Genomic DNA, 57,671 nt, shown 5'->3' with positions numbered 1-57,671 from the left:
TTAGAAGAGATTGTAGGGTTGATGGTAGAAAAAGTGCGATCGCACAAATCTCTCGTCCGGCTTCATTCTGGCGACCCCAGTCTCTACAGTGCTGTCCACGAACAAATGCAAATGCTGGCTGAGGCGAATATTCCCTTTGAAGTCGTTCCTGGAATTAGCGCCTTTCAAGCAGCTGCGGCCAAACTTAAAGTAGAATTAACTGTTCCCGGTTTAGTCCAAACTATTATCCTGACACGCATTAGCGGGCGTACTGAAGTCCCAGCAACAGAAGAGTTAGCCAGCCTCGCCGCCCATCAAGCTAGTTTATGCTTATACTTGAGTGCGCGTCACATCGAAAATGCCCAAGCTAAATTACTCGAACATTACCCAAGTGATACCCCAGTTGCAATTTGCTTTCGCCTAGGTTGGCCGGATGAAAAAATTCGGGTTGTTCCCCTCAAGCAAATGGCAGAATGCACTCATCAAGAAAATCTCATTCGTACCACACTGTATGTAATTAGTCCCGCACTTCTGCCAACAAACGGGCGATCGCACTTATATAATCCTGAATATCAGCATTTATTTCGTTCTTAATTCCAAGGGAACAGGGAACAGAATAATTATCGTTTTTATCTAGTCTCTACCTAGGTTCGATAAACTTAACAATGTAAATAACGTCAAAACTCTAATTCGGTGCTATGCCATTAATTAAAGTACAAACTTCTGTATCTGCGCCTGCAAAATCTGAAGTTGAGACCATGCTAAAGAGTTTGTCAGGGAAGTTAGCAAAACATTTAGGTAAACCCGAATCTTATGTGATGACAGCGTTTGAAGCAGATGTACCCATGACTTTTGCTGGGACTACAGACCCCGTTTGTTACATCGAAATTAAAAGTATTGGTTCAATGAAGCCAGACCAAACTCAAGCAATGAGTCAAGATTTTTGCCAGCAAATTAATCAAGCTTTAGGTGTACCACAAAATCGTATTTACATAGAATTTGCAGATGCTAAAGGTGCAATGTGGGGCTGGAATAGCACAACATTTGGTTAATTTTTGAGAAGATATCTAAAATTAATCAGCGAATTATATTCGCTACTACAAAAGCAAAGTCTCTCTAACAGAAAATTGAAATTTTTGAACCCACCTATGCGGGTTTTTTCTGTATTTTCAACCCTTCTCCGACGCGGAGAGGGGTTGGGGAGAGGTTCATCGAACTTACGTTTTTTAAAAGTTTTTACATAGCCGCATTTTAGTAGGGATGTGATCCCAATTCCAATTCACAAATAAATCAAGTATTGATGAATATTCTCAGTAATCCAATTGATGCTTTACATGAGGTGAATAAAGAGCGATCGCTACTAAAAGCCCAAACTAATAATACTGTAGGATAAGACTGTTCAGTTCACTCTGCCTGTCTTGAATAAATTGGTGTTGTTAAGTAAGTCCAATATTTTTTTTCTAGATTCCGAAAAACGGCAAGTTGAGTTTGAAGCTTAAAGTAATCAAATTTCGCAACTGAACATGAACAGCTTTCATCAGATAGAAAATAAATCATTGTCACTAATTTTGGCTACTGCTTGCGGCGCGGCTTCACTACTAACGGGAATTGTGGGGACATCTTCATCTGCAAGTGCTGCACAATTAGATTCTACTCAAGTTTCAGCAGTACATAGTCAGCTAATTGCCAATGCATATACTTGCCCTCAATATGCAGGCGGCGGGCGGTTAGAAGCTTATATTGAAACTACGAACTTCTATATTCATATTTGTAAAAAGAGAGGACAGCTTTTCTATACAGGAATTTCTAAGCTGAATGGTAAAGGTATTCGTTCTCTACCCGCTTACACAGAAGAAGGTACAGGATATGTCGTTAAGAATAAAAACTATGAATATGTTGTCAATGGTGCGAGTCTAGACATTATCAAAAATGGTCGGGTTGTACAAACAGATCCAGTAATTAAGTATGTGAGTGGGTATTCAAACTAAATAACGTGAGTTCAATGAACCTCTCCCTCCCAGCGTCTCTTTCCTACAAGGCCAAGGAGGAGTAAGCAAAACTATTGTATTTTCTCCCCTCTCCGACGCGGAGAGGGGCTGGGGGAGAGGTAAAAACAGACTTGTTGAATTCACGTTAAATATGCAATTTCCTAGCGTAACAGCTTAGGATAGAGATCCCAGTCTCAACTTGTAAGTCCCTCCCTATGTCTGCTACGCCATCAATTTCTCAAGTTAACTCACCCACTTCTAAAACATTAGAATTACCTCCCCTACTCGGTGCTTCGGTTAGCGAGTTAACTGCTTGGGTGCAGCAGCAGGGACAACCAGCCTACAGGGGTAAACAGTTACATGATTGGATATATCACAAGCAAGTGCGATCGCTTGCTGATATTTCTGTCTTTCCTAAACAATGGCGGGCGGAAATTGCAGATATCCCCATTGGACGTTCTACCATCCACTACCGCAAAGCTGCACCCGATGGTACAGTCAAATATCTACTGCAACTAGCTGACGGGCAGATTATCGAAACTGTGGGTATTCCCGCCGATAAGCGGTTAACTGTCTGCGTTTCTACCCAGGTGGGTTGTCCAATGGCTTGCGATTTCTGCGCTACTGGTAAAGGTGGCTATAAACGCAACTTAGCCCGTCATGAAATTGTTGATCAGGTGTTAACTGTACAAGAGGACTTTCAAGAACGAGTTAGCAATGTAGTGTTCATGGGTATGGGTGAACCGTTGCTAAATACAGATAATGTCTTAGCCGCACTTACATCGTTAAATCAAGATGTTGGTATTGGACAGCGGATGCTAACTGTTTCTACAGTAGGAATCCGCGATCGCATTCGTCAATTCGCCCAACATCATTTGCAAGTTACTCTGGCGGTGAGTCTCCACGCCCCCAACCAAGCACTCCGAGAACAACTTATCCCCAGCGCCCGCCCTTATCCTTTAGAAGATTTACTAACTGAATGTCGGGAATACGTAGCAATTACAGGCCGCCGTGTAACTTTTGAATATATCTTGCTGGCTGGTGTTAACGATTTGCCAGAACACGCTTTAGAACTAGCACAACGCCTGCGCGGATTCCAAAGTCATGTTAACTTAATTCCCTATAACCCAATTCAAGAAGTTGATTATCAACGTCCTAGCCGCGATCGCATTCAAGCTTTTGTAAACATTCTTCAACAACAAAAGATTGCTGTTAGTGTCCGTTATTCTCGTGGTTTAGAAGCTGATGCCGCTTGTGGACAACTTAGGAAGTCTGAAGTATGAAGTGTGAAGTATGAAACTTCATTCTTTTGCTTTTTACTTTTTACTTTTTACTAAGTTGAATTCCAGGGGCGTAAGCTTCAACTACTTTACCAGTACGTGTGCAACTAATCATCAAGTAATCACAACTTGAGCATTGGGTACGTGTTAATTCACTGTCCAAAATATAATAACGCTCTGCTTTACTACCACAATTTGGGCAGTAAATTTTTTGTACTGTCTGCATTTTTAATCCCCTGGATGTGACTATTTTTTGCTTGGTAGGAATGTTAGTTTTACCTGGCAATTTTTGGTTTAACCAACGTAACAAACAGCCATAATCTTGGCTGTAAATCTTAAAGAAAACTTTAGCTTAGAAACTTTTGCGATTGCTTTGTTTATTATCCTAATCGTTAGGTGCTTTTACCATCCCACTTTAGATATATAAATTTACTTTTAAGTGATTTGTACTTAGAAATGGGATGATCCCTATGATTAAAACTTTGAGAAAGCTTTATTTTTAGTCATTCCAAATTTATTACATACCTTATTTATGTATTCAAAAGTTAATCACCAAGGATTACTGTATATTTGGTAACAAAATTTTAATTTTAAACTTTGCTTAATTTTTATGAATGCTATAGATAAGTCAACAAATCAATTCTGATAACTGATTTTGAAAATTGAAATTTATTTTTAATAATTTCATCTGAAATTTAGTGCAGAGGTAACTTGATGCTGAAGGTAGAACCTTTTCCTTCCCCAAGGCTGCTGGCTTGAATTGTACCGCCGTGAAGTTCTACTAAGTAACGAGCGATCGCTAAACCTAATCCTAAACCACCTTGTTTGGGATGACGCTCATCTTGGCGGTAGCGTTCAAACACGAATGGCAAAAATTCTGGACTAATGCCAATACCTGTATCAGTGACTTGAATGAGTGCTGAGCCAGAAGAAGTTGGTTCAGATATGGCTTCAAGTTTAACGTCTATTCTTCCGCCTGCTGGGGTAAACTTAATCGCGTTGGAAAGTAAATTGCCTAAAACTTGCAATAAGCGATCGCCATCACCAGTTATTGGAGGTATTGACTGATCAATCACAGATTCAAGATAAATATTTTTCGTATGGGCGGCTGGGTAAGTCGCCTGGATGGCTTCACCGACAATCGCTGCTAAATTAACTTGTTTCAAATCTAGGTGTAACTGACCTCGCAGAATGCGAGACATATTCAGCAAGTCTTCTAAAAGTTTTCCCTGAGATAAAGCATTGCGCTCGATGGTTTCTAAGGCGCGGTTGACAGTTTCTTTGTCAAACTCCCTTGTCCGTAGTAGTTGCGTCCAACCCAAAATAGCATTCAAAGGCGATCGCAAATCGTGTGATACCATTGCCACAAATTCATCTTTAGTGCGGTTAGCGGCTTCAGCTTCAGCACGGGCGGTTTGTTCTAATTGCAACAGTTGCTGACGTTCTGCTTCTAATTGCTTGCGATCGTTTATATCTGTACTAGTACCAAACCACTTAACCACATTTCCTTGCTCATCTCTGATGGGTACACCTCTAGCTAAATACCAGCGATAACTGCCATCATGTTTTCTATACCGTAATTCTTGTTCGTAAGTTTCTCCTGTTTGCATAGATCTCATCCATTGCTGGATAAATGGTTGAATGTCATCTGGATGTAAGATGTTTTTCCAGCCTAATCCTTGCGCTTGTTCTAGGGTTTGTCCAGTGAATTCATACCATCTTTGATTCACATGCTCACATTCCCCTTGAGCATTACCAATCCAGACAAGCTGAGGTATAGCATCAGACAAGTAGCGGTAACGGGCTTCACTTTGGCGTAAAGCAGCTTCTGCACGTTTGCGTTGAGTGAGATCCAGCACAAAGCAAGCACTATAACCTTGCTGATTTGAGTTATCAAGGCAAGCAATTCCTAATAAAATTGGCACACGCGTACCATCTTTGCGGAGATATTCTTTTTCAAAAGGAGTACAAACCCCGGTAGTTTGCAATTCTCGCACTTTTTGCTGATCTAAGGAGTAATATTCTGGTGGAGTTAAAGCCTCCCAACGCAGATTTCCGGCTTTTAATTCTGCACGGGTGTAGCCAAACATTTCTAAAAAAGCATCATTGGCTTCATAGATACGGCCGCTAAAATCGCCAAAATAAATGCCAATCACATTAGATTCGATGATTCTGCGCAACTTAGCTTCACTTGCAAGCAAAGCTGCTTCTTGATGTTTGCGATCGCTAATATCCGTTGTACTCCCAACAGCCCTTAATGCTTGTCCGTTTTGATCGCGTGTAATCACTCCCTGATCTAATACATAGCGATATTCATTATTTTTATGACGGACTCTATACTCTACAGCATAGTAGTTATCATCCGCAGACATCATCTCGTAAGAACGTTGCAAGAAGTCTCTATCTTCGGGATGTATTTTTTCCAGCCACCATTGTGGAGTTGGTTCCGCTTCTTGTTGAGTGTAGCCAAGAATCCGAGTTAACCCTTCCGTCCGCTCAACTATATTTTCTGGAATATTCCAATCATATATCAGACAATTCACTGCCGCAGCAGCTAGTTGAAAACGCTCATTGCTTAAGCGTAACTGTTCTTCAGTTTGCTTGCGGGTAGTAATATCATAAGCTGTCCCGATAATTTGGCGTGGCGAACCATCATCATTTCTGGTGAATACAGTGTCTCGACTGTAAAACCAACGCCATTGACCATTTGCATGGCGCATCCGGTACTCAAATTCTAGAATTTCGTTATCTTGAATTGTGACAACTTGTTGCAAATGCAGAGAGAACAGAGGAAAATCCTCTGGATGCATTAACTTAATTAAGAATTCCCTGCCCATATCTTGAATTTTTTGGGAAGTGTAACCCAGCAGTCTATAAACTTGACCATTTAGATAAGCATTGCGTTGTTCTCGCAAATCATAAACATACAAAATTCCTGGTGTGGTTTCGGCTATGCGTTCAATAAACTGCTGAGTTTCTCGTAAGCGTGCTTCACTTTCTTGCAATTCTTGACGCAACTTAACTTGAGCAACTGCTGAGTGGATAGTAGAATGCAAACGTTCTGCTGTTGTTTGTCCTTTTACCAAATAGTCATGAACACCACTCTTCATAGCCTGAACCGCGACGGATTCGTTACCATACCCAGTCAACATCACCATTACTGGCATGGTTTTTTTTGCCAGTTTGGGCAATTCAGCCAGAAATTCTAGCCCATCCATATCTGGCAATAAAAAATCTAACAAAATACAATCTGTCTGAAATTGCCGATATAGTTCTAAGGCTTCCTCTCCCGTTTCTGATTCGAGAATGGTGTAACTATATTCCTTGTCTTGCAGCAGATAACGACGATAAACCTCGCGGTCTTCGGGCGAATCGTCGATGATTAAAATGGTAAGCGGTTGCACCATGACTAGTTGCTTACAGCATCAGGGAGAATCACGGTATCTAACCAATAAGCGATAAAACTTTGAATTGTTTTTACCAATTGGTTGATATCGATTGGCTTCAAAATATAGCTGTTGACACAATACCGATAACATATTTCTATATCTTTTGGGTTAGAAGAAGTAGTGAATACGATCACAGGGATAGTTTTCAAATTATTATCTTGCTTAATTTGCTTGATAACTTCTCGCCCATCAGTTCCTGGCAAATTGAGGTCTAACAAAATAATTGACGGACGAGGAGCAGTTTGAATATCTTCATAAAGTCCGGTATGGTATAAAAAATCAAGTGCTTCATCACCATCAGTACAACGAAAGACGGGATTGATAACTTTTTGATGCTTGATGATACGACAGAAAGCTTCAAAATCTTCATCACTATCTTCAATTACTAACAAAGGTTGAGCCGGATTACCAACCATTGGTTTAATCCACTCCTTGTAGTGTGAAATAAAAGGTAGTGCCTTCGCCGTAGTTTGACTCTACCCAAATTTTACCCCCATGTCGTTCAACAATTTTTTTGGTAATAGTTAGTCCTGCGCCTGTACCACCGCCATATTTACTTGGCCCGTGCAATCGTTTAAATATGCGAAAAATTGCGTCAAAGTGTTTGTCACGAATGCCAATACCATTGTCTCGCACGTAGAATGTCACTGGTCGGGGTGGATTATCTATATAGCCAATTTCAATCCATTTGTGGTCTTTGTCGTTATATTTTATGGCATTGGCAATCAGATTATTGAAGACTTCGCCAACTTGCACGCGATCGCAATATATTGTCGGTAAGAGTCTAGGAATCCGAATTTCTACCTTCATCTCTTCAATTCGCGCACTCAACAAATCTAAACTGCGTTGCACCACACCGTTAATGTCAGTTTGTTGCATGGATAAATCCACCCTTCCCAAGCGGGAAAAATGCAACAGCGAATCAATTAAATCTTCCATTCGCTGCGTGAGACGCATCAAAGTTTTTAACTTGGCTTTACCTTCTTCATTTAAAGTTTCGCCATAGTCTTCAATCAAAAAGTTCGAGTAATTATGAATCCCCCGTAGTGGTTCTTTTAAATCATGAGAAGCAATGTATGCAAAAGCATCTAATTCGTCATTGCTACGTTCTAATTCAATATTTAATCGTGCTAGTTCATCTACCTTCCGCAGCACTACATCTACAATTGCACTTCGCAATTCTCGTGCTGCATTGACTTCACAAGGTTTCCAAGGAAGAGACTTCAACTGCACTCTTTCTTTCCATAACTCAAAAGATTTTCGTGGTGATAGTCGCAAACTTCCATTTGTTGTTACTTCTACTGGTTTATGAGGATTTCCTCCCCAATTGACTGTCCGCACTACTTCTGGACGAAACCACAAAACACAATTTTTCTGCGTCTTAGAAAAACGCAGCATAATCAAACCACTCGCTACATTCCGAAACTTTTCTGCTTCCGAATAAACTTGCGATAGCGAATCGGTATAAAAAATTTCTTCTTGCAAATTTTGATTAATCCAGTCAATTAAATTTTCCAGATCTCGTTTTTTTGGGGTGTGACCAATAGTAAAATACTTTTCTGAAAAACATACCACTGCTCCTTGGGCATTAACAAGATTTAAGAGATTTGGTTGGTAGTTAATTAAACCTTCAAGAAAGTTTTTTTCTACCGACATATACTCGACTAATTTAGAATGAATAGATTTTAATCGAATTTTATATTGTGTATCTTCCGTATCTTCTTTATTGCCAAGTTCTATCGATGCCATTTGACCTAAAAATTCACAAGCATTACGCATTTCATAAGGTACATATTTTGGAGATTGATGATGGCAAGAAATCAGTCCCCAAAGTTTTTGATTTTTCATCAAAGTAATAGACATTGATGCTGTCACGCCCATATTCTGCATATATTCAACATGTAAAGGCGAAACACTACGCAAAACTGACTTACTTAAATTTAACGGCTGTTCTGTCAAAGGGTTATTTGTAGGTACAATTGCTGCTGGTTGATAATTAACATTTGGTACTAACCGCAGCCAATTTTCGCTGTAAAGTTTTCTAGCTTGTTGCGGAATATCAGAAGCTGGGTAGTGTAACCCTAAGTAAGACGTAAGAGAATCGAGTTTTTCTTCAGCTATTACTGCACCATGCCAATTTTCATCAAATCGATAGACTAATACTCGGTCAAATCCAGTAATTTGTTTTACTTCTTTGGCCAGCATTTGACTGAGTTCTATCACAGTGCTTGCTGTCTGTAACTTCGACATGGCATATTTTACTACATGATAAAACTTGAAATAGGTATTAGTTTTTTGTTGAAAATTAGGCTCTAATTCTAAAATCAACAACCCGTTTGAACGATGTATAATTCCATCAAAATATAAGATTTCTTTGTCAAGTTTAATAGTTATTTCAATTGGATTGACAAATTCTAATTCTTCTTGCTGTAAACAATCTTTTAATAAGTTAATTTGGTCTGAATCAAGTATCTTTTCTAAAGGCTGATTGAGTAACTCTTCATAGGGAATTTTCAAGATATCTAAGGTATTACAACTAATTTGTAAAATAGTTAATTCTGGTTCTTTTAATGCCAAAATTATCCCATGTGGCTGAATGGAGCCAGGAATGTGAATTGGCTCTTTGTCGCAGTTAGTAAGGTCAACTTGAAAGGGAGTATGATTATCTTGAGTATTCACGTCTGAGTTAAAATCAATACAAGTGTTACAGCTTTTGAGGAAATATAGATATATATCTTGGGAAATACGACTTTAGTTAGATAGTTTTCAATTTTGCTGAGATAAGCATTACACATATTATTGATTAGAGTATTATTTATTTTGTCCATACAGAAATGTTCACAAAAAGTAATTAAGGTAGTAATAAAAAATGCCAGCAAGTAAAAAATAGAAAATTGCAATAATCTTGGATAAAATGAGGTTGTTTTAGGTAAAATCTGCTGCGATCGCAGTAAAATTATTAATAGTATGGTAGCTAAGGAAAAACAACAATTTCACTTGAAAGAATCAACATTTTTCAATGTTAACGGAGATTTTATGGAAGCTCCTCTGCCTCTTGCTGGCTTAAATGTCCTGGTAGTTGATGACGATGATGATAGTCGCTTTTACGTCACCACCGTCTTAGAAGCAGATGGAGCCAATGTTGTCGCAGTAGCATCAGCCGCCGCTGCACTAGAAGAACTGATAAAGCAACACCCGGACGTTGTGGTATGTGATATTGCTATGCCTGAGGAAGATGGTTACACTCTCATACGCAAAGTGCGATCGCTCAAACCAGACCAAGGAGGAAAAACCCCAGCAATTGCTTTAACCGCCTACGGTGATAGCGAGGATCGTGTCCGCGCCTTAGAAGCGGGTTTTCAAACCCATGTTGCTAAACCAGTTGACCCAACTGAACTAGTGGTGCTTGTCGCCAAGTCAGTTACTAACGATAAGACTCATTTTTGATTAGTGAAAAAAATCAGTACACATCTAACTTTCCTGTTATCTGTTAAGCGTTCCCTGTTAAGCATTCCCTACCTACACAAGGATTTTCAGTAATCAAATCGGATTCCTATATCAGAATTATTAGGTGATAGGTGTTGATACCAAGTTGCAGTCAAATATAGTCAATTGGGGTGGGAGTAGGGAGTAGAAAGTAGAAATACCATTTCTGAACAGTAACTTAGTATGAGAAAGAAAACCAATAACCATTGACTATTGACCATTAACTCATTACTAATTAAAGCTAATCTGTTCAGATTTGTATTCTGGCGGCTCGACGTGAATCAGAATTCGCACAGGATGAAAGCGTTCTTCCAGCAGCCTTTCAACATGTTCAGTGATGCGGTGGGCAGTTTCTACATCTGGTGCATCTACAATTAAATGCATTTCAATGAAAACTTGCCTACCCAAAACACCCCTAGAAGCAATATCATGACAATTCAGCACTCCCGGTACAGAAGTAGCGATCGCATGGATGGCTTCTGGTGCGATCGCCATTTGATCCACCAACCAAGGTAAGTTAGCTTTTAAAACTGACCAGCCACTCCAAAATACTAACAAAGCCACCGGAAAAGCCAACGCTATATCTAGCCATTGATAACCAAGCCAAACTCCAATCAAGCCGCCAATTACCGAAATTGTCACCCAAACATCGCTCATAGTATGCGTAGCATCAGCAATTAAAATTGGGCTACCTACTCTTTGACCAACTCTGCGTTCGTAAAACGCCACAAAAATATTCACCCCCAACACTATTAGTAATAACCACAACTCAGGTGGTGAGATACGCACAGGCTCACCACCTTTGATAATTCTCTCTACTGCTCCTTGGAGAATTTCAAAACAAGCTATACCTAAAAAAGCAGCAATTCCCAAAGCTCCCACTGCTTCAAATTTTTGATGTCCGTAAGGGTGTTCACGGTCAGGATGGGGTGAAGAAAACTTACTAGTAACTAAACCTAAAACGTTATTGGCACTGTCTGTCACACTATGTAAAGCGTCAGCTAATAAGCTTAAAGAACCAGTCCAATAACCCACAACTGCTTTTAAACCCATTACGAATAAATTCAGCACTAGGGTAATTATTAAAACTTTTCGTACAGTCGCCCGATTATCGTAAATCATAGATGTTTTTTAACAGCAAGTTCTATAACTTCTAAGTGTAAATCTCAAAACGTTAATCAGATACAACGAATTTTTGCTTAGTTAAAATAATTCTCTATATGCTTCAGTATTTTTATTTCAACTATTGAGATTATTTCTAATGAAAATTTACTACAACCTTGTTGTTCATTAGTATCTATCTCATAAATAAGCGCAGTTTTTTATCATTAAATCATCAGAAATTTTCATTAATTTAATTTTTAATTAATTCGCTCTAGTACCCCAAGATTAGCGCAGTTGAATGTATCACCATCCGCTAATATAAGTAAGTATCAAAAAAAGTTAATCAAGCTCATGTCTTCAACTCCTTTGACATTGAACTTAGTTGAAGGTTCTGTCTCCTTCAGTTTTTCGCCCCAAGCCGCACGAGAATTAAAGGCCGCCATAGATCAATTAATGGAGCGTCTGAAAGCTGTTGCAGCTAAACCTGCTGCTGGCGGTAAAGTCACTCCCCAGCCTCCCTTGGAATACCGTTACACTGGCGAGGTGTTTTTAGAAATTTTCTGTAATCCAAATATTTGGCCTACCCCCTTTGCGGCTAAAGTTCTGCTGACGGTACGTGATGTTACCATCCGCTTAACTACCGAAGCTGAATTAACTCGGCTCATTGAAGACATTAATCAGTATTTAGAACAAGTAGGATAAACAGTGGAATAAAGTGTAGGTTGGGTGGAACGAAGTGAAAACTAACAAAAACAAGGCGATGCTGTCTAATGATTCGTATGTCTGCAAAAAGGTATGAGTTTATTCAGTGCAGTCCTAAATCTCTTGAAGTGAAACTTTTATTAGTCACTTAAGTTAAGAGAGTATTGATGGCTCAAAGCCTTGAATTTACTGGTTTTATACTCAGAACTCAGTACTTTGCTATAGTTGTTATCTGAATTTACAGGGAATAGAGAATCCAAAAACTGATCCCCGTTCCCTGTTCCCTTACTTACATATCCTCTAGTTCAATACCTTTAGTTTCCTTAATAAAAAAGAGAACGAAAAACAATGAGATAGCTGCCGCCGTTGTATATAGTCCGTAAGCAGCACCCAAGCCAAAATATTGCAGAATGGGTGGAAATGTTGTGGAAACTGCAAAATTCGCTATCCATTGCATAGCAGCAGCAACGGAAAGTGCAGCAGCGCGAATTTTATTATTAAACATTTCTCCTAACAGTACCCAGGTGACTGGCCCCCAGGAGAAACCAAAGCAGAATACGTAGAGGTTAGCAGTTAAAAGAGCTACAAGACCAGCACTACCGCTGAGAGTCGGGTTGCCAGCAGCATCTAGTGGTGCAGTGCCAAAAATCGCAGCCATTGTTCCCAAGGTAAGGGTCATGCCAATTGAGCCGAGAATTAGCAGCGGCTTACGACCAAATTTATCTACAAAGGCGATCGCAATTAGCGTAGTAATAATATTTACAGCACCTGTAATCACTGTAATCGTCAGGGAATCTTTTTCAGAAAACCCAACGGCTCGCCATAAAATACTGCTGTAGTAAAAAATGACATTAATACCAACGAATTGTTGAAGTAAAGATATACCAATGCCAATCCAAACAATCGGGAGGAGTCCGCCACTTCGGCGTAAAAGGTCAGAAAATCTCGGCTCACGTTCTCGTAATACTGTTTGGCGAATTTCCTCGATTTTTGCCAGGACGTTACCTCCAAGAATTTTATTGAGAACGTTAGCCGCTTCTGGTTCTCGTCCTTGGGCAACTAAGTAGCGAGGCGATTCGGGAATCATTAAAGCTGCCATGCCATATAGTACGGCTGGCGGAATTTCCGTCCAAAACATCCACCGCCAAGCGTCGATGCCAAACAAAAATGGTGACTCAGCCGAACCTGCCGACACAGCTATAAAGTAATCGCATAGTAAAGCAATGAAAATCCCTACGACAATTGCTAGTTGCTGAAGAGAACCCAACCTACCCCGCAAATTGGTAGGAGAACACTCAGCAATGTAAGCTGGGGCAATCACACTGGCAGCACCGACTGCTAACCCACCTAATATCCGCCAAAAGATAAAATCCCAGATACCAAAGGCAATTCCAGAGCCAATAGCACTGAAGGTAAACAACACCGCAGCTACTACCATTGCTTTAACTCGACCATATCGGTCTGCAATCTTTCCAGCATAAAATGCTCCTACCGCAGACCCTAACAATGCTAGGGATACGGCAAGGCCAGTTAGTACACTGTTAGCGTTAAAGGCTGTAGATAAAGCCGCAACTGCACCATTGATGACTGCGGTATCAAAACCGAACAAAAAGCCACCAAGAGCAGCTGCACCAGCAATCAAAATGACATAAAAGGTGTTGGATTTACGGCGTTCTGTGGTAAAGGTCATATTTATATCTGTTGTAAAAAATTTGGCGTTGCTGAAAAACATACGATTTACTCACGCAGAGGCGCAGATAGAGAAAGAGAGTTGACAGTGCTGAGTAAGATATTTCTCCCCTGCACCCTTGCTCTCCTTAACGTCTGGAACGTCTGCGGAGTCTATCAATCATGACTGCGGCAATAATTACTAAGCCTTTAACGACTAGTTGCCAGAAGTAAGACATATTTAGTAGGGTCAAACCATTGTTGAGAACAGCAATGATTAATGCACCTAACAACGTGCCGCCAATTGTGCCGATGCCGCCTGTGAAGCTGGTTCCACCGAGAATTACCGCTGCGATCGCATCTAATTCATAACCCTGTCCTAATACCCCAGTCGCACTATACAAGCGACTAGCACTCATAATTCCGGCTAAACCTGCCAGTAATCCACTTACACCATAAACAAACAGCAATACACGATTGACTTTGATACCAGTTAATCTTGCTGCTCTTTCGTTACCACCAACAGCGTAAATTTGGACACCCAACACAGTTTGTCTCAGCACAAACCAACTCACAGCCACAGTCAGCAAGGCAATGATAACTAACCAAGGAAGAGGGCCGACATAGCTATTACCTATCCAAGCAAAGTTGATGTTGCGGTTAATGACTGTTGTACCATTAGCAACTAAAAAGGCAGCACCCCGCAAGGCAGTTAGTGAACCCAAGGTGACAATAAACGGCGGGACATCTAAAAAGGTGATCAAAGCACCGTTGAGTAAACCCAAAAGTAAGCCTGTCAATAAACCTGCTGGTACAGCCAACCAACCTAAAGCCGGAAGTAGAGATACTAACACCGCAACTACGGCAGAAACCGCCAAGATTGAACCTACGGAAAGGTCAATACCACCAGTCAGAATGACAAAGGTCATCCCGGTTGCCAAGACAATATTAATTGATGCCTGGCGTAAGATGTTGATGGCGTTCCCAGGTGTGAGAAAGTTGGGACTCAGCAGTGAAAATAAGATGCAGATGAGAATCAATATCGGCAAGATACCTGCAACTTGCAAAAGATTGTTGATTGATTTACGCCGACTTGCTTTGGAATGCTCACTTGGTCTATTGTTGACAGGTCTTAAGGTCTGACTCATGATGCTGTTACCTCCGATGCTCCAGTTGCATAGTGCATAATGTTTTCTTGGGTAATTTCTTTACCAGGGCTGTCGTCAAGTTCGCCCACTAATTGCCCTTCGCGCATGACTAAAACGCGATCGCTCATTCCAACAATTTCGGGCAATTCACTAGAAACCATCAGAATTGCTACGCCTTGGGCGGCTAAGTCACTAATAATCCGGTAAATTTCGCTTTTCGCACCGATATCTACGCCACGCGTTGGTTCATCCAGCATCAAAACTCTGGGATTAATGGCTAACCAACGCGCCAACAGAAGTTTTTGCTGATTACCCCCGGAAAGATCCACGGCTCGAATTTCCAAATTAGCCAGCCGGATATGGAAGTTTTCGACTGCTTCTGTGGCAATTTTATTTACTGAACCCCAGTTAACGATGCCTGCTTTAGCATCTTGTTTGAGTCGATTCAGTCCAATATTCTTACGGGAACTCATTTCCAGAAATAAACCTTGGTCTTTGCGGTCTTCTGGGACGTAACCAATACCGACAGCGATCGCATCACTGGGGGAATTAATCTCTAGTTTTTTGCCATTGAGGAATACTTCACCGCTAACTTTGCGATCGGCACCAAAAATCAGCCGGGATACTTCTGTGCGTCCTGCACCAACTAACCCGGCGAGTCCGAGAATTTCGCCAGCACGCAGTTGAAAACTCGCTGGTTTAACTTTGCGTCCATCACTGATATTTCTGACTTCTAGTACTACTTGACCAGGATTTTTCTGGCGTTGATGTTCGTAAAAGTCCTGCATGGAACGACCGACCATCATCTGTACTAATCGTTGTGGCGAAATTTCATCACGGGTCAGACTGCCGATATATTGACCATCGCGCAACACGCTAATCCGGTCTGCTAAGGCATATATTTCTTCCATACGGTGACTGATGTAAATAATGGCAATGCCATCGTTGCGGAGTTTGCGAATCACTTCAAATAAACGCTCAGTCTCGCGGTCAGACAAGGCTGCGGTTGGCTCATCCATTACCAAAATCCGGCTTTTGTCTTTTAGCGCTCGTGCAATTTCTACTTGCTGCTGTTCTGCGATCGCTAATGTGCCAACTATTGTTTGTGGTGTAAAACTAGCCCCCAAGCTATCTAATACTTTCTGGGCTTCAAGTTCCATACTTTTGCGGTCTAAAAATTGACCTCGCTGCAACTCGCTACCCATAAACATATTTTCGGTAACAGTTAAATTGGGTGCGACATTCAATTCTTGATAAATCAGATTAATACCCGCTTGCCGTGCTGTACCCGGATCGGTAATTTTCACTGGTTGACCGTTGATGCGAATCTCGCCTTCATCGGCAATGTAAGCCCCAGCCAGGATTTTCATTAATGTGCTTTTGCCTGCCCCATTTTCACCCATGAGGGCGTGAACTTCTCCCGGATAAATGGTGAGATTCACACCTTGCAAAGCCGGGACACCATGAAATCGTTTGGCAATCCCGCACATTTCTAGTACAGGGTTGACCGTTGAGGCCAAAGGAAAATTCGTTTCAATATTTGTTGTCATAACTATTAAGTGCTGATACTAAGTGCTGAGTAATGAGTGCTGAGTGCTGAGTGAAAGAAGAATTTTCTCCTGCCTCCTGCCCCCTGCCCCCTGCCTTCTGCCTCCTGCCCTCTGCCTCTTCTACCAACCTGTGGAAGTACTAACGTTCTCTTTTGTAATCAATTTGGCGGGAATCAAAATGTTGGGTGATTCGGGTTTTTTGCCATGCAAGATATCGTTACCAACCTGAACTGCTTTTGCAGTCATACCTCTGGGATTTTGCGTAGCAGTTGCAGCGTATAAGCTATCGTTAGAGGCGATAGCTTCAATTGCTTCTGGCGCACCGTCAACTCCCACAATGAAAAAGTCTTTGCGTTTGGCTTGGTTTGCAGCTAAATCTACTCCCACACCACTCGGATCGTTGATGGCAAAGACCGCATCAATTTTGGGAAATGTCACCAATAAATCGCTCATCACTCTCAGTCCGCCATCCCGGCTACCTTCGGCGTTCTGGTCTTTAGACAGGATTTTAATATCGGGATATTTGGTTAACACTTTTAAACAACCATCCACTCGCTGGATAACTGAAGTGACTGGCGGCCCGTTGACTATAACTACATTGCCTTTACCTTTGAGGCGATCGGCAATATACTGGCAGCTAATTTCTCCAGCTTGCACATTATTAGTAGTGACGGTAGCATCTACCTCTGCATCTACGCCTGTATCTACTGCAATCACAACCTTACCTGCTTTTCTTGCTTGATCCACAGCTGGTCTGATGCCTTTACTGTCAGCCGCATTGAGAATAATAACGTCAGTATTTGCAGCAACGAAGTTTTCAATTTGATTAAATTGCTGGTTCAAGTCATAGCCACTAGAAACTACTGTTACTTTGACATCATCACCACCAATTTTCTTGGCTTCTTTTTCGGCTCCCTGCGCCATAACAACGAAGAAAGGGTTACTTAAATCGCCAAGGGTAACACCAACAGATCGTAATTTAGTATTACCTTCACCATTGTTGGTTTGCGTGCTGATATTAGTAACATTTTTTGTATCAGTGTTAGCGGTCGTGTCGCTATCGGGAGAAACGTTGGTGCAGCTTACAAGAGTACCACTGACAATACTTAATAAAGTCGCTGCGATGGCCTGTTTTTTCACATTCACCTACATCCTAAGTAAAAAAACTGAAATATGTGTAGAAATATTAACTAAATAAAAATCTTCTTTAATCGTGCCTTTTGTATCATCTTTCTCACCATCTCCTAACGATAGATATTTATACTGAACTGAATTAAGAAAGTTTTCGTACCGAGTAAAAATACCAGTTCCTAATTCCTTTCTCCTCTCAGAAACGGTTAATTTGACAGGCTTAATTGTTAATTTTGAACATTATGCACACCTGTGCATTAATCATGTTTATTATTTTTGCACACCTGTGCATAAAAAATGTGTTAATTTTATTTAAGTCACCTACAGCAATGCTGAAGATGAGTAAACGAAAGATTTCCATTGAAGATATTGCTCGCAAAGCAGGCGTTTCTCACTCCACGGTTTCACGAGCTTTACGAGACAGTCCCCTAATTAGTTCTAAAGTGCGAGAGGAAATTAAAAAACTAGCGCAGGAAATGAACTATGTACCGAATGCGATCGCTCAAAGTTTACAAACTCAACGCACTTATACCGTTGGAGTAGTTGTAACTTCCATTGCAGATCCCTTTTTTGGTGAGCTAGTAGAAGGAATTGAACAAGTTGCAAGACAAGCAGGCTTGAATGTTTTGTTAAGTGCTTCGTATGGAGATTTTGAGCAGGAAATAGCCGCTATTGAGAATTTTCATTATCGGAGAGTGGACGGAATCTTAGTAGCGGACTCACGAGTAAGCAAGCAATATACACCAAAGTTAACGCAATTTACTGTGCCAACAGTTTTGATTAACATCGACACGGAAGATCAAGACAAAACATTTCACTCAGTAGCCATAGATGATCGTTTAGGTGGCGCTTTAGCCGTAGAACATCTCATAGATCTAGGACACACCTCTATTGGATATATAGGTGTAGGTGATGGTAGCAAAGCAGACCAACAACGTCTAGAAGGATATCGTATGGCTCTGACTCAAGCAGGTTTACCACAAAAGAATGATTGGGTAGCAATTCTCAATCAAGACCGTAAAACAATCAGTGATATTGATATCGGCAAAAAAATGTTATCGCAACTAGTTGCAGCTGGAGTCACGAGCATCTTTTGCTACAACGATATGGTTGCAGTTGGCGCTTTGTTAGCTTGTAAAGAACAAGGTATATCAGTCCCACAAGATTTAAGCCTCGTTGGATTTGATAATATTGCCCTCAGCAGTTATGTCACGCCACCACTCACAACAGTCAGCCAACGAATGCTAGAAATGGGTCAGTTGGCGATGAATATGTTACTGGAATTATTTCAAGGGAAAGTTGTAGAAAATATTCTTTTATCTCCTTTTTTAGTCAAAAGAAATAGTACTACAACAGTCCTGCCTCGGAATAAATTCCGAGTCTCATAGCGCAAGTTCTCTCAAGAGAACTCAAAAAGAAGTTTATTCCAGTTCAGTCCACTTGAGTGGACTTTAGCTATGAGTCTGGAACTTTAGTTCTAGGCGGGAATGGCTTCAACATAAAAATTTTTGACCTGTGTGGACACTGTAGTTCCCCTGTAGGGAAGGGGTCGGGGGTTAGGTTTGTATTAGACTCAACTGCAAACGGCTATAATTTTTTTAGACATTCACAAAGGCTGAAATTTGCTCGGCGGCTCGTTGTCCACTGCGGATAGCGCCTTCCATATAACCACAATATTCAATAGAGGCGGTATGTTCTCCAGCAAAAAGAACTCGCCCCACAGAGTAGGATATCTCAGAACGCCAGGTTTTCAAGTCAAAAGGAGCAAAGTAACAGTAAGCGCCCTGCGCCCAAGGATCAGAACTCCAGTTATGAGTTGCACTTGCGATCGCTTTGGGAGCATTTGAATAAAGTGCAGATATTGTTTGTTGTGCTAATTCAACGCAGTTCCCAACAACATTGTGGCTAGGTGTACCACTGCTTGTACAAGCCATAATTCCTGCCTCGCCTTTCTGAGTTAAAGTAGATTCCCAGACTGTTTGATAAGGTGTGTCTCCCACAACCAGTCCGAAATTAGATTGTTGCCAAAAACGGCTGGAGTACTGAAGTAAAGTTTTAACTGATATGCCATAAGGCAAATTAGCGATCGCTTCTCGTTGTATCTGCGTCAGTGGAATTTCCAGGGACAGATGGCGCAAGACACTCCAGGGAATTGTCACTACAATCCAGTCGCTAACTACTTCAACTTGTCCCTGAAGAGTTTGTAAACTCACAACAACAGTTTGTTCTCGCTGCTGAATCCGCACAACTGGCGTATTTATATGGATGCGATCGCCTAAAAACCGAGCAAATGCGTTTGCTAGTTGAGAACTACCGCCACGAATTCGGAAATTGCGATCGCTCGAAGTCCCACTATAACTTTCTTTTGTCACTCTAGGCAGAGGAAAAAGAGAAAAACTCTGACCAAAGGGATAAAAATAGATGATTATGCAAGGTATTCATGATGCTAATCAAGTAAGAAAATCCTGTAGAAAGTTGAGGAATAGGAAATACCTTGAGCCAAGGTTTAATCAAATTGAAAAGGATGAAAGGTTGAACAATCAGACGTAAATTATTTAAAATATTCTTCCAACCATAATTTTCATCCCACAAGGGATGCTCCGCAAATATTTTGAGGATATAGCTATGAGATTCATGGAAGACACTTGAATGAAGGCTGACCATGAGATAGGTACTACAAACTATTTCCCACCACTTTTGAATGTCAGAATAATGGGTCAGCCGAAAATCTGCCCATCCGAGTTCATTTTTACTTTGTTTAAGTCCATATTCTACCCATGTTCGTAAACCGTAAAGATTACCAACTTCTGAATACTTAATATCTGGAACATGGGTCATTAAAAACCACGTTGAATTTTCAGGTAGCTTCTCCGTGTCCGTCGTGACTTGCCAATAACGAATATCGCGCCGCTTGCCGAAGATAATCTCTCTAATATATCGAACTTCTTGTTTACCATTCGAGAAAACACGGTTAAACTTTCGCCATCTGTTATACCTAATTCTTTGCCCTTTTGGCAGCCAAACTCCGTGATTACTACGTATAGCTACAACAAAATTGAGTTGTAATTGATTCAAAACACTAATAAAATTTCCATCACTTTCTCCATACAGGCTATCTGCCAAAACTAATTCAAATTTAAACCCCATTCCTTGCAGTTCTCTGATTAATTCTGCTGCGATTTCTGGCTTGGTTTTATATTTATCTCCTGGCTGCAATCTCTCTCTTGGTTTATAGATTTGAAATGTTAAAGGAAAGGTCATATCCTCAATTATGCCATAGGCTGTTACTACAACTATGCCATTTTCTATTTTGCCTAAGTTCCCAATATACTGCCTTTTCACATAGTCTGTAGTATGACCTTGTTTTTTGTCTCCAGTTTCATCAATTATTAGAATTAATGATCGCCCATTTAATACTCGTAGTATTAGTTCTAATCTTTGCTTCTTTAATGATTCTACTGACCACGGTGATTCTGTTAAAAAATGATGTAATGATTGCTGATTTTCTAATCCCACCACAAGAGCTATTTCTGGTAAAGATTTTCTTTTTATCTCCGATATCATTCCTAAATGTAGGTTTCGGAAATTTTCAAAACTTCTCACTTCTGGAAATAGGTTTTGGTAGATTGCACAATATTCGTCCACAAATTTTATGCTTGGTTTGGGGCTTCTTGGCTGTGTCATAGTCCCCTCCTGCCTTTCAGACCTCTTTTCTGATTTTACTCTTCCCGGAGTGACAAAAGAAAGATAAGCAAAGAAACTCACTCCAATCTCCTCTGGATCTGCTGCATACAGTCCATAGGATTGCTGACGCAGCACTTTGCAGGCAAAAGGCGCGATGGAGTTTTCACTCAGCCACTGAGCTAATGTTTGTCCAGGATCGGCAAGTTGTGTCAATAATTGATCTAACTTTTGATACGCAGCATCTAAAGAAGCCTGTTGTTGAGACAAGAGCATTTTTTGAGTAGCAAAATTGCCATCAATGTAATAACAGAGGTCATCTGGATACCTAAAGGCAGGCTCAAGCGTGAGGTTGAATTGAGAGGCATAGGATATCAACGCTGTATGGTGATCATCAACAAACTCTGCACCCAATTCGCCATGCTGTCCGTCTGCAAAAAAAGCTGTTTGGACTCGCCCACCAACTCGCTCACGGGCTTCAAAAACTTGCACATCAAATCCAGCACGAATTAGTTCATAAGCAGCCGTTAGTCCTGCCAAGCCAGCCCCAACTACAATTACTCGTTTGCTCATTGGTCAAACAATTTTAGATTTTAGAGGATGTCTGAAAAGTAGACATTGCTGAAATAGGTGATGAAATCTCCGGTACTCAAATATTCAACTCTTTATTCTCTCTGCGCCTGGAGCGTGAGACAATTCATCCCGCATTTATGCAACTCCTAAAAGTAATATATGTTTTAACGTGAATTCGACAGACCTCTTCCTCTCATAAAAGGCGAGGAAGGAGCCATGAAAAATGAGGGTTTTACGCCCCTCTTCTTGTAGGAGAGGGGATGGGGGTGAGGTCAACAAAGCACTCATCGAACTCACGTTGTTTTAGCTAATTACAATTCCAACTTCAAACCTTGAATTGAATAATCCAACAATTCCATTGGGTGCATAACAGAAATATTTTTACCTTGCAATTCTAAATGCTTGGTAATTTGCAAAGAACAACCAGGATTAGGAGAAGCAATTAAATTAGCACCAGTATTTAATAAATTTTGGACTTTTTGCTTACCCAATTCCTCAGCAACTTCTGGTTGCAGCAAATTATAAACACCCGCACTACCACAACACAAAGCTGCATCTAAAGGTTCTCTTAAGGTTACCCCTGGAATTTGGCGCAATAATTGACGCGGTTGCAGACTAATTTTTTGTCCATGTAATAAATGACAAGCATCTTGATAAACCAAAGTTAAAGGTTTATTGGTGAGTGGTGATAGTTTGGCTGTTAAACCGACAGTTGCTAAAAATTCTTGAGCATCTTTGACTTTAGCAGCAAAATCCTGAGCTTTTTCTCGATACTCTGGATCATCAGCTAAAATGTGACCGTATTCTTTTAAAGTATGTCCACAACCGGCAGCGTTGATAATTACGAAATCTACATTAGTATCAGCAAAACTATCAATCATCTGTCTTGCTAACGCTTTGGCTTGTTCGGTTTGTCCTTGGTGTTCAGGAAGCGCCGCACAACAACCTTGAGATTTAGGAATTACAACTTCACAACCATTTGCTGTTAATACTCGCACTGTTGCCTCATTCACAGGTGAGAAAAACAGCCGTTGCACACATCCCAAAATCATCCCAACTCGATAGCGTTTTTTGCCCTTGGCTGGAATAATATCTGGTAAATTATCTTGAAAAGATTTGACAGTAATTTGTGGCAGAATTGATTCCATTGCTGCCAACCGTGGAGATATATTCTTGAGAATACCTGTTGATTGTAATAACTTAGAAACTCCCAACTTTTGATAAACAAATAATGGCACAAGTAAAATGCGTAAAATATCTGGGTTGGGAAATAGCGAAAATATCAGTTGACGGAAAAGTTTATCTGGAAAACTGCGGGGATAATTACGTTCAACTTGGTGGCGAGTAGCGGAAATGAGTTTGTCATATTGTACGCCAGAAGGGCAAGTTGAGACACAAGCAAGACACCCTAAACAACTATCGAAATGTTCGACTGTGGCTGTATTGAGGGCAATTTCACCTTCATTAATTGCATCCATGAGATAGATACGTCCTCTGGGAGAATCCATCTCTTTACCAATTACCCGATAACTAGGACAAGTGGAAAGACAAAATCCACAATGTACACAAGTATCAATCAACTTTGGATCAGGTGGATGATGGGCATCAAAACCTTGTAAGTTTTTTATACTAGCTGTATTGTTAATAGAATTTTCTGAAACTTGCATATTTCCCCTCTGACTTGAAAGTGCTGAGTGCTGAGTCAACATACTAGTCACTCTTTCATGCTTGGCTATGAATTAAGTTTTATCGGGACTTTCTTGGCGGTAGTTAGTTAAATTCCACCCACAAACCGACCCGGACTCAAAATATTTTGGCTATCAAACTGTTCTTTAATGCGGCGCATCAAGGGCAAAGCATTACCTGTGTATCCCCAAACATCAATATTTTGCTTGACTGTTACAGGTGCGGTTAAAATAGTTAAAAAACCTTGATGAAACTGAGTGCGATCGCGTATTTTTAAAACCTGATTTTGCTCCTCTAATTGTAACCATCCCAAGCCACTGCTGAGATGAATTAAACCAACTTTCACCTGATGCAAAATCTCCACAGCAACGCTAGGTAACACTCCTATTTTGCAAGTAATTCCCGATTCTGTGTTATAAGTCTTTATTTGGTTTTGCAATCTCTGCCATAGATTAGTATCGTCTTCATCGGCATATATTGCCCCGTTTAAACCTAATTGTCTTCCTATTTCCAACAGGCGGTTTGATTGTTCTTTAACACTCTCACTAATACTTTGGAAACGCACAATTAATCCTAATCCTTTGCCCAAGTCTAGACTAGACACAAATTGGGTGGATAACAAATCAGCCTGGGTTGGCGTTAACGCCGAACCTCGCAAAGTAGAGGCCGCTTGAGATATAGCCTCTGCTGTCCCAGTTAACACAACAGTACCCGACACTTCCTGAACCGGGTACACGCGAAAAGTTACTTGACTAATAATTCCTAATGTGCCGTAAGAGCCAGTAAACAACTTCATCAAGTCGTAGCCAGCAACATTTTTCACAACTCGTCCACCAGCTTTGGCAATTTGCCCATCAGCACGTATAAAAGTAATACCTAATAACTGATCACGTACACTACCATAACGTTGTCTTAAGGAACCTGTATCACCTGTAGCCACAATACCACCGATAGTTGCCGCATCTGGTGCAGTGGGGTCAAGGGCAAGAAATTGGCGTGATTTTGCCAAAATTGCCTGAAGATGGGCGAATTTCATACCAGCTTCTACTGTTACAGTCAAATCACCAACCGCGTGTTCAATAAGTTGGTTAATGCGTTCTGTACTAACTACAATATCAACGCCTTTGGCCAAACTACCCCAAGTAAGTTTACTACCACTACCACAGGAGAGGACGCGCCACTTGTTTTGATAGGCGGTGGCAATAACTTGGGCTAATTGTGCTTGAGTGCGAGGATAGACAATGCAATTTGGAGGATTTACAGAAGCTGTCGCCTGTTGAATAGGTTTTTGTTGACTGACTTCCAGAGTTTCCCAAAGAACAGTATTTTCTTTCCCAACAATAGATGCAATCTCGGTCGCAATACCTTTCATTAGTTTATTTTCGCATTCTGTGAGTGAGGTACAAGCAGAATAAATTAACCGCAAATGAATGCGGATCAGGATGAGTTTAATTATTAGACCTCTTGCAGAATAATTTTATGGTAAGGTAGAGAACTTTGACAGAAATTTGCTGCGCCAATGCGATACGAACAAACTTGCAAATGAAACAGTCCTGAGGACTGGAGGGAAAGAACTCCAGAAGGAAATAGCTCCTCAGTAAAATAGGCTACTGCCTTTACGCACAACTTTCACGTTGTGCATCTCGCCCCAATACACAACGCTGCAAAGAATATATCTTTAGTTTTAATTAAAAATCTCAATTCATTACACAAGTATGTAATGCCATTAATATATTGCTGTATTTATAAGGGGATAGTTAAGATACTTATCCCCTGTTTAATTGAGATGCAAAGTTAAGGTGTTTCTATGTGTAGATGGGCTGCTATTGTCAGCAGCACTTCTTTCTAAACATTCGCACCAGTTGCAGTTCCACCTAATCTTTGTTGAATTTTGGCCTTAGCTGCTTTGAATTCTGTAGCTAGTTGCTCACTTTGTTCGGTGTTCAAGTTGTTGCGGATGGCAGCAAACATTGTGCTTTCTTCTTGGCGAACATGGTCACCAACGATATCCATCAGGTTTCTAACTCTATCTTTGAATTCAGAAGCAGAAGGACTAATAGCCTTTATTTGTTCTAACAGCCGCTTCATTTCAGCTTGTTCATCATAAAGTTCTTGGGTATCAGCTTCGCCGTAGAAAGAACGAACTCTAGGGTAAACTACTTCTTCTTCGGCTTCCGCATGGGCAGTTAAGTCTTTGTAGATTTGACCAAAGTATTCTTGGATTTTTTGGGAATTATTGCTTTGTAGCAGTTCAGTAAACAAGATATTTACCTTATTGTGATCCAAGCGAATAACGTCTTGGATGTTCATATCTTGTTTGTCAGTACCTTGTGTAACAGCACTACCAACAGCACCACTAACTGCTGCGATCGCATCTTGAACTCTTGCCCAAATTCCTTGATCAGCATCTTGTCCAGTCAATTCGCGGACACCCAAAATTTCCAGAATACCTTTGAGTTGCTCTTGGTGTGCGCGGTTCTCAAAGTTAACGGGATTGATAGGGCCAATCGCTGCCATTACATCAGCACCTACTTTTTGTGCAGCTTTGTGGACTAACAAACCACTCATTACTTGTTGATGCTTTAATAATTCGTGCTGAGATACTTTTTCGTAGAAACTCAGTTCAGAACCTTGCATCAATTTGCGAACTTGTTCTACCATATCTCGAACAGTTTTTTTCGGCTCTTGCTGAATACCATACTGCACGATTACAGTTTCTATAATTCCCAGGTTTTTACGATCATCTTCAAGGAAATTCCGAATACGATCAGAAATTTCACTATCTGTAGATTCTCTCAAAAATAGTTCTTCATTCTCAATTAGTAACTGTTGAACTAATTTAATACTAGCCAATTTAGCAGCAATAGCATTGCGCTTTGTATCATCTAAAGTTGATACCATTCTGAAGTTCTCCTCAAAAAGTAATCGTATTATTACTAGTCAAAGCTTGTCATAGAAGTTAATCATCTTCCCTCTTTCTTTTGAGCGATTAATTGCGTAACTCTAGATAGAAAAGAAGTTTTTTTACATAAGAGATTCTGATTCTTCTTTTAGATATACGCAGGAAAAATTCTGTTTCCATCGTTAGGTAGATAATTTTTTAAAATTATTTTTCTAAATTGTCCAAAGAGAGTCAAATGCGAAATAATAACACAATGTCTGAAAGTCCTGGGCTAGGAGAGCAAGCACTGAATAAAGCCGCTGAAATAGGATTGTCTAGCCAATTAGATGAAGTAGAAAATTTAGATGTCAATATAAAAACTGATCCATTAAAAATGGTTCAGGGAGAAGTGGATGCAGTAGAAATATCAGGCGAAGGTTTGGTGATGCAGAAAGACCTCCGGATGGAGGAATTAGAAATGCAAATGGGTAATGTTAGCATCAATCCTTTAAGTGTAGCTTTTGGCAAAATTGAATTAACCAAACCCACAGAAGCTAGTGCGAAAGTTGTATTAACGGAAGATGACATTAACCGTGCTTTTAATTCTGAATATGTGCGATCGCAACTTGAAAGCCAGAAAGTACATGTTAATGGTCAATCAATGAGTATAGAACCACAACATGTAGAATTGCATTTACTTGATAATCAAAAGATAAGGCTAGATGCAACTATTCAATTAAAAGAAACAAGTGAAACACAAAAAGTTGCTTTCTCTGCAATACCTAGAGTCAGTGCTAATGGACAAACTGTATCTTTAGAAAATGTCGAGTATGGCGAAGGGGATGAAATTTCACCAGAATTGGCAAAAGCTTTAATTGACCAAACCAGCGAAATTCTCAATTTATCTAACTTCGATTTAGAAGGTATGAGCTTGCGAGTTAAGCAATTAAAAGTAGAACCAGGTAAATTAACCCTGCAAGCAGAAGCTTGTGTAGAACAAATTCCCTCGGCTTAAACAAAGGATAATTATTTATGGAAACTATGGAAACTTCAGAAACAACATCGGCTTCTAGCCCTTTTCCAAATATTCCACCGATTATTGAGAGTGATGATAGAGAGTATCGTGATACTGGCGTACCTAGCACAGTGGCGATCGCGGGGCATCCCTTACACCCTTTAAGCGTAATTTTCCCCATAGCCTTTTTAGCCGCAGCGTTAGGAAGCGACTTTGGCTACTGGTTAACTCGTGATTTCTTCTGGGCGAGGGCTTCCTTATGGTTAATTGGACTTGGACTAGTTGGAGGTTTAATTGCAGCTGCGATCGGGATGAGCGATTTTCTGAAAATTGAACGAGTCCGTAAGCGTACTGCTGGCTGGGTACACATGATCCTTAATGTTTCTCTCTTAGTTTTGACGCTTTTCAACTTTCTCCTACGTTTAGGTGACGCTGAAGCACGCATTTTACCTTGGGGGTTATTAATATCTCTTGTAGTGGGTACGCTGACTAGCGTTTCTGGGTGGTTTGGTGCTGAACTTTCATATCGCCACAAAATTGGGGTAGTAGGGGCTGGCAGTAAAAGATACCCGTAACTTTATTTGAGATGAAAGATATGAAGGCTAGAATCTTGTTTAGTTTCTAGCTTTGCGAAAATGCACCACAACCGTAACTCAAAAATATTCATTATCGTCTCTTTGCTCATCGTTACAGCGATGGGCTTTTTATTTAAATACTATCCCGGCCCAGGTCGTCAATGGTTTAATAATAACGGCGCAGCTGTATTTTACGAAATTTTTTGGTGTCTATTTGCATTCTGGTTTTTCCAGAGTCGAAAAGTAGTAGTAAAAATTCCTATTTGGGTTTTTATAATTACTTGTATAGTAGAGTTTTTACAACTTTGGCATCCACCAATATTAGAAGCTATGCGTGCCACATTGATAGGTAGATTATTGCTTGGCACTACTTTTTCTTGGTGGGATTTCCCTCATTATATTTTGGGTTGTATTTTAGGTTGGTTGTGGCTACGACAATTAAGGGAAATAGGCAATGCAAAAAAGAGTGAAAGTTAAAACTAATTCAAAACAACAAAAAGTTGAAGAACAAGCTGATGGAACTTTAACTGTATATTTAAAATCGCCTCCAGTTGATGGGAAAGCTAATGAAGAGTTAATTAAAGTATTAGCTGATAAATTTGATGTACCAAAGTCTTATGTCAGCATTAAATCAGGGTTATCGTCTCGACAAAAGCTAATTGAAATTAACACTGATATTTAGACTAAGCTATTTTAGCTGTTGGTCTTAACCAGACGTTCGTCTAGCCAAGCTAAAGCTGCACCAGATGTTTCCGCTAAGATACTAATTAGACGATATAAAGCGATCGCACTAATCACTACAGCCGAAGGAAAACGATCCTGTAAAAGTGCGATCGCTGTTGCTTCAAATACACCTAATCCTCCTGGCGAACCTGGAACTACAAGACCTAACAGCCAAGCAAAACTAAAAGCCCCCACTAACAAAGGAATTTGGCTGAGATTCAGAGGGCTAATGGCAAAAATAGTTAAGATAAATCCCAAACTACGCAGTCCTAAAAATACTAACTCTCCTAATAAGGGGCGTGAGGGATAGCGTTCAAGATTAACAACAACTTTTGGCTGAATATTATCAGCAGATTTTTTGTTCTTCAATCTATATAAAAAGCGAATTACTGGGTTTAAACACCAAGGATGCACACCACAAAGTATCACAACTAAAATTACAAATTGTAATATTTGTAGAGCTAAATTAGTTTGAGTTGCAGCAAATTGACCACCAAATGCCACAACAATTATTAAAGCTGCTGCGGCCATCAGTAGTGGTTCTAACAAGACACTTAAAGTAGCTACACCAGCAGAGACATTAGCATTTTTCGCTGTGACAATTCGCCCATAATAATGCCACACATTGCCTGGGAGATACTTAGCAATATTTGTTTTCAAGTAGACCTGAATAAATGGAACAGTCAGTACAGGTTGATTTAAATCGCGCAAAACCCAAGTCCAAATCCAGCCAGCCCAAGTATGTGATAGTAAAGTTACGCCTGTGGCGATCGCCAGAATTGCCCATCCAGCTGCATCAATTTTGATAGCCATTACCTCAAGCCAGTGATCTTTTAGGGCTTTGCCAACAAAAAACAGCGTCCCGCCCAAAATTAACCAGCGTAAAAATTGCTTCATCACTTTGGCCATTTATCTAGCTCAAGCACCAAGGGCTGAATGTCTCAAATTTTATGGTACATCAGTTACATACCAAAACTTTTGAAAAAAATCTGGTTCTTCAGTAGCTAACATGCCAAACTAAGAATTGAAATGCCAATTCAGCCAGCATCTAATTTGGAAATAATCAAAATTTCTCAAGCCAAATGCAAAACGCTTAATGAGTTTAAGCTTGTTGTTAATTCCTTGAATTTCAACAACTAAATTTTGTGCCTAAGCGCTAATAAATTTAATTGCAATGTGTGTAGTTTCCGCCCAATCAATTTAATCGTTAGTCTTGATAAATAAGTACAATACGCCAAAATATAAGCAATGTTTTGCCAAGGATGCTAATAGATAGCAACTATTATGCTGTCTCTGTTAATTGAATCTTTTAAAAGAATAAATTGTAGAAAAGTTAAACTTAAAGAAAGCTTTGATATAAGTTTTTATCAAGCCAAAATATTTACGTAAATATAACGATTTGTTTTACCTTTTGATACAAAAAATAATTGAAACTACCTTTTATGTTAGACCAAATTTTACATCACATTACCACAGTAGCGGCTGATTTATTCTGTAAACTTCTAGGACAGCCTAGTGTTAGCAATTTAAAAACTCAATTTCATGAGAAAAACGTTCAAATTCAACAATTAGAAAAGCAAGAAAAGGCACTTTATAAAGTTATTAGTAAAATCCGAGCTTCTTTAGAGTTAGAAACAATTTTTCGTACAGCGACTAAAGAAACTTGCAAGTTACTCCGCATTGAGCGGATTGCTGTCTATCGTTTTTATGACAACTGGGGTGGAGAATTTGTTAGTGATTTTGAGTTTGCTGAGCTTGGATGGGATGATGTAGAGACATTAGGAAAAAATACAGTTTGGAATGACTCTTATTTACAAGAACATCAAGGTGGACGTTATCGTAATAATGAAACTTTAGTGGTTTCAGATGTCTACTCAGCAGGCTTGTCTCAATGCCATTTAGAAATTTTAGAACAGTTCCATATTCGCGCTTATGCAACAGCACCAATTTTTGTAGGAAAAAAACTTTGGGGAGTACTTGCTGCTTATCAGCACTCGCAACCACATGAATGGAAAAAATTAGAAATACAGTTTCTATCTCAGATTGCAACGCAGTTAGGGTTTGCAGTTAAACAAGCAGAATTGTTAGCTCAAGCAGAACAAAAAGCAGCAGAACTACACAAAGCGAATCAACAGCAGGAAATTTTGTTTAATTTAGTTGCTGAAATTCGTGAATCTCTTAATTTAGATACTTTGTTTAAGACAACTGTACGAGAAGTTCGTAAAGCTCTCCGCGCGGATAGGGTTGGGATCTTTCGATTTGACCCTGAATCGAACTATACCTATGGTGAATTTGTCTCAGAGAATGTATTGCCTGATTACGATTCGGTGATTGCTATAAAAGTAAAGGATCATTGTTTTGGGGAAAGATATGCAATTGCTTATCATCAAGGACGTATACAGGTATTATCAAATATTTATCAAGCTGGGCTAAAAGATTGTCATCTTTTAGTGTTAGAGCAATTTCAAATCAAGGCACAAATTGTTGTCCCGTTAATGAAAGGAAAAACTTTATGGGGATTATTATGCGTTCATCAGTGCCGTTGTTCACGGGAATGGAATACGTCTGAAATTCAATTTATTCGACAATTAGCTGCTCAGTTTACTGTGGCTTTGGAACATTCAGAATTATTAGAGCAATCCCGTTCTCAAGCTAATCAATTGGCTAAAGCAAATCATGCTTTAGCACAGGCAAATTCTAAGTTAGAAAAACTTAGTAAGCTAGATGGTCTTACCAAAATAGCTAACCGTCGTTGTTTTGATGAATCATTAAAGCGGGAATGGAATCGACTACAACGAACTGGGAATTATTTATCTTTAATTTTATTTGATATTGACAATTTCAAAGATTATAACGATTATTATGGACACTTAGCAGGAGATGAATGCTTAATACAAGTTGCTCGTGCAGCACAAGCTGTATTAAAGCGTCCTACGGATCTACTAGCTCGTTATGGTGGTGAAGAATTTATTGTTCTTTTGCCAAATACGCATGAATCAGGTGCCATTAAAGTAACTAAGTTAATTCATAAATCTATTGAAGAATTAAAAATTTCTCATATAAAAAAAACTAGCTTTCAAGATTTTGTGACTGTTAGTTTAGGTGTGGCAACTCAAATACCAACAGCTAAAACTTCTGCTCAAGAATTAGTTGATGCCGCCGATAAAGCTTTGTATAAAGCTAAAGAACAAGGACGTAATAAGTGGGTTTATGCTGCAAAACTCTAATAAAAATTACGCAGTTTTGACTGGGCGGACTGTTGTAGTTATAGCATCATAATACTTGTAATCCAACATTGGGAATTACACAAAGGCGATCGCAGACTCTTGGCGGAGGGCGATCGCCTTTGCTATGTCCTAGAATTAAAGTATATAATTATACTTATTAAATATAAATTTATTAGTAAATTCATCAATATTTTATCTACTCGTATCTATGCTTTTTAGATTTAATCACTTCAATAACATCATCATGACGCTGACCTTCAATAATGTCATTTAAATGAATCTTGCCTTCAATGTATTGCAGATGAATCCGCCATCCAGATAACTTATCGATATCAGCACGGTATATTGCTTGTTTAATACCTTTAACTTTCCGCAGCCTAGTTTTCGGAAAATTTCTAGTTCTGTGGCATTCATTGTCTTCTAATTCTGCTAAAGCTTCTAAAAAATCAATTTTTAGTTCATCGGGTAAAATTTTCATAGCTTCATAAATAACACCATGCTCATCTAAAAGTGGTTTAATTTGTGGCATTAGCTAGAGTGAACCTCAATTTCTTGATTTTTCACACTAAAATCTTGGTAGAGATAGTCAGCTACTGAACTATATGCTTGTGCAGCATCTTCAGTATTGACAACTCTAAACAAAGTAATCACTGTTGTATCAAAAATCGGATCGTCATCAATTGTAATTATTATTCTTAAATCTTTATCGATAATCAAAGCATAAAGAGAAGAATCATAATCAGTATTTAATTTAATAGTTTTTAATTTAAATGCTTGATTGTCTAGTAAGTTTCTATTTTTGGAAATCAAGTCAACATATCGATTCAATTTTTTAATAATTTTAAATTTTTCTCTGTTATTAAATTTTTCTAAGTCTTGTTCAAATTCTTTAGTTGATTCAATGAGTATTTCCATTTAAGCAATTCTTGAATCAGAATACGCAACTTACTTTAATATAACTTAGTTCTATAAATGATTAAAGTGCTATAAATGTAGACATTTTAAAAAAATCAAAGCACTATTGTAAACGACCATAAGTAAATTAACTATTTTATCAATACTTCAGAAAATTCAGTTAAATAACTTGTAGTTAAAAGGGATTATCTTTAACATCACAGCTATGACTAATAAACTAGTATCATCTGTATTTATACTTTTATCTGGACTTGCTATTACTCAAACAGTTGGATGTACAACTTTGAGGAACGGTTCAGCAGTTGTTGCCCAAACTTCACCTCAACCAGCGCCACAGGAAATTGTGCAACCTGGCGAAGTTCGCCCTTTACCTGGCAAGTTAAATACAATCCCTGTTTTTAATAGCAATAGCCCAGAATGGATTAAAAATGAGGGTATTTTACTTTCTACCTTTCCTGCCAATGGTAAAAAAGTTCCAGCTGCACATCTCAATTTTCCTTTTCAGGGACGCTTTGATTTATTTGCCCATCATTACACCCATACTCCCAAAGATTTACAAACACTATACATAGGTGTAATTCTGCATAATCCTAGTACAAAACCTGTGACAGTAGATGTGTTGCAGGCTGCGAGTTATTTGATGCAAGATGCACCGTTCGTTACTTTAGCACCTTACCTAGAAAACAATGATGGTAAGGTGTATTCTGGGCCAGGGGCGAGGGCTGTTAGTGATGTGCTGCGCGGTGTTCGTCAAGCTGATTTTCCTGCTAAGTTAGTGCTTCCACCTGGAGGAAGCCGGATGTTGCTGAATCATCCGATTCCAGTCAGAAATTTAGAAAAGCCTGTGAATGGTCGTTCTAGTTTTTTGCGCTTGCAGAGTAGTGGTAAAGTTTATGCAGCAAGTATGGCAATGTTTGCCAAGAAAAATGCTAATGGTTCTGACCGTGCGCCTACTCTTGGTGAATGGCAAGCTTTGTTAAATAATGGTGGCTTTGCTGGGCCAAGGGATAAAACTCCGACTCCGCCAGATGCTACTAGTGGTTCGCTAATTTATGGGCGTGTGGCTGGTGTTTCTCAAGGTTCTCAATGGCAAACTAATTTGGTAGATAACCCCAAAGCCCAGTATTTAACTATTCCCCAGCGTGGTCAAGGGATTTCTTATCCTTTGGTGACTCTGCGCGGTGGTCGCTTGGGTACTGAACAAATTCAAACGGCTAAAATGTTGGTGCGTTACCCTGATACAGCTTACGAAGCGCACGGTAATTATGGGGTGGAATATAATCTCAGTTTGCCGTTAAAGAATAATACAAACCAAACTCAGAAAGTTACAGTCACGCTGGAAACACCTTTGAAAGAAGACAAGTTATCTAAAGGTGGTGTTCGTTTTCGCAAACCATCTTTAGATTTTCCGTTTTTCCGGGGTACAGTGCGACTGCGTTATGTTGATGACCAAGGACAAAAGAAGACACGGTACGTACATTTATGGCACAGAACTGGTCAAGTTTTAGATCCGTTAGTGCAGTTTGTTCTACCTCCCGCAAACCAACGGAATGTACAGGTAGATGTAATTTATCCACCAGACTCTACGCCGCCACAGGTTTTGACTGTACGAACTTTGGAACAGTAAAGTTTTGGTTTTGGTGGTTAAAGAACTAAACCCAATATTCATTCTGATATTGTTGGGTTTCGCTGTCGCTCCACCCAACCTACCTTTACTTAAGGTAAATAATTACTTACCACCGTAGAAAAAGGCAATTTCTTTTTCTTTAAGAGGTGCAAATCCTGCTTCTGTGAGCTTTTGATCGAGTTCTGCTTGGGGAATGTGCTTAGCACCAATTCTGACAATACGCGATCGCATGGTATTTGAAACGCCACTACGCTGTCTATTTGCTTCTAGCGCCATGACTTGGTTATAAAGGTCTAGCTTTGCGGTAGGAATGGGAGTTCCATCAAAATCTATACCTTTGGCGATCGCTTCATCAATCGCATCTGCACCTTTGGTTGTGGAATTTACTTGGTTAGTTTCAGCAGTCATGGCTATTTGCTCTTTCTTCGCTCTGGGTAGATTTTACCAGTCTTGGGATTGCAATTTAAACGCAGAGGGGCATGGAGGTAAACGCAGCGAAAAGTTGCGTGCGGGGGTTCCCCCCGTTGAGCAAACTTTTCAAGACAAAGGTACGCTGAGTAAAGATGAGAGATGGTTAATTGAGTGTGTGTAGACACTTGGCATTTTGGGAAATTTTGGATTAATCTCGAACCATCGGTATCGCAATAGGTGATGCTATGTCTGAGGCTCACATCTCTCAAAACAACGATCGCACCCTCGAAAAAGCACTAACGAATAAAATTATCGATGATTATTTCGATCACACTGAAAGTTGGCTGCGAGCGATTTTACGTATGTGTATATTCTCGTTAGCTCACTTGAATAAAAAGCCAGTATTTATCGTGGAATGTCCAAATCAAGCTGTAGCTAAACGCTTAAGTCGCAAAACTTACCCTTTTCGGGGAATAGTATATTATTTAACAGATAATCTATATAGCGGCGATCGCACTTTGTTTTGTTATCAGGAAAGCAAGGACGGTTCTTGGCGTTGTTTTGATACCAATACCAACTCATGGAAAAATTTGAGTAATTTGCGATCGCGTAAATGAAGTATGAAGTTTGAAGTCTGAAGTCTGAAATTAATTTATTGATTAGAGGTACATTTGTATCAATCATTTGAAGGGTGTTGGCGTGTGATTAAACCTCCGACAAATGCGCCCAAGATTGTACCAGTCCAGAGTCCTCTGGTGCTACCTTGCAGCATCGCCCCTGGTGCTACCCAAGTATTACAAATTTCTTTGAAGCCCCAAGGTTGATTTTGGCATTTTTGGCTATGCAGCATCAGCGTGATTTGTCCGTTGATGTAACTACCAAAAAATCCAGAAGCTAAAGCTACAAAGGTACAAGTTAAAATTTTGTTTTTGGTCATTTGTCAATAGTTAAGGGTCAATAGTCAATAGTCAATGGACTGTGGGCTTTTGACTATTGACTCTGGTGAAACAAATCAACCTGTATTTCGCATTCCCGCAGCAATACCGTTGATGGTTAACAGTGCGCCTCGGAGTAACTCGCCTTTGCTGTAACGGGAGTGAATTACACCAGAGGTCGCGGAAGTATTTTTGGCTTGGCGCAGGCGTTTGAGTAGTGAAACCTGAATGAAACCCAAAGGTACAATTGTACCATTGCGTAATTGTACTGAACGCTGCAATACAGGATCACCATCTAACAGTCGATTGTGTCCAGTGATTTTGAGGACAAAGTTTCTTGTGAGATAGTATTCACTGGCAATTTGCTCAAAAACTTTCTCAAAGCGTTCTCTGTCTTCTGGGTTTGACAATTCTTGCACGTAATGTTGTGCCATTTGGATGTCTACTTTAGCCAAGGTCATTTCGGCTTTAGAAATCACCATTTTGAAGAACGGCCACTTCATATAGAAGTAACGCAGTAATTTCAAGTGTTCTTCTGGTTCTTCATTCAAGAATTCTTGCAACGCTGTCCCGACACCGTACCAAGAAGGTAGGAGAAATCGAGTTTGTGTCCAGCTAAATACCCAAGGAATTGCGCGTAAGCTACTTAAATCTTTCTTTCCAGAAGGACGGCGTGCTGGACGGGAACTAATTTGCAGTTGGCTGATTTCTTCAATGGGGGTGACTTGGTGGAAGAAATCAATGAAATCTGGTTGTTCGTAGATTAAAGCACGATAATGTTGCCGCGATCGCACTGCTAGTTCTTCCATGATTTCATTCCAAGGTTCGATATCATCAAACCCTGTGCGCAGCAAACTGGCTTGGATGACGGCGGTGGTGACGGTTTCTAAGTTGTATAATGCCAAATCCACCAAGGAATATTTAGAAGCTAAAACTTCTCCTTGTTCAGTAATCTTAATTCGGCCGTTAATACTGTGGCCTGGTTGTGCCAAAATCGCTTCATAAGCAGGGCCACCACCACGTCCCACAGAACCGCCGCGACCGTGGAAAATCCGCAAATTCACACCATATTCTTCGGCAATTTTCTGCAATGATTTTTGGGCTTTGTGAATTTCCCAATTACTGCTTAAGAAACCAGAGTCTTTGTTACTATCGGAATATCCCAGCATTACTTCTTGTAAGTCAGTGCTGAGTGCTGAGGGTTGAGTGCTGAGTGCTGAGTTTTGAGGAGATTCAAGATTAGAATTTCTCTGTTGAATGTTTTCGTAGCCGCCAGCTAACAAAGCACGATATAAGGGAAGTTCAAACAGCTGGCGCATAACGCTGCGAGAACGCTGCAAGTCTTCTACTGTTTCAAATAAAGGTACAACTTGAATTGTGCCGACTGCAACTGCTGGGTCAAATAATCTGGCTTCTTTGGCTAAGAGTAAAACTTCTAGTACGTCGCTGACTTGACGACACATACTAATAATATAAGTTTGGCAGATGTTGACACCAAACTCTTGTTGCAGCGATCGCAAAATTCGGAAGGTTTCAATCACATCGTTGGTTTTCTCAGAAAATGGTAGTTCCGCCGGAATCAACGGACGACGGGTTTGTAATTCTGAGGTTAACCAAGCAACGCGCTGTTCTTCGCTCAAGTCGTTATATGATTGTGGCAATACTTGCAAATATTCCAAAATCTCATTCAGTGCATCGGAGTGGCGGGTTGATTCTTGGCGAATATCTAACTGCGTCAGGTTAAAGTCAAAGATTTCTACTTGACAAATTAAATTATCAAGTTCTCGACAACTGAGGCCAGTTTCGCTCAAATTTCGCTGAATTAACCGCAATTCTGCCAAAAAATCGGCTCCCGAACGGTACATTGGTGCATCTTCGTTGCTGGGAGTTTCTCTTTTATATAATGCTAAGTTGCGATCGCGGGTATTTTCCAACCGCCTTAATACATAAGACAGCTTCAAGCGATAAGGTTCTTGGCGATAACGCAAAGCCAGTGCATCATATATATCGCTTAACTGTGACTGATCTAATTCCAGAGATTCCAGCAAATCTGGTAAAACATCACTCCAGTGCATGGAAATACTTAATAATTCAATCAGCTTTTTGACTGACTGAATATATCGTTCCAGCACCATTTTGCGCTGATAACAAGCTGTCTTCCAGGTTATTTCTGGTGTGACTGATGGGTTCCCATCTCTATCGGAACCTACCCAAGAACCAAAGGAACAAAAGTTTTTGCGTGGCGGTTCCAGCCAATCAAAGGTTTTACCTAAAGCATATTTAAAGCGTTTATGCAGTTGAGGAATGCCATCAAATAATACTTCTTGGAAGTAGTGCAGGGCATAATCTACTTCATCCAAGACTGTGGGTTTGAACTGGTGAAGTTCATCTGTGCGCCACCACAGCCGAATTTCTTCTAGTAGCTTTTCGCGTAACTCGGCTGATTCCCAAGGATAGCCACCTGCACGATTTTCGACTGCATCTATTTGTTGCAGGAGATTTACGACTTGCCGTTGTTTATCGCGGATGGTGTGACGGACAATTTCTGTGGGGTGTGCTGTAAATACCAAACGCACATCTAACTGTGAAATTAAACGTTGAATTTGCTGGGGTGGTACATTCAGTTCATGTAAATAAGGAAACAGAGTGGCAAAAGTACCTTTCTGTTTGTTGTGCATTTTGCCAACCCAACTTTTGGCTAACAAGTCTGGGCCTATACCTTTGTTGACAAAGACATCATCTTCTTTGTCATTGGAAGAATAGGTACTATCTGAGATTGTGTCTGCACTAGTTGTGATTTCGGTTTCTAGTTCCGAGTAGCGGGTTAGTTGCTGCTTTTGTTCAAATTCCTGCTCTATGATGTTAATCAACTGAAAGTACAGGGCAAAAGCACGCGCCGCCCGAATTGCTTCATTAATATTTAGTTGTTCAATCAATTTCACTGCGGAAGCGGCTTGGTCGTTTGTGGCTTGTCCTTCTGGCGAACACAAATCCCGCAGTTGCCGCAATAAATCTACCATTTTCTGACCGCATTCTTGCCGCAGCACGTTCTCCCATAATTCTTCAACTATTTGGAGACGACGACGTAAAAATAATTCTGACGCAGGGTAATAATTCGCGGCGTGTGATACAGAGTATAAAAGCGAACTCATATTTGCTTCTCTTGTAAAGCCAATTACTGTTTACATTTTTGAACTTTGTGATTTACGCTCATTGTTTTCTATGAGCGGTTTATTTTTTAAAGTATAAGTTTTAGCTTTTATTGGTTATTTCATCACTATTAGGAAAGGGAAGAATCGGCAAGCGATCGCCGCGAAACAATTCTTCACTAGCTTGCCCTACAGATTCTAGGGCTTTTACGGTGAACTTTTGGGTGGTGAGCAGCAGTAGTATGGACGCTGTACCTATTTCGAGGATAAAAGATTGGGGAATGCTAAACAAAACCAGATTTAATCCGGGGTTGGGTGAAGATTGGGAGGTGATAGGAGCCATTGCTAATTTTTGGTTGTTGGCAAACAAGTAAAATGAAACGCAAAACTCAAAATCTGTATGACTTGCAACGATATAAGACTATCTTGGCCTATTTTGCAAGCACAGAAGGTAACAAAAGTGTTAAAAAAAAACAGCAAAATGTGATAGACCTATGGTTCTAGTTTACAAGTGCAGGCAATACCCCCAAATACTCGCTTCCTGTAAAGTTAACTCCCCATGAAAAAAGTATTACCAGATAGCCAGCAAATATTAGTGCAATGGGTAAGCCAAGCAACAGGGATCAACACTTTAGGGGTGAAAGTCCGGTTGCGGGGAAATGACCTACACATTCTTTGTGAAGCAACTGAGTGTCCTTTACGCTGGCGCACTCTTGCTGATTTGCTTCAGGCACTCCAGCAAACAAATTTAGATGTCTTAACAAATAACGAACAACCCTCAATATACCAAGTATTGGTTTACGGGCGAAAAAAGGGGGAAAATCGACCCCAATGGTGTCATCGTGTGCATCTAAATCAATTAGATAGACATTTAGAACAGGTAGAGCAAGCCCTAAAGGAATCAGAAGCATCCAAGCCAGGTGGGTCACTGATTATATCAAATGAGAGTTTAGCCCGTCGCGGTGATCCGAATGCGATCGCCCATTATCTCAGTGAAACTCTCAGTTCCTTGGGTGTGGGAGTCCAAGTCAAAATCAAGCCACACCAACCCAAAGACAAAAATCAAGCCGCAACAAATCGCTTGTGGGTTTTTTGTCAATCTGCCTATAGTCCAGATTCTTCATTATTGGCAGAAACAATCGCCCAAAAACTCAGACTGTTAAAGCTGACTGGCTATCAAGATGCAGTTATTACTTCCCAAGTCAGTGGTGAAACTAGTAATGATTGGGTACTGCGGGTAGATTTAACACCCCCAGAGGTAATGCTCAAAGAATGGGCGCGTTGGGGAGATGTGCAAGCGATCGCTCGTTTATTAACAGAAGTATTATTAGAGTTTAAAGTTACTGTCCAAGCATCACTCAAAGAATCAACCTTACATCTTTTTTGTTCTCCAGCCTTTGATCCTTTAGAAGATGCACCAGCGCCAGACAAAGCAAAATGTCTGGAAATCATCGTATCACACCTAGAAGCGATCGCTCCTCAAGGCATTCTTGGCGCTACCATTTATGGACAAAGAACTGCCCAAAAGCAACCGGCTTGGATTGATTGGATCTCTTTACCTGCGGCGCAACATCCAGCTTTGGCTACCTCAGCCTTAGAGTTAGCACTTAACGGCGATGAACCAGCTATTCATTTTTTACTAGAACGCTTACTGAATACTGATTTAGAATGGCGCTTGAAAACAGGCGGGATTCGCGTACTATTGCTTTGCAAAGGTGACTTACTGCACATTATGTGTGATGCACCTGTTTGTCCTGTTCGTAAACAGGTTGCTACTAAAGTTACCCAGTTTATGCGGCAACTAAAATTACCTGGTGTTGCAGGAATCAGGGTTTACGGTCGCCGTGCTGGTAATAAAGAACCAGTTTGGCATCATGGCGTGGATTTTGCGCAGCGCCAGCGTTTAGTTCCCGAAGCTACCCCAGAGTTTGCCGCGACTTCTGAATATGTGGGTGAATTGATAGTTAAAGATAGTCAAGAACCGATTTTCCGCGTCGAGTTAACTTCCGAAGAAGTACAAAATTTTGTCACAGAAGTAGCGCGGGATTGGATTGTTACCACCACCACTACAGTTAAAAATTTGCTGCTAGGAACACAGATATTTACAGAAGTTGGTCAGTCAGCCGCCGCAGATCCTGATTTAAAAGGTGGACTCAAAGTTGCTTTAGTGTGGGGAACATTGGGATTATTGCTCACACTCCAAACTGATTGGATTTTCGGTCAAATTGTGTCTCGGACTCTACCTTCTACAGCACAGGAGACGAATGTTGCTGCTTCAGATGTTGAACAAAAGCCACCTGTACCAGCAAAACCAAAAGATAAATTAGAATTACTGGCTAGTTCCTCTGGGAAAAAGTTATCCCAATCGAAAAATTCAGTCTTTAATGCTTCTGGGTTTACCTTAAATGATGATGAGGCTGAACCTAAAACTTTAACAGCTGCCCCATTAAAACAAAAAGCCACATCTGCTGCAATTTTATTAGCAGCGCGATCGCAAATGCCTAGTTTTAATGCGCGGCAATTAGATGAACAACTAGCTTTGTATAGGCAACAATTGAAGATTAAAGGAAATCCACCAGATATCTTAATTATTGGTTCTTCGCGGGCTTTGCGTGGTGTTGATCCGGCTGAATTATCTAAAGGTTTAGCCAAACAGGGATATCGCAATATTGGCGTATTTAACTTTGGTGTGAATGGTGCTACAGCCCAAGTTGTAAATTTTATTATTCGTCAAGTACTGGAGCCATCGGAATTACCAAAACTCATTCTTTGGGCTGATGGTTCCCGTGCTTTTAATAGTGGCCGTGAAGATATAACATTTAATGCGATCGCTGCTTCCCAAGGTTATAAAAAAATCTTAGAAAAAGCTCAAAAAACTGCTATTGAAGAAGAATCTGCTAAAAATACTACGAAATCTCAGGAGAAGCCAAAAAATGATAAAAAGCCAGAGGAAATTACTAGTTATCAAGCTATCAATAATGGCTTAAATCAGATTTTAGCTGCTTTTTCTAGTACTTATCAAAATCGGAACCAACTAAAATCTTTACTGCATCAACAACTGGATGGATTGCCATTAATTAGCGATCGCACTTCTAAAGAAACACCATCAATTGAATCTACATCAGATAGTTCAGAAGAGGAAACCTCTCTGCAATCAGTTGATTTTGATGGATTTTTACCTTTATCTGTGCGGTTTAATCCTGCTCGTTATTATCAAAAACACCCCAGAGTTACAGGGAATTACGACAATGATTACAAATCATTCCACATAGACGGTGAGCAAGATGCTGCGTTTCAAGAAGTGTTGCAGTTTACTCAGTCGCAGCAAATTCCTCTGGTATTTATTAATATGCCTCTCACCGCCGAATATTTAGATCCAGTCCGCAAAAAATATGAGCAAGAATTTCAACAATATATGCTTCGATTAGCAACCAATCCTAATTTTATTTATCGAGATTTTAGCCAACTTTGGCTAAGAACAAATGATTATTTTTCTGACCCCAGCCATCTTAACCGCTTTGGCGCTTACGAAGTCTCAAAAAAACTAGCGATAGATCCAGTGATTCCTTGGACTACAAAGTAAGTGCTGAGTGCTGAGTATTTTATTTGGAAAGAAGTATAAAATTGCATACTCTGACCTCTTAACGAATGATAAATAACAAATGACTATTGACTAAAAAATGAACTTTATATCAATTACCTACGGCATATTTTTACTGAGTATATTAGGTATTTACTGGACATTTACTGAACAAAAGTGGCGATTATGGACTTTATTAATTGCCAGTATTGCTTTTTATGCTTCTTGGAGCATCCAATACATACCACTTTTATTGGCATTGACTTTTATTAACTTTCGCTTGGGGAGAGAAATTGGCAAAAATACCTCTCCGGGAGAGCATAATCTTGATTGGCGAATTTCTAATGAAGAATGGCAGTATGCGAATGCAGATTGGAATAGTCGCCGTCTAAAATTATTGTGCCTGGGTGTAGTATTAAATGTTTTATTACTGCTAGGTTTCAAGTATTTTACGCCTGTATTAAACTTGATTTTTCCACTACAAATAAATTCACCAGAGTCATCTTTTAAATTTATTGCACCTTTGGGAATTTCATTTTTCACTTTTGAGTGTATTGCCTATTTAATAGATGTCTATCGTGGCGCTCCTGCTACTGACCATTTTCTCAAATTTGCTACCTACAAACTATTTTTTGCCAAATTAATTTCCGGCCCAATTACGCGCTATCACAACTTAGCAACTCAGTTCAATACACTCCAATTTCCCACAGCCGAGAGAGTAGCCGAAGCATTATGGTTAATTGCTAGAGGTGCCGTCAAAAAAGGACTTTTGGCAGATAATTTAGGGATTTTTGTTGATTTATGCTTTGGTAATTTGCAACGCGCAGGTAGTGGCGATCTTTGGTTGGCAACTTTTGCCTATGGTTTGCAATTGTATTTAGATTTTAATGGCTACGTAGATATTGCCCGTGGTACTGCTTTGTTGTTTGGTTTAGTTTTGCCAGAAAATTTTGATTTTCCTTACTTCAGTACCAGCATTGCTGATTTTTGGCGACGCTGGCACATGACTTTAGGTGACTGGTTGCGTAACTATGTTTACTTTCCTTTAGGTGGTTCTCGGCGTGGTTTGATTCGTACCTGCTGGAATTTATTTATTGTGATGGTGATTGCAGGTATTTGGCACGGTTCTGCTTGGGGTTTCTTCGTTTGGGGTATTCTGCATGGAATTGCTTTGGCTGTTCATCGACTCACAGATAATTTGAGCGATCGCCATGAAAAACTAGCTCAATTCTGGCAAAATCCTCTAGGTATAGTTATTGCTTGGTTATTAACTCAGTTGATGGTTTTTACTTCTTGGATTTGGTTTCGCTTACCCAACCTCCAAGATTCTTCTTTAGTAATTCAGCACCTTTGGGGTTACAACGCTGATGCACAATTTGCCCAAAAAGTATACGTAGAAGCTTTAACTATCAGCCCTTACCAACTAACTTGGATGCTGATGATTTTAGCCGCTTTCATGGGTCTAGTCTACGCTTTGAATGGTCGATTAAAATTAGAGTTGAACTGGCCAATCAAGCTAGTCTTTGTACCCTTATGCTTTTATGTTGTGTGGTTACTAGCTCCTGAAGGCAGCTTACCCTATATATACTTTGATTTTTAATTTAAATTCTTGGTAGACAAGCAGCAGTAGTAGTTGGCTTCAATATTTGTTTATATACATTACAGGGTAGCACGGTTAGCTGTGCTACCCTACTAAATTTTGCGTATTTCATACAGTTGAAAATCCCTATAAATTCTAAATTCTTGATTCTTTCCATATATTTTTTATGAGAGAATTTGAATATTCTTTGTAAATAAATGTAAAGCTATGTAAATAGGCGATCGCGTCAGTAAAATTTAACTGGTATTGAAATCACTTAAATTCATACAAATCAAGGCTTGTGATGGTTTTTATCAGCCTATAAATCCGAACAAAAACTTTACATTTAGGAGAGTTTATTCAAGCAATACATTACAGAATATTAAGCAAAACATCGCATTAAAGTAAATTCATGTAGACTTATTGCAACAGGCAAAACAAAATTTGTCTGTTTCATATTTAACGAAACATAGCACTCATAAAAAAATGACCACAACCTTACAACAGCGTTCAAACGCTAACGTATGGGAGCGGTTCTGCAACTGGATCACCAGCACCGAAAACCGGATTTATGTCGGTTGGTTCGGCGTATTGATGATTCCAACCTTGCTGGCTGCAACCACCTGCTTCGTAATTGCATTCATCGCTGCTCCCCCCGTAGACATCGATGGTATCCGTGAACCTGTTGCAGGTTCCTTAATCTACGGAAACAACATCATCTCTGGTGCAGTTGTTCCTTCTTCCAACGCTATTGGTTTGCACTTCTACCCAATTTGGGAAGCAGCATCCTTAGACGAGTGGTTGTACAACGGTGGCCCTTACCAATTGGTAATCTTCCACTTCCTGATCGGATGTGCTTGCTACATGGGTCGTCAGTGGGAATTGTCCTACCGCTTGGGTATGCGTCCTTGGATCTGCGTAGCTTACTCTGCGCCTTTGGCATCTGCTACCGCAGTATTCTTGATCTACCCCATCGGACAAGGTTCCTTCTCTGATGGTATGCCCTTGGGAATCAGTGGAACATTCAACTTCATGATCGTGTTCCAAGCAGAACACAACATCCTGATGCACCCCTTCCACATGTTAGGTGTGGCTGGTGTATTCGGCGGTTCTTTGTTCTCCGCAATGCACGGTTCTTTGGTAACCTCCTCCTTGGTGCGTGAAACAACCGAAACCGAATCTCAAAACTACGGTTACAAGTTCGGTCAAGAAGAAGAAACCTATAACATCGTAGCAGCACACGGTTACTTCGGTCGCTTGATTTTCCAATATGCGTCCTTCAACAATAGCCGTTCCTTGCACTTCTTCTTAGCTGCATGGCCTGTAGTCGGTATCTGGTTTACCGCTTTGGGTATCAGCACAATGGCGTTCAACTTGAATGGTTTCAACTTCAACCAATCTGTGATTGACTCCCAAGGTCGCGTCATCAACACCTGGGCTGACATCATCAACCGCGCTAACTTGGGTATGGAAGTAATGCACGAGCGTAATGCTCACAACTTCCCCTTAGACTTAGCTGCTGGTGATGTTGCTCCTGTTGCTATCAGCGCTCCTGCTATCAACGGTTAATTTTCTGGAGATGTTGCTTAGCAACGTCTCTCATAATTAATAAAAACGCTCTCCTGAAAAGGGGGGCGTTTTTGTTTGCGTTGATTGGGTATTGGGGGCGATCGCTCTTAGCTTTCGGGTATCATAACTACATAGTAGATATTTAAATCAATGGCTGAAACTGGCAGAATCAGGGTTGCTAAAGATAAAGCAGATTTAGTAAAAGCGTTAACCTCTTCCGATGGTGGTACAGGGCCTTTTCAAACCTTCGCTGATGTGATTGTCTTTGCTGCTGCGTTGGGTGCAAAGCATAAAAAGCGTGTACCTTTAGGCGAAATTTCTAAACGAGAACCATCACCAATCAGAATAGAATATTTCGCTTCAGTCGGAAATGATGTGGTGATCAAATTACTGGGAATGACTGAAGTTCAAGACATAAACATTTTATCTATATATGAGGAAGAATATGAAACTCTACGTAATCAAATCTTTGAAGAGTATGCTAACGGTGGACTAGAGATATTACAAAATGAGTTACGTGGAGCAGTTGATTATTTAGAAAGAATTTTACTATTTCTTAGTTATGAACGAACACAACAATATGAAAAAGAAGAGGAATTTGATCTAAGCAAATTCCTCTCATAATTTCATTGATACTCAATTGAATTAGTAATAATTACTCCATCCGAGCCTTAATTTTACTGTCTTGACTGCATCTACTATGGGAGTTGGTTTATTTACTACTTCGTAGACTGTATTATCAGATGATTTTCTGACTACATTATTTTCCCAAAGATTGCTTTTTCTTGACCAATCTAACTGTGCTAGTTGTGATACTTTTTGTGCGTCAAAACAGTTATTTTCTTTATCATACATACAGTATAGTAATCTGCCCAAAACTTCGAGTCCAACACTAACTCCTAATAAAGAATATTCTTTAAATGCTGCTATCTGGCTAACAGTCAGTTTATCAAACTTAGTTTCGGCAATATTCCTTGTGTCTGTACATTCTGCAAAAAAATTATTCAAGCACCCGGATAAAGCTTGTGATGATTGCTCAACATCAAGTTCTAAAAGCTCATGATTTGGGTCTTCAGCAAAAGTACAACTAACAAACCTAGCCAAAAAATTAGTTGTATAAATTAATTTTTGTTTGGTGGGTGCATTTCTACCAATTTTATTTGTTTTTTCATGAAACATCCTAACTCGTTCTATTAAATTTTTAGTAATACCAACTCTACCTTCAAATTCACCAAAGGATAATAATAATGAATTATCTAATTGTTTTGTTTGAGCCATATCTCGGAAGTCTGTTTGACACTGGCGCTGATCTCCTTCCAAAATTAGCGTAATGGCAAACTGATCACGCCCAACTAAGTAGCTTTCATTGCTTAGAATCAATTCTTGAATTGCGCTCTTACGGTGCTGTCCATCTGTGATATCTAATTTAATTCCGTTAGGAATAACTACTATACAAATACCTCTTCCTAATTCGTGTATTTTTATATGTTGTTCGTCAACATTGGCTGTAATTGTGCCTAATACCCAGGGCTTATTGGCTTTAGCACGTTCAACAACATAGTCTTTTATTTCTTTAGCATGACCTTTTACTTCTGGTCGATTCTTACCTGAATCAGGATCATTTTTACTTGAGGGTTTAGCTTGGAGAAGAGTGGGTAAATCCTTAGCAGGTACGTTTATTTGTAGCATTTTCCGCTTTCCTTGGTGAAAAATTAACCCTGGATAGCATGACTCTAGATAATTGTCTGAGAAAAGTGACGCAACTAGGCTACTAAATTGAGCTTTGATATCTGGTGAAACACTATTATTAATATCTTCGTTGCTTTGAAGCATATAAATACCTATGTAAGTTAGCAAATACTAACATACATACTACGATAGGATGTATTATTTTAAATAAGTAAATTTACTTAAAAATCCTTTGTTTGATTAAGTAAGGATAGGTGGAAGTCCAACTTCTTTTGGTTCAACAAAATCACCATTAAACGCAATAGTTTTATTCTCTACAGTTCTTGCATTAGCCAAAGCCTTACGAAGATCAGCTACTTCCATTGGATCTTGAAGTCCGCCCAAGATGTAAATTAATAACTTAGCAGCTAAATCTTTTCCAGAAACTTGCACTCGCTTTTTATTGGGGTCATATAAAACCCCATACCAAAGAGATTGAGGATATTCCATTCCAGTAAAACCACCTTGTTGGTCAAACTTTTTCAATTTCTTGAAAATACTGGTTAGAGACAACCCTTTTTTAAACACCAAAAATCCCAAAGCTTGGGCTATAGCAACTTGCGCTACAGGACGGAAGAGTATATTGGCTTCACCGCCACCTTTTTCAAAACTAAATCTTCTTAAAACAGGCGTATCTTCATGTTCTAAAATTTTATAACTAGGTAAACTTGCCAAGTTATCAAAAAGTTTGGTGAACTCTGTAATTCCCTGTTCAATTTCTTCATTTTCTGGACGCATAGGAATTAAACCTTTCTCAAAAGGTTTCCAATGGGGAAACTTATAACCCAAATATCTTTCTGACATATCTTGCAATGCTTGCAAAGTTGTCAAAACTGTAGAATTTGCTGCTACTGTCGAACTATTCCAATTAACACGAGGATTGCGTTTTTGTTTTTGTTCTAAAAGTGGGTGAGTAACCGCAACTTTTCGCGCCACAATTGCAAAACCATCATCTTCATTTAATTGTGCTAACTGACCTTTGGTTAACGGTGCAGCCATTAAGTTGATATGAACAAAAACTGATCTCACCCGTCGCCTTGCTTCGGTGCGAGTCTCCCCAGCATTCACAGCGCATATAAATTCAATACCAATTTTTTCTTTAGGTAAGCTTTGTAAGTAAGCAGAGTCTACTTGATATTGCTCTATTAAATCTGACACTGTGATAAAACTATCATCAGCTGTTTTATCCTTTTTATATCGCTGGAGTTTGCCAGTTTTAATTAACTCCATTAAACCTTGAACTCCCATGAGTCGATGTTGACCATCTAGTGCATAAATGGTCACATTTTCTTCAGAAACATTGAGTAAACCGACCTTACCATCTTTGTCTAGAGGAGTAAAATCAGTTGTAGACTTTTTAGCATATCCTTCTGCGTCCCACTCAGCCGCTTTGGTGTCATCCACCCAAGGCTGATTAATTACTACCAAGACTGGCGGAAACTTATGATTTTTTCTTGCTGCTAAATACTGAACTAGCGGTGCTTGGCGTGACCAGTCTAGGGGACGCTGTTGAATTTCGTCAATACTATCCGCATCAATTTCAATATTATCTGTCTCTGGATTGTACTTTTTTTGCAGCAGAGGTAAGCCAGACGCGAAGTGAACTCGACCCGCAAACCATTCTAGAGTTACAGACCCTACATAAGCCTCTGTACCCCCCATTTCAGTTTTTTGAACGAGGATTTGGTCTTTTTTTTCTAAAAATTTCTCTAAAAGTAAGGTTAGTACCTGTTTATCCTTGTTTTCTCGTTCTAGGTACTCTTTAGCTATGTCAGAATTGAGAGCAGATGTACTATCTTGCATATTTGTTTTTAAAAACTTTGTAAAAAAGTTAGACTATAATTGTAAAATTTTTAAAAATTGCAGTAAATATATATAGAGCAAATCCAATATTTATTGTTACCAGCAAGCTCATCAAGTTTTGCACCCTAAACTATAGAAGTTTAGCAAAACAAATTTAGCCTACTCGGATATGATTCCGTGTGGGCTAATCTTGCCTGTTTGCTTAGATGTTACGGATGAGGTGACATTCTTGTGTTCAGAGGAAGGGAGAAATGAGTACCGCACAACAGCCAGAAAATAAAGGTCAGCAGACACGTACTGTATCAGAATTAGTAGAAGATATCCAAGCTCTCACCACTGAAATTCAAGAATTGTATTGTTTGGATGCAATACCTTGGGTTGTAGGTTATTCAGGTGGAAAAGATAGCACTGCTACTTTACAGCTGGTTTGGAATGCAATATCTGGACTCCCACCAGAAAAATTAACCAAAACAATCTACGTTATCACTACAGACACTCTGGTAGAAAATCCTATCGTTGCTGCTTGGGTACGTAATTCTCTAAAGCAGATGGAATCTGAAGCTCAGGAGCAAGGATTACCATTTGAAGCTCATCTATTACAGCCAGATTTTAAAGAAACATTTTGGGTTGGTCTGATTGGTAAAGGTTATCCCGCGCCCAGAGGGAAATTTCGCTGGTGTACAGAACGTCTGAAAATCAATCCCTCAAATCGCTTTATTCGTGATGTTATCCGCACTAATGGAGAAGCCATTGTTATTTTAGGTACTCGTAAAGCAGAAAGCACAAGACGTGCTAGTAGAATGAAAAAATTAGAAGCTATGCGGGTACGCGATCGCCTCAGTCCTAACATGAATTTGCCAAACTCACTAATTTATAGCCCTATTGAAGATTGGCAAAATGATGAAGTTTGGATTTATCTCATGCAATGGGAAAATCCTTGGGGATACAGCAATAAAGATTTATTCGCTATGTATCGGGGTGCTTCTGCTGATAATGAATGTCCTTTAGTAGTGGATACTTCTACTCCTAGTTGTGGTAGCTCTCGTTTTGGTTGTTGGGTTTGTACCTTAGTCAGTCAGGATAAATCTCTGGCGGCGATGATTCAAAATGATGAAGAAAAAGAGTGGATGCAACCTCTACTTGATTTTAGGAAAGAATTAGATGCAGAAGAAACACGCGATCGCCGCGATTTCCGCCGCAGAAATGGAGATGTTCAACTTTATGAACGCAATCTAGAAGGTGAAATATCTATTGAACCAATTCCAGGCCCTTATGTAAAAGAAGCGCGGGAAGACTGGCTGAGAAAATTACTAACTGTCGAAAAACAAATCCGCCAAACAGCACCAGAAAATATGCGCGACATTACTTTGATTTCTATAGAAGAACTCAGCGAAATTCGCCGTATTTGGCTAGAAGAAAGACATGAGTTTGATGACAGCTTACCGCGCATTTATCAAGAAGTCACTGGTGAAAAGTTCAAAGATCCGCGCCCTGGTGCTGATCAGAAACTACTAGGTAGCGATGAATGGGCTGTGTTAGAAGAAATCTGTGTTGATGACAATATGCACTTAGAACTAGTATCAAAACTTTTAAGCACAGAATGGCAATTTCGGAAGAAAACTAAGCGCGTAGGAATATACGAAACTTTAGAAAAATGTTTTAATACTAGTTCGCGTTCGCCTGAAGAAGCAATTAGGAATGCTCATTTAAAACGTGATTTAAGAGAGGCTGTTACTCAAGGAGATATTGCAACAGTTAGAGAAAAAGTTAAGCAGCTAACTTTAGCCGATTTTACCGCACCAAATGAACAAGCAAGTACAGCGGATAGACAAATTGACACTGCTGACAATGTGAAGACTTGGGGAAATATGAAATTTAAAAAGAAACAGACAAAAACTTAAACTTGCTGGTCATCGTTAGAATCTCCCAAGTACAGCCTAATAAACTCTTCTGCTGCGGCTGGATTAATTTTTCTGAGTGCATCACGAATTTCTAGCAGCGTATCAGCAACAGGATCTCTAATTTCATTCACCCAACGGTGAACGTTTGGCCGTCCTGTTCCCATTGTTACTGCTAACTTGTTTTGACTGATGCTGTATGTTTCTAACACCTGTTTAAGTGCTTTACCTGCTTTTCCCATGCCTTTGATTGTGTCAAAGGCTTATAACAGAGTAAATGTTACCCATTGGTAACTAAAGGTGTAAGATAGTTTTGTTGCCAATAGGTAACATCATAACTTACCAATAAACAGGTAAATTCCAATGAATAAAAGTTAAAAAATACGGGGCGAATAGAATTCACGGCTACACAGACAAAACCCGCCTGCGCGGGTTTCAAAAAAAATGAGAGTAAAATGAGAGCAAATTTTACGCAGTTATATTTACATTACGTTTGGGCAACGTGGGACAGATTACCTCTGATCACACCTGAAATTCAAAGGTTAGTTTATGCAGCAATTCTCAAAGAATGCGAACAATTAAAATGTACTGTAATTGCTGTAGGTGGCATTGAAGACCATATTCATCTATTAACAGGTTTCCCGGTGACTATCAGCGTGTCTGATCTAATTAAGCAGATTAAAGGTAGTTCTTCCCACTTTATAAACCATGAAGTTAAACCAAGTAATTTTTTCAAATGGCAAGGTAGTTATGCGGCTTTTACAGTTAGTCATGATGCGATTGATAATGTCGCTCACTATATCAGAAATCAGGCGATTCATCATCAACAAAAATCTACTATTTCCACATGGGAATTAACCTTACCTGCCGATATAAAGGGCAATTAGAAATCGTGTCCATACAAACAAAACCCGCCTGCGTGGGTTAAGAAACATAAATTTTATCTTATCTTAGTCCGCGTAGGCGGACTTCGCCTGTGTAGCCGCGAATTCCATTCGCTCCCCTAATATTATCTATCACGACCAATGATATTTCTAGAACTCGTATTACAAAATTTTGGCCCTTACTCTGGCAGACAAGTAATCAATCTTGACCCAAGAACTGAGGAAAATCCTCGCCCAATTCTTTTATTAGGTGGTATGAATGGCGGGGGAAAAACTACTCTTATGGATGCTATTCGTCTGGCATTATATGGACAACGCGCTCAATGTTCGACAAGGGGTAATTTAAGTTATAGTGATTTTTTGACTCAATGCGTTAATAGTAAAGATAACTCTGCTGAAAAGACACGGATTGAGTTACTTTTTGAACATATCGAAGACGATAAACCAGTCAAATATCGTATTGTACGCTATTGGGAGAAAAATCCTAAAGATGGTAAAGATACACTAGGAATTTTAGGGGATAGTGATACATGGCCAGAGTCTTTGGTAAATATCTGGGATGATTATATAGAAAATCTACTACCTTTAGGAATTTCTAATTTATTTTTATTTGATGGCGAACAAGTAAAAGAACTAGCAGAACAGGAAACACCACCACCAATTGTTGTGGAAGCTATTCGCGGACTGTTAGGGCTAGAATTGGCTGATAAATTAGCAGTTGATTTGGATGTTTTAATCAACCGTAAGCGTAAAGAAATGGCTGATACTAAAGATTTAGCCAATCTCGAAGATATGGAAAAAAGGTTATTACAACAGCAAGAAGATTATCAATTAACAGAACAAGAATTGGCTAATTTAAAAAATCAAGTTGAATATTTAGAAAATATACAGCGAGAAGCTTTAAATAAATTTGTATCTGAAGGTGGAAAAATTGCTGCCGAACGCAGTCAGTTAGAAGAGAAACAAAAGGACAAAACTGCTGCATTAGAAACAATTCGTCAGTCGTTATGTGAATTGGCTGCTGAAATTCTGCCCTTAGCATTAATTCCTAATTTATTGAGTCAGATACAAACACAGGGAGCAAGTGAATTTCGTAATCAGCAGGTACAAATTGCTAGAGATGTTTTAGTTGAGCGAGATAAGCGTTTAATTGAATGGCTAAATCAGTTAACTATTGCTGCTGAGCAAGTTGATAAAATTCAATCTTTTTTAGCTGAGGATGTAGATAGTTTATACGCAAATTCACTCAAGGCTGAATTACCTTGGTTATTAGCTGACGAGGAAAGCTTGAGCCAATTAGATAATGTGAGATATCATTTACAAAATGCGCTTAATATAGCAAAACAGCATTTGGTTAATCTGCGGAACCTAGAAGAAGAAATTATTACTTTAGAAAGACAGGTACAAACAGCCGCAGAACCAGAAGCTTATAAAAAGCTACGCGATGCGGTGGAAGATTCACAAAAAGAAGTTGTCCAAGCTAAAGCAAAGTATGAAACAACACGGCAGAAATTAGCAGGATTAACGGATGCGATTGAAATAACCAAAAAAGAATTAAACGATTATACTGACAAAAGTATAAAACATAAAAATAGAGAACATATCATTGCTTCTGCCTCTAAAGTTCAAGGAACACTGAAAGTATTTCGAGAAAAATTAACGCTGAGGAAGCTAAATAAATTAGAGGAAGAAGTGAAGAATTGCTTTCTCTATTTACTGCACAAATCAGACTTAGTATTTCGCACTGCTATTGATACGAAAACCTTTGCTTTATCGCTGTTTGATTTTGATGGTAAACCAGTCCCGAAACATCGCCTTTCGGCTGGGGAAAAACAACTACTGGCGATCGCCTTCCTCTGGGGATTAGCCAAAGTCTCCGGTCTGCGCTTACCAGTAGCCATTGACACACCCCTTGGCAGACTCGACTCTTCCCACCGCCAAAACTTAGTAGAAAAATACTTCCCCGCCGCCAGCCATCAGGTAATTCTGCTTTCTACTGATACAGAAATTGGTAAAAAAGAAGTCGAAACACTGCGGAAAAATGAAGCGATCGCCCGCGAATATCTCCTCAAATACGATTCATCTACCCGCCAAACCACAGTGATGGAAAATAAATATTTTTGGTAAAAGATATGGAATCCCCAATCGAAAGAATTAAACTGTCCCAAACTGCCAAAGACCAACTGCAAAAACTCAAACGCAATACCAAAATTGACCAATGGAATATTTTATGTCGTTGGGCGTTTTGTCGTTCTCTCGCCGAACCTACGCCACCTTCCCCTGTACCCCTTGTCCTAGATAGCAACGTCGAAATGGCATGGCGCGTCTTTGGTGGCGAAATCTCTGATATTCTTCTCCTTGCCCTGAAGCAACGCTGTCATAATGATGGTTTAGGAACTGACAAAGAAACCTTAGCAACTCAATTTCGCCTACATTTGCATCGCGGTATTGGTTATTTAGCAGGCGACCCAAATATCAAGAAAATTGAAGATTTAATTGCGATCGCAGTAGAGAAGATATAAGGATTAATGTAGTTCTTCTTGATATCTTTATGCCGGAGAGCTACTTAGAAATTGATCGCCATCGAGCTGCGATCGCTCGCACCGAAATCTCTCGCCCTGTAAGATTAGCCATAGAATGGTCAATCCTTAATCAGGACACCACCTTTTTTGACTACGGCTGCGGTTATGGTGGTGATGTGCAGCGAGTCGGAAACCTCGGCTATACCAGTGCAGGTTGGGATCCTTACTACTACCCTAATCAGCCAATTACTGCTGCTGATGTTGTTAACTTGGGTTACGTTGTTAATGTCATCGAAGATATAGAAGAACGCACCCAAAGTCTCTTTAAAGCTTGGGAACTCACCCGCAAAGTTTTAATTGTTGCTGCTCAAGTATTAATTAACGCTCCTAGTAAAGCGCAACTTGCTTACAATGACGGCATCGTCACTAGCCGCAATACTTTTCAAAAATATTACGAGCAAGAAGAACTCAAAAAATATATTGATGAAGTCCTCAACGTTGATGCTGTCCCCGTAGCGCTTGGCGTTTATTTTGTGTTTCGTGACGAAGCCGAAAAAGAAAGCTTCAAAGCTATCCGCTTCTTTTCTCGCACCTCTACACCGCGAGTTCGCATTCCTAGCAAGCGGTTTGAAGACTATCAAGAACAACTTGCACCTCTGATGGCATTTTTTACCAAACGCGGTAGATTGCCTGTCAAAGGTGAATTAGAAAACGCTCAAGAACTACTGAGCGAATTTGGTAACTTCCGCCGCGCCTTTGGTGTTATTTTACAAGCAACCGATGAAGCAGAATGGGATGCGATCGCCTATCGTCGTTCTTTAGATATCCAAGTTTATCTTGCCCTTACCCACTTTGATAAACGTCCCAGATTTTCCCAACTAGCGCCAGAAATGCGCCACGACATCAAAGCTTTTTTCGGAAGTTATGAGGAAGCTTGCGAAGTCGCAGACCAAAAACTCTTTAGTTTGGGTAGACCAAAAGTGATCCAAACTGCTTGTGAAAAAAGCAAAATAGGCAAACATACACGCGGTGCTTTGTATGTCCATGTGTCCGCCCTCGCCGCCCTCGATCCCTTACTCCGCATTTACGAAGGTTGCGCCAGCCGCACCATTGGGCGTGTCGATGGAGCCACACTCATCAAATATTACGTTGATCAACCGCAAATATCCTATTTATTTTATCCAGACTTCGACACAGACCCCCATCCAGCCCTTAAAGCAAGTATCACAATTGACTTAAAAACTTTGTATGTCACCCACCGAGACTATGCAAATAGAGCAAATCCGCCGATTTTGCATCGTAAGGAAACCTTTGTTACACCTAATTATCCCCAATACGAAGAATTTGCTAAACTTACCCAACAAGAACAGGAATTAGGTTTACTCAAGCAAAAAAGCGATATTGGCACTCGTGAAGGCTGGGAAAAATGCCTTGCTGCTCATGGAGTGGAAATTAGAGGACATCAAGTTTATCCGATCAAAGAAAGTTAGACAAAATTTAGATGACAAATAGTTATGCAAAGTATTAATATACGTTCTCGTGTAGGTGCAGATGGGATTTTACATCTTGATATTCCCTTAGAAATGGCAAATACCGAAATTGAAGTAACAGTAACTATTCAAGCAGTTGCGCCACAAAAACGGGGCTGGATGCCTGGTTTCTTTGAAGAAGTAATTGGTGGTTGGGTAGGAGAAGCCCTTGAACGTCCAGAACAAGGAGAATATGAAACTAGGGAGCAGATATTTTGACTTATCCACTCGATACAAATGTCTGTATTCGCTTAATCAATAGTAGTAGCGCTGTGGTAATCACTCGTCTTGCCAATCAACAGCCAGAGGATATTTTTATTTCCACTGTCACTCAATTAGAACTTTATTATGGTGCTTATCGTAGTTTACAAACTGAGAGAAATTTAGGAATATTACAACGGTTTTTTAGTCAGTCTAATATTATTTCCTTAGATTCAGAAACGGCGAAAATAGCAGGTAAAATTCGTGCTGATTTAGCTGCGAGCGGTACACCAATAGGCCCTTACAGCAGATTTGAGGTTCATGAGGTACAGTAGCAGCAATTAGTAAACCAATTTTTTAGATGCTTTGGATCAACTAGTTTCAGCGCAATTTTAATTAAACCATCAACGACAGATGCACTCTTGGGAGAAAATTGTTTCAGAAAAGCTTTTAATTGTGACCACCAATGTTCAATTGGATTGAATTCAGGAGAATAAGGAGATAGATAAAGAACACTTGCTCCCACTCCTTCAATCAAAAGCTGAATCTCTTCGACTTTATGAGCAGGTAGATTATCCATTACAACGACTGCACCAACCCATAATTGCGGAAGTAAAAAATGTTCTACAAAAACTTTATATGCATCTCCATCCATTGAGCCGTTTAAAGTCATCACCGCTAAAACTTTCTTTAAGCTAATTCCTCCGATTACACTTATTTTTGCTCCCCGGTAATATGGTTTAAAATTATACGCTCTAGTGCCGCGCTCGCTTCTTTGATGAGTCCTAGTTAAGCCAAGTAAAACACCCATTTCATCTATAAATACAAGGTTTTCTGGGTCTACTTGCTTTACTTTCTCCCAATACTCTATTCTCAGTTTTTGGACTCTTTCTGTTTTTCCTTGGCTGCTACGCAAAGTCTTTTTTTTCGAGTTAATTTTTGTTTTTGTAATGCACAACACATCACACTTGCACACACCCAAACGTTGTATTTTTCTCCAAAATATTCGCAATATTCCAATAAAGTTGCATCTGGGTAAATTTGAACCATTTCGGCTAATTCGCTCGCGAAATCATCTAGCCTACCCTTCATGGCTCCACCTTGCTTTTTGGGTTCTAGATGTCCTTGCACTCTATGAAGTTGGATTAGCTTTTGCACATAGCTTTTTGCTACACCAAATTGCACAGCAACCTTTCTTATTGAAGTACCACCCTTTTCGTAAGTATTTACTATTTTTCTCGTAAATCGATTGAGTATGCTTTCATTTTAAGTCTTGATGCACCAATACTATGTGTACCTCATTTACCTCGAAAGTGCTGTATGATTTGCAGATTGCTGCTACTGCAATGGCAAAAAATTTTATATTAGTTACGCACAATACACGAGAATTTAGTCGAATTAATGGACTCAAGCTTGAGGATTGGGAAGAATAAAGTTAATTTTTGTCAAGTTATGAAGCCACATATTTAAGTATGGCAAGATAGCTGCAATTCTC

The 57,671-nt window shown here is 39.7% G+C and carries 52 protein-coding genes and 3 pseudogenes (1 of these 55 running past the window's edge); 27 read left to right on the top strand and 28 right to left on the bottom strand.

All coding sequences use genetic code 11. The annotated features are described in order from the left end of the window. The 4 genes from cobM to rlmN form a co-directional block, all read left to right on the top strand. Nucleotides 1–573, top strand: the 3' portion of a protein-coding gene (cobM, locus tag ACMX3D_RS26595; RefSeq protein WP_482748777.1) for a precorrin-4 C(11)-methyltransferase. Its footprint begins 201 nt before the window's first position; only the last 573 of its 774 coding nucleotides appear in the window; its start codon lies off the left edge, out of view; it ends in the stop codon at nt 571–573. 104 nt (nt 574–677) lie between these two features. Next, nucleotides 678–1,031: a phenylpyruvate tautomerase MIF-related protein gene (locus ACMX3D_RS26590; protein ID WP_482748776.1), complete on the top strand. Its 354-nt coding sequence runs from the start codon at nt 678–680 to the stop codon at nt 1,029–1,031. Between the two features lie 471 nt (nt 1,032–1,502). Beyond that, complete coding sequence (locus tag ACMX3D_RS26585; protein ID WP_482748775.1) at nt 1,503–1,967, top strand: hypothetical protein; 465 nt, start codon at nt 1,503–1,505, stop codon at nt 1,965–1,967. A 215-nt stretch (nt 1,968–2,182) separates the two neighbouring features. Beyond that, complete coding sequence (rlmN, locus tag ACMX3D_RS26580; RefSeq protein WP_482748774.1) at nt 2,183–3,250, top strand: dual-specificity RNA methyltransferase RlmN; 1,068 nt, start codon at nt 2,183–2,185, stop codon at nt 3,248–3,250. A 40-nt stretch (nt 3,251–3,290) separates the two neighbouring features. Here rlmN and ACMX3D_RS26575 read toward each other — a convergent pair whose 3' ends face one another. The 4 genes from ACMX3D_RS26575 to ACMX3D_RS26560 all read right to left on the bottom strand — a co-directional run bounded on the left by ACMX3D_RS26575 (nt 3,291) and on the right by ACMX3D_RS26560 (nt 9,375). Further along, a complete protein-coding gene (locus ACMX3D_RS26575; protein ID WP_482748773.1) occupies nt 3,291–3,473 on the bottom strand; it encodes a replication restart DNA helicase PriA in 183 nt (60 codons plus the stop codon). 469 nt (nt 3,474–3,942) lie between these two features. Beyond that, nucleotides 3,943–6,654 carry a PAS domain-containing protein gene (locus ACMX3D_RS26570; protein WP_482748772.1) on the bottom strand — a complete coding sequence of 904 codons (2,712 nt, stop codon included), beginning with the start codon at nt 6,652–6,654 and terminating at the stop codon, nt 3,943–3,945. Nucleotides 6,655–6,656: 2 nt separating this feature from the next. Continuing rightward, on the bottom strand, nt 6,657–7,112 hold the full coding sequence (locus ACMX3D_RS26565) for a response regulator (protein ID WP_482748771.1): 456 nt from the start codon (nt 7,110–7,112) through the stop codon (nt 6,657–6,659). Nucleotides 7,113–7,116: 4 nt separating this feature from the next. Next, nucleotides 7,117–9,375 (bottom strand): ATP-binding protein, encoded by a 2,259-nt coding sequence (locus ACMX3D_RS26560; RefSeq protein WP_482748770.1) that lies wholly within the window; start codon nt 9,373–9,375, stop codon nt 7,117–7,119. Nucleotides 9,376–9,732: 357 nt separating this feature from the next. Here ACMX3D_RS26560 and ACMX3D_RS26555 point away from each other — a divergent pair, with 357 nt between their 5' ends. Next, nucleotides 9,733–10,143, top strand: a complete 411-nt coding sequence (locus tag ACMX3D_RS26555; RefSeq protein ID WP_482752432.1) for a response regulator — start codon at nt 9,733–9,735, stop codon at nt 10,141–10,143. 270 nt (nt 10,144–10,413) lie between these two features. Here the strand turns inward: ACMX3D_RS26555 and cdf31 are convergent, their stop codons facing one another. After that, nucleotides 10,414–11,304 (bottom strand): CDF family zinc efflux transporter Cdf31, encoded by an 891-nt coding sequence (cdf31, locus tag ACMX3D_RS26550; RefSeq protein WP_482748769.1) that lies wholly within the window; start codon nt 11,302–11,304, stop codon nt 10,414–10,416. Nucleotides 11,305–11,637: 333 nt separating this feature from the next. Here cdf31 and ACMX3D_RS26545 point away from each other — a divergent pair, with 333 nt between their 5' ends. Further along, entirely contained in the window at nt 11,638–11,988 is a 351-nt protein-coding gene (locus ACMX3D_RS26545) for a hypothetical protein (protein ID WP_190979061.1), read from the top strand. A gap of 289 nt (nt 11,989–12,277) precedes the next feature. On the opposite strand, the gene ACMX3D_RS26540 is transcribed toward ACMX3D_RS26545, so the two are convergent. The 4 genes from ACMX3D_RS26540 to ACMX3D_RS26525 all read right to left on the bottom strand — a co-directional run bounded on the left by ACMX3D_RS26540 (nt 12,278) and on the right by ACMX3D_RS26525 (nt 17,500). Continuing rightward, nucleotides 12,278–13,678: a sugar porter family MFS transporter gene (locus tag ACMX3D_RS26540; RefSeq protein WP_482748768.1), complete on the bottom strand. Its 1,401-nt coding sequence runs from the start codon at nt 13,676–13,678 to the stop codon at nt 12,278–12,280. Nucleotides 13,679–13,805: 127 nt separating this feature from the next. After that, nucleotides 13,806–14,804 (bottom strand): ABC transporter permease subunit, encoded by a 999-nt coding sequence (locus tag ACMX3D_RS26535; protein WP_482748767.1) that lies wholly within the window; start codon nt 14,802–14,804, stop codon nt 13,806–13,808. Further along, a complete protein-coding gene (locus tag ACMX3D_RS26530; protein ID WP_482748766.1) occupies nt 14,801–16,354 on the bottom strand; it encodes a sugar ABC transporter ATP-binding protein in 1,554 nt (517 codons plus the stop codon). The genes ACMX3D_RS26535 and ACMX3D_RS26530 overlap by 4 nt, the downstream gene beginning before the upstream one ends. A 120-nt stretch (nt 16,355–16,474) precedes the next feature. Further along, entirely contained in the window at nt 16,475–17,500 is a 1,026-nt protein-coding gene (locus tag ACMX3D_RS26525) for an ABC transporter substrate-binding protein (RefSeq protein ID WP_482748765.1), read from the bottom strand. Between the two features lie 323 nt (nt 17,501–17,823). Between ACMX3D_RS26525 and ACMX3D_RS26520 the strand changes: the two genes are divergently transcribed. Continuing rightward, complete coding sequence (locus ACMX3D_RS26520; RefSeq protein ID WP_482748764.1) at nt 17,824–18,873, top strand: LacI family DNA-binding transcriptional regulator; 1,050 nt, start codon at nt 17,824–17,826, stop codon at nt 18,871–18,873. A gap of 210 nt (nt 18,874–19,083) precedes the next feature. Here ACMX3D_RS26520 and ACMX3D_RS26515 read toward each other — a convergent pair whose 3' ends face one another. From ACMX3D_RS26515 to ACMX3D_RS26490, 6 genes and pseudogenes are all read right to left on the bottom strand, one after another. Further along, the gene (locus tag ACMX3D_RS26515; RefSeq protein WP_482748763.1) at nt 19,084–19,857 is read right to left on the bottom strand and encodes a flavin monoamine oxidase family protein; all 774 of its coding nucleotides are present in this window, start codon (nt 19,855–19,857) and stop codon (nt 19,084–19,086) included. A gap of 1 nt (nt 19,858) precedes the next feature. Beyond that, on the bottom strand, nt 19,859–21,169 hold the full coding sequence (locus ACMX3D_RS26510; protein WP_482748684.1) for an IS701 family transposase: 1,311 nt from the start codon (nt 21,167–21,169) through the stop codon (nt 19,859–19,861). 99 nt (nt 21,170–21,268) lie between these two features. Then, nucleotides 21,269–21,739 (bottom strand): annotated as a pseudogene (locus tag ACMX3D_RS26505) (flavin monoamine oxidase family protein); the annotation flags it as partial. A gap of 311 nt (nt 21,740–22,050) precedes the next feature. Further along, complete coding sequence (locus ACMX3D_RS26500) at nt 22,051–23,406, bottom strand: (Fe-S)-binding protein (RefSeq protein WP_482748762.1); 1,356 nt, start codon at nt 23,404–23,406, stop codon at nt 22,051–22,053. 107 nt (nt 23,407–23,513) lie between these two features. Then, entirely contained in the window at nt 23,514–24,797 is a 1,284-nt protein-coding gene (locus ACMX3D_RS26495) for an FAD-binding oxidoreductase (RefSeq protein ID WP_482748761.1), read from the bottom strand. A gap of 473 nt (nt 24,798–25,270) precedes the next feature. Further along, nucleotides 25,271–26,326: a hemerythrin domain-containing protein gene (locus ACMX3D_RS26490; RefSeq protein ID WP_482748760.1), complete on the bottom strand. Its 1,056-nt coding sequence runs from the start codon at nt 26,324–26,326 to the stop codon at nt 25,271–25,273. 254 nt (nt 26,327–26,580) lie between these two features. On the opposite strand from ACMX3D_RS26490, the gene ACMX3D_RS26485 reads away from it, so the two are divergent. Genes ACMX3D_RS26485 through ACMX3D_RS26470 form a run of 4 tightly spaced genes read left to right on the top strand, consistent with a single transcriptional unit; the run spans nt 26,581 to nt 28,578 of the window. Then, a complete protein-coding gene (locus ACMX3D_RS26485) occupies nt 26,581–27,321 on the top strand; it encodes an LmeA family phospholipid-binding protein (RefSeq protein WP_482748759.1) in 741 nt (246 codons plus the stop codon). A gap of 26 nt (nt 27,322–27,347) precedes the next feature. Next, nucleotides 27,348–27,896 carry a DUF2231 domain-containing protein gene (locus ACMX3D_RS26480; RefSeq protein ID WP_482752431.1) on the top strand — a complete coding sequence of 183 codons (549 nt, stop codon included), beginning with the start codon at nt 27,348–27,350 and terminating at the stop codon, nt 27,894–27,896. A 60-nt stretch (nt 27,897–27,956) separates the two neighbouring features. Then, a complete protein-coding gene (locus ACMX3D_RS26475; RefSeq protein WP_482748758.1) occupies nt 27,957–28,373 on the top strand; it encodes a ribosomal maturation YjgA family protein in 417 nt (138 codons plus the stop codon). Continuing rightward, nucleotides 28,351–28,578, top strand: coding sequence for a DUF167 domain-containing protein (locus ACMX3D_RS26470; RefSeq protein ID WP_482748757.1), 228 nt, complete (start codon nt 28,351–28,353; stop codon nt 28,576–28,578). The genes ACMX3D_RS26475 and ACMX3D_RS26470 overlap by 23 nt, the downstream gene beginning before the upstream one ends. Nucleotides 28,579–28,589: 11 nt before the next feature. Here ACMX3D_RS26470 and ACMX3D_RS26465 read toward each other — a convergent pair whose 3' ends face one another. Next, nucleotides 28,590–29,528 carry a lysylphosphatidylglycerol synthase domain-containing protein gene (locus ACMX3D_RS26465; protein WP_482748756.1) on the bottom strand — a complete coding sequence of 313 codons (939 nt, stop codon included), beginning with the start codon at nt 29,526–29,528 and terminating at the stop codon, nt 28,590–28,592. A gap of 108 nt (nt 29,529–29,636) precedes the next feature. Further along, nucleotides 29,637–29,747: pseudogene (locus ACMX3D_RS26460) on the bottom strand (transposase); the annotation flags it as partial. Nucleotides 29,748–30,061: 314 nt separating this feature from the next. Between ACMX3D_RS26460 and ACMX3D_RS26455 the strand changes: the two are divergent. After that, entirely contained in the window at nt 30,062–31,846 is a 1,785-nt protein-coding gene (locus ACMX3D_RS26455) for a diguanylate cyclase domain-containing protein (RefSeq protein WP_482748755.1), read from the top strand. A 196-nt stretch (nt 31,847–32,042) separates the two neighbouring features. Here ACMX3D_RS26455 and ACMX3D_RS26450 read toward each other — a convergent pair whose 3' ends face one another. Both ACMX3D_RS26450 and ACMX3D_RS26445 read right to left on the bottom strand, forming a co-directional pair. Next, a complete protein-coding gene (locus ACMX3D_RS26450; RefSeq protein WP_482748754.1) occupies nt 32,043–32,375 on the bottom strand; it encodes a hypothetical protein in 333 nt (110 codons plus the stop codon). After that, nucleotides 32,375–32,761, bottom strand: coding sequence for a hypothetical protein (locus ACMX3D_RS26445; protein ID WP_482748753.1), 387 nt, complete (start codon nt 32,759–32,761; stop codon nt 32,375–32,377). Before ACMX3D_RS26445 ends, ACMX3D_RS26450 begins: the two co-directional genes overlap by 1 nt. A gap of 205 nt (nt 32,762–32,966) precedes the next feature. On the opposite strand from ACMX3D_RS26445, the gene ACMX3D_RS26440 reads away from it, so the two are divergent. Continuing rightward, the gene (locus ACMX3D_RS26440) at nt 32,967–34,388 is read left to right on the top strand and encodes a DUF3370 domain-containing protein (RefSeq protein WP_482748752.1); all 1,422 of its coding nucleotides are present in this window, start codon (nt 32,967–32,969) and stop codon (nt 34,386–34,388) included. Between the two features lie 102 nt (nt 34,389–34,490). On the opposite strand, the gene ACMX3D_RS26435 is transcribed toward ACMX3D_RS26440, so the two are convergent. Beyond that, on the bottom strand, nt 34,491–34,796 hold the full coding sequence (locus ACMX3D_RS26435) for a small RNA NsiR4-regulated ssr1528 family protein (RefSeq protein ID WP_482748751.1): 306 nt from the start codon (nt 34,794–34,796) through the stop codon (nt 34,491–34,493). On the opposite strand from ACMX3D_RS26435, the gene ACMX3D_RS26430 reads away from it, so the two are divergent. Together ACMX3D_RS26430 and ACMX3D_RS26425 are read left to right on the top strand one after the other, a co-directional pair. Further along, a complete protein-coding gene (locus ACMX3D_RS26430; RefSeq protein WP_482748750.1) occupies nt 34,795–34,980 on the top strand; it encodes a hypothetical protein in 186 nt (61 codons plus the stop codon). The genes ACMX3D_RS26435 and ACMX3D_RS26430 overlap by 2 nt on opposite strands. A 64-nt stretch (nt 34,981–35,044) precedes the next feature. Next, nucleotides 35,045–35,416 carry a transcription antitermination NusB family protein gene (locus tag ACMX3D_RS26425; RefSeq protein ID WP_482748749.1) on the top strand — a complete coding sequence of 124 codons (372 nt, stop codon included), beginning with the start codon at nt 35,045–35,047 and terminating at the stop codon, nt 35,414–35,416. Between the two features lie 59 nt (nt 35,417–35,475). Here the strand turns inward: ACMX3D_RS26425 and ACMX3D_RS26420 are convergent, their stop codons facing one another. The 3 genes from ACMX3D_RS26420 to ACMX3D_RS26410 all read right to left on the bottom strand — a co-directional run bounded on the left by ACMX3D_RS26420 (nt 35,476) and on the right by ACMX3D_RS26410 (nt 39,226). Beyond that, entirely contained in the window at nt 35,476–35,736 is a 261-nt protein-coding gene (locus ACMX3D_RS26420) for a hypothetical protein (RefSeq protein WP_482748748.1), read from the bottom strand. A 75-nt stretch (nt 35,737–35,811) separates the two neighbouring features. Beyond that, nucleotides 35,812–38,886: a phosphoenolpyruvate carboxylase gene (gene ppc, locus ACMX3D_RS26415; protein WP_482748747.1), complete on the bottom strand. Its 3,075-nt coding sequence runs from the start codon at nt 38,884–38,886 to the stop codon at nt 35,812–35,814. 100 nt (nt 38,887–38,986) lie between these two features. Then, nucleotides 38,987–39,226 (bottom strand): hypothetical protein, encoded by a 240-nt coding sequence (locus ACMX3D_RS26410; protein ID WP_482748746.1) that lies wholly within the window; start codon nt 39,224–39,226, stop codon nt 38,987–38,989. 216 nt (nt 39,227–39,442) lie between these two features. Between ACMX3D_RS26410 and ACMX3D_RS26405 the strand changes: the two genes are divergently transcribed. From ACMX3D_RS26405 to ACMX3D_RS26390, 4 genes are all read left to right on the top strand, one after another. Next, nucleotides 39,443–42,466, top strand: a complete 3,024-nt coding sequence (locus ACMX3D_RS26405) for a DUF1574 family protein (RefSeq protein ID WP_482748745.1) — start codon at nt 39,443–39,445, stop codon at nt 42,464–42,466. A 97-nt stretch (nt 42,467–42,563) separates the two neighbouring features. Beyond that, nucleotides 42,564–44,063 carry an MBOAT family O-acyltransferase gene (locus ACMX3D_RS26400; protein ID WP_482748744.1) on the top strand — a complete coding sequence of 500 codons (1,500 nt, stop codon included), beginning with the start codon at nt 42,564–42,566 and terminating at the stop codon, nt 44,061–44,063. 465 nt (nt 44,064–44,528) lie between these two features. Continuing rightward, nucleotides 44,529–45,611 carry a photosystem II q(b) protein gene (psbA, locus tag ACMX3D_RS26395; RefSeq protein WP_482748743.1) on the top strand — a complete coding sequence of 361 codons (1,083 nt, stop codon included), beginning with the start codon at nt 44,529–44,531 and terminating at the stop codon, nt 45,609–45,611. A 150-nt stretch (nt 45,612–45,761) separates the two neighbouring features. Further along, complete coding sequence (locus ACMX3D_RS26390) at nt 45,762–46,235, top strand: DNA phosphorothioation-associated protein 4 (RefSeq protein WP_482748742.1); 474 nt, start codon at nt 45,762–45,764, stop codon at nt 46,233–46,235. 21 nt (nt 46,236–46,256) lie between these two features. Here ACMX3D_RS26390 and ACMX3D_RS26385 read toward each other — a convergent pair whose 3' ends face one another. Together ACMX3D_RS26385 and ACMX3D_RS26380 are read right to left on the bottom strand one after the other, a co-directional pair. Further along, nucleotides 46,257–47,444: a DNA sulfur modification protein DndB gene (locus ACMX3D_RS26385; protein WP_482748741.1), complete on the bottom strand. Its 1,188-nt coding sequence runs from the start codon at nt 47,442–47,444 to the stop codon at nt 46,257–46,259. 96 nt (nt 47,445–47,540) lie between these two features. Then, entirely contained in the window at nt 47,541–49,142 is a 1,602-nt protein-coding gene (locus ACMX3D_RS26380) for a DGQHR domain-containing protein (RefSeq protein ID WP_482748740.1), read from the bottom strand. Nucleotides 49,143–49,393: 251 nt separating this feature from the next. On the opposite strand from ACMX3D_RS26380, the gene dndC reads away from it, so the two are divergent. After that, nucleotides 49,394–51,043 (top strand): DNA phosphorothioation system sulfurtransferase DndC, encoded by a 1,650-nt coding sequence (gene dndC, locus ACMX3D_RS26375; protein ID WP_482748739.1) that lies wholly within the window; start codon nt 49,394–49,396, stop codon nt 51,041–51,043. Here the strand turns inward: dndC and ACMX3D_RS26370 are convergent. After that, complete coding sequence (locus tag ACMX3D_RS26370; protein WP_482748738.1) at nt 51,040–51,282, bottom strand: helix-turn-helix domain-containing protein; 243 nt, start codon at nt 51,280–51,282, stop codon at nt 51,040–51,042. The genes dndC and ACMX3D_RS26370 overlap by 4 nt on opposite strands. A 213-nt stretch (nt 51,283–51,495) precedes the next feature. Between ACMX3D_RS26370 and tnpA the strand changes: the two genes are divergently transcribed. The 6 genes from tnpA (at nt 51,496) to ACMX3D_RS26340 (ending at nt 56,511) form a co-directional block, all read left to right on the top strand. Next, nucleotides 51,496–51,927 (top strand): IS200/IS605 family transposase, encoded by a 432-nt coding sequence (gene tnpA, locus ACMX3D_RS26365; RefSeq protein WP_482748737.1) that lies wholly within the window; start codon nt 51,496–51,498, stop codon nt 51,925–51,927. A 138-nt stretch (nt 51,928–52,065) separates the two neighbouring features. Then, complete coding sequence (gene dndD / locus ACMX3D_RS26360) at nt 52,066–54,051, top strand: DNA sulfur modification protein DndD (protein ID WP_482748736.1); 1,986 nt, start codon at nt 52,066–52,068, stop codon at nt 54,049–54,051. 5 nt (nt 54,052–54,056) lie between these two features. Continuing rightward, the gene (gene dndE, locus ACMX3D_RS26355) at nt 54,057–54,446 is read left to right on the top strand and encodes a DNA sulfur modification protein DndE (RefSeq protein WP_482748735.1); all 390 of its coding nucleotides are present in this window, start codon (nt 54,057–54,059) and stop codon (nt 54,444–54,446) included. 29 nt (nt 54,447–54,475) lie between these two features. Then, the gene (locus ACMX3D_RS26350) at nt 54,476–55,936 is read left to right on the top strand and encodes a DNA phosphorothioation-associated putative methyltransferase (protein WP_482748734.1); all 1,461 of its coding nucleotides are present in this window, start codon (nt 54,476–54,478) and stop codon (nt 55,934–55,936) included. A 24-nt stretch (nt 55,937–55,960) separates the two neighbouring features. Next, complete coding sequence (locus ACMX3D_RS26345; RefSeq protein WP_482748733.1) at nt 55,961–56,194, top strand: hypothetical protein; 234 nt, start codon at nt 55,961–55,963, stop codon at nt 56,192–56,194. Next, nucleotides 56,191–56,511, top strand: a complete 321-nt coding sequence (locus ACMX3D_RS26340) for a type II toxin-antitoxin system VapC family toxin (RefSeq protein WP_482748732.1) — start codon at nt 56,191–56,193, stop codon at nt 56,509–56,511. The genes ACMX3D_RS26345 and ACMX3D_RS26340 overlap by 4 nt, the downstream gene beginning before the upstream one ends. On the opposite strand, the gene ACMX3D_RS26335 is transcribed toward ACMX3D_RS26340, so the two are convergent. Then, nucleotides 56,496–57,092, bottom strand: coding sequence for a transposase (locus tag ACMX3D_RS26335; RefSeq protein ID WP_482747408.1), 597 nt, complete (start codon nt 57,090–57,092; stop codon nt 56,496–56,498). The genes ACMX3D_RS26340 and ACMX3D_RS26335 overlap by 16 nt on opposite strands. After that, complete coding sequence (locus tag ACMX3D_RS26330; protein ID WP_482748731.1) at nt 57,050–57,361, bottom strand: IS630 transposase-related protein; 312 nt, start codon at nt 57,359–57,361, stop codon at nt 57,050–57,052. The genes ACMX3D_RS26335 and ACMX3D_RS26330 overlap by 43 nt, the downstream gene beginning before the upstream one ends. A gap of 137 nt (nt 57,362–57,498) precedes the next feature. Between ACMX3D_RS26330 and ACMX3D_RS26325 the strand changes: the two are divergent. Next, nucleotides 57,499–57,609 (top strand): annotated as a pseudogene (locus ACMX3D_RS26325) (type II toxin-antitoxin system VapC family toxin); the annotation flags it as partial. Nucleotides 57,610–57,671: the final 62 nt, after the last annotated feature.

The organism is Anabaena sp. TISTR 8404, assembly GCF_056847745.1.
This window is presented reverse-complemented; position numbering and strand designations above follow the sequence as displayed.

Bases quoted from the DNA above. Each gene is read 5' to 3' on its own strand.
- ACMX3D_RS26590 (WP_482748776.1), top strand. From the start codon at position 678: ATGCCATTAATTAAAGTACAAACTTCTGTATCTGCGCCTGCAAAATCT.
- ACMX3D_RS26585 (WP_482748775.1), top strand. From the start codon at position 1,503: ATGAACAGCTTTCATCAGATAGAAAATAAATCATTGTCACTAATTTTG.
- rlmN (WP_482748774.1), top strand. From the start codon at position 2,183: ATGTCTGCTACGCCATCAATTTCTCAAGTTAACTCACCCACTTCTAAA.
- ACMX3D_RS26575 (WP_482748773.1), bottom strand. From the start codon at position 3,473: ATGCAGACAGTACAAAAAATTTACTGCCCAAATTGTGGTAGTAAAGCA.
- ACMX3D_RS26570 (WP_482748772.1), bottom strand. From the start codon at position 6,654: ATGGTGCAACCGCTTACCATTTTAATCATCGACGATTCGCCCGAAGAC.
- ACMX3D_RS26565 (WP_482748771.1), bottom strand. From the start codon at position 7,112: ATGGTTGGTAATCCGGCTCAACCTTTGTTAGTAATTGAAGATAGTGAT.
- ACMX3D_RS26555 (WP_482752432.1), top strand. From the start codon at position 9,733: ATGGAAGCTCCTCTGCCTCTTGCTGGCTTAAATGTCCTGGTAGTTGAT.
- cdf31 (WP_482748769.1), bottom strand. From the start codon at position 11,304: ATGATTTACGATAATCGGGCGACTGTACGAAAAGTTTTAATAATTACC.
- ACMX3D_RS26545 (WP_190979061.1), top strand. From the start codon at position 11,638: ATGTCTTCAACTCCTTTGACATTGAACTTAGTTGAAGGTTCTGTCTCC.
- ACMX3D_RS26540 (WP_482748768.1), bottom strand. From the start codon at position 13,678: ATGACCTTTACCACAGAACGCCGTAAATCCAACACCTTTTATGTCATT.
- ACMX3D_RS26535 (WP_482748767.1), bottom strand. From the start codon at position 14,804: ATGAGTCAGACCTTAAGACCTGTCAACAATAGACCAAGTGAGCATTCC.
- ACMX3D_RS26530 (WP_482748766.1), bottom strand. From the start codon at position 16,354: ATGACAACAAATATTGAAACGAATTTTCCTTTGGCCTCAACGGTCAAC.
- ACMX3D_RS26520 (WP_482748764.1), top strand. From the start codon at position 17,824: ATGAGTAAACGAAAGATTTCCATTGAAGATATTGCTCGCAAAGCAGGC.
- ACMX3D_RS26510 (WP_482748684.1), bottom strand. From the start codon at position 21,169: ATGACACAGCCAAGAAGCCCCAAACCAAGCATAAAATTTGTGGACGAA.
- ACMX3D_RS26500 (WP_482748762.1), bottom strand. From the start codon at position 23,406: ATGCAAGTTTCAGAAAATTCTATTAACAATACAGCTAGTATAAAAAAC.
- ACMX3D_RS26495 (WP_482748761.1), bottom strand. From the start codon at position 24,797: ATGAAAGGTATTGCGACCGAGATTGCATCTATTGTTGGGAAAGAAAAT.
- ACMX3D_RS26490 (WP_482748760.1), bottom strand. From the start codon at position 26,326: ATGGTATCAACTTTAGATGATACAAAGCGCAATGCTATTGCTGCTAAA.
- ACMX3D_RS26485 (WP_482748759.1), top strand. From the start codon at position 26,581: ATGTCTGAAAGTCCTGGGCTAGGAGAGCAAGCACTGAATAAAGCCGCT.
- ACMX3D_RS26480 (WP_482752431.1), top strand. From the start codon at position 27,348: ATGGAAACTTCAGAAACAACATCGGCTTCTAGCCCTTTTCCAAATATT.
- ACMX3D_RS26475 (WP_482748758.1), top strand. From the start codon at position 27,957: ATGCACCACAACCGTAACTCAAAAATATTCATTATCGTCTCTTTGCTC.
- ACMX3D_RS26470 (WP_482748757.1), top strand. From the start codon at position 28,351: ATGCAAAAAAGAGTGAAAGTTAAAACTAATTCAAAACAACAAAAAGTT.
- ACMX3D_RS26465 (WP_482748756.1), bottom strand. From the start codon at position 29,528: ATGGCCAAAGTGATGAAGCAATTTTTACGCTGGTTAATTTTGGGCGGG.
- ACMX3D_RS26455 (WP_482748755.1), top strand. From the start codon at position 30,062: ATGTTAGACCAAATTTTACATCACATTACCACAGTAGCGGCTGATTTA.
- ACMX3D_RS26450 (WP_482748754.1), bottom strand. From the start codon at position 32,375: ATGCCACAAATTAAACCACTTTTAGATGAGCATGGTGTTATTTATGAA.
- ACMX3D_RS26445 (WP_482748753.1), bottom strand. From the start codon at position 32,761: ATGGAAATACTCATTGAATCAACTAAAGAATTTGAACAAGACTTAGAA.
- ACMX3D_RS26440 (WP_482748752.1), top strand. From the start codon at position 32,967: ATGACTAATAAACTAGTATCATCTGTATTTATACTTTTATCTGGACTT.
- ACMX3D_RS26430 (WP_482748750.1), top strand. From the start codon at position 34,795: ATGGCTATTTGCTCTTTCTTCGCTCTGGGTAGATTTTACCAGTCTTGG.
- ACMX3D_RS26435 (WP_482748751.1), bottom strand. From the start codon at position 34,796: ATGACTGCTGAAACTAACCAAGTAAATTCCACAACCAAAGGTGCAGAT.
- ACMX3D_RS26425 (WP_482748749.1), top strand. From the start codon at position 35,045: ATGTCTGAGGCTCACATCTCTCAAAACAACGATCGCACCCTCGAAAAA.
- ACMX3D_RS26420 (WP_482748748.1), bottom strand. From the start codon at position 35,736: ATGACCAAAAACAAAATTTTAACTTGTACCTTTGTAGCTTTAGCTTCT.
- ppc (WP_482748747.1), bottom strand. From the start codon at position 38,886: ATGAGTTCGCTTTTATACTCTGTATCACACGCCGCGAATTATTACCCT.
- ACMX3D_RS26410 (WP_482748746.1), bottom strand. From the start codon at position 39,226: ATGGCTCCTATCACCTCCCAATCTTCACCCAACCCCGGATTAAATCTG.
- ACMX3D_RS26405 (WP_482748745.1), top strand. From the start codon at position 39,443: ATGAAAAAAGTATTACCAGATAGCCAGCAAATATTAGTGCAATGGGTA.
- ACMX3D_RS26400 (WP_482748744.1), top strand. From the start codon at position 42,564: ATGAACTTTATATCAATTACCTACGGCATATTTTTACTGAGTATATTA.
- psbA (WP_482748743.1), top strand. From the start codon at position 44,529: ATGACCACAACCTTACAACAGCGTTCAAACGCTAACGTATGGGAGCGG.
- ACMX3D_RS26390 (WP_482748742.1), top strand. From the start codon at position 45,762: ATGGCTGAAACTGGCAGAATCAGGGTTGCTAAAGATAAAGCAGATTTA.
- ACMX3D_RS26385 (WP_482748741.1), bottom strand. From the start codon at position 47,444: ATGCTTCAAAGCAACGAAGATATTAATAATAGTGTTTCACCAGATATC.
- ACMX3D_RS26380 (WP_482748740.1), bottom strand. From the start codon at position 49,142: ATGCAAGATAGTACATCTGCTCTCAATTCTGACATAGCTAAAGAGTAC.
- dndC (WP_482748739.1), top strand. From the start codon at position 49,394: ATGAGTACCGCACAACAGCCAGAAAATAAAGGTCAGCAGACACGTACT.
- ACMX3D_RS26370 (WP_482748738.1), bottom strand. From the start codon at position 51,282: ATGGGAAAAGCAGGTAAAGCACTTAAACAGGTGTTAGAAACATACAGC.
- tnpA (WP_482748737.1), top strand. From the start codon at position 51,496: ATGAGAGCAAATTTTACGCAGTTATATTTACATTACGTTTGGGCAACG.
- dndD (WP_482748736.1), top strand. From the start codon at position 52,066: ATGATATTTCTAGAACTCGTATTACAAAATTTTGGCCCTTACTCTGGC.
- dndE (WP_482748735.1), top strand. From the start codon at position 54,057: ATGGAATCCCCAATCGAAAGAATTAAACTGTCCCAAACTGCCAAAGAC.
- ACMX3D_RS26350 (WP_482748734.1), top strand. From the start codon at position 54,476: ATGCCGGAGAGCTACTTAGAAATTGATCGCCATCGAGCTGCGATCGCT.
- ACMX3D_RS26345 (WP_482748733.1), top strand. From the start codon at position 55,961: ATGCAAAGTATTAATATACGTTCTCGTGTAGGTGCAGATGGGATTTTA.